55 protein-coding genes (2 of these 55 running past the window's edge) are annotated in these 56,520 nt (G+C 68.9%); 27 read left to right on the top strand and 28 right to left on the bottom strand.

The features are described from left to right. The 3 genes from AB0E69_RS29900 to AB0E69_RS29890 all read left to right on the top strand — a co-directional run. Positions 1–648: the 3' portion of a DUF5937 family protein gene (locus AB0E69_RS29900; protein WP_360153427.1), read on the top strand. 414 nt of this gene lie to the left of the window's left edge; the window shows 648 of its 1,062 coding nt (coding positions 415–1,062); its start codon lies beyond the left edge, outside the window; it ends in the stop codon at positions 646–648. 84 nt (positions 649–732) lie between these two features. Next, positions 733–1,425 carry a response regulator transcription factor gene (locus tag AB0E69_RS29895; RefSeq protein ID WP_360153424.1) on the top strand — a complete coding sequence of 231 codons (693 nt, stop codon included), beginning with the start codon at positions 733–735 and terminating at the stop codon, positions 1,423–1,425. After that, the gene (locus tag AB0E69_RS29890; RefSeq protein ID WP_360153421.1) at positions 1,422–2,675 is read left to right on the top strand and encodes a HAMP domain-containing sensor histidine kinase; all 1,254 of its coding nucleotides are present in this window, start codon (positions 1,422–1,424) and stop codon (positions 2,673–2,675) included. The genes AB0E69_RS29895 and AB0E69_RS29890 overlap by 4 nt, the downstream gene beginning before the upstream one ends. A gap of 20 nt (positions 2,676–2,695) precedes the next feature. Here the strand turns inward: AB0E69_RS29890 and AB0E69_RS29885 are convergent, their stop codons facing one another. Continuing rightward, positions 2,696–3,187, bottom strand: a complete 492-nt coding sequence (locus tag AB0E69_RS29885; protein WP_360153418.1) for a DUF3592 domain-containing protein — start codon at positions 3,185–3,187, stop codon at positions 2,696–2,698. 67 nt (positions 3,188–3,254) lie between these two features. On the opposite strand from AB0E69_RS29885, the gene AB0E69_RS29880 reads away from it, so the two are divergent. Beyond that, positions 3,255–3,674, top strand: a complete 420-nt coding sequence (locus AB0E69_RS29880; protein ID WP_360153415.1) for an SRPBCC family protein — start codon at positions 3,255–3,257, stop codon at positions 3,672–3,674. A gap of 56 nt (positions 3,675–3,730) precedes the next feature. After that, a complete protein-coding gene (locus AB0E69_RS29875; protein ID WP_360153412.1) occupies positions 3,731–4,102 on the top strand; it encodes a MarR family winged helix-turn-helix transcriptional regulator in 372 nt (123 codons plus the stop codon). 5 nt (positions 4,103–4,107) lie between these two features. Here the strand turns inward: AB0E69_RS29875 and xylB are convergent, their stop codons facing one another. From xylB to AB0E69_RS29850, 5 genes are read right to left on the bottom strand one after another with little or no spacing between them, the layout of a single operon-like run. Next, positions 4,108–5,526: a xylulokinase gene (gene xylB, locus AB0E69_RS29870; protein ID WP_360153409.1), complete on the bottom strand. Its 1,419-nt coding sequence runs from the start codon at positions 5,524–5,526 to the stop codon at positions 4,108–4,110. A 36-nt stretch (positions 5,527–5,562) separates the two neighbouring features. Further along, a complete protein-coding gene (locus tag AB0E69_RS29865) occupies positions 5,563–7,026 on the bottom strand; it encodes a mannitol dehydrogenase family protein (protein ID WP_360153406.1) in 1,464 nt (487 codons plus the stop codon). Further along, positions 7,023–7,868, bottom strand: a complete 846-nt coding sequence (locus AB0E69_RS29860; protein WP_360153403.1) for a carbohydrate ABC transporter permease — start codon at positions 7,866–7,868, stop codon at positions 7,023–7,025. The genes AB0E69_RS29865 and AB0E69_RS29860 overlap by 4 nt, the downstream gene beginning before the upstream one ends. Next, positions 7,865–8,827 (bottom strand): sugar ABC transporter permease, encoded by a 963-nt coding sequence (locus tag AB0E69_RS29855; RefSeq protein WP_360153400.1) that lies wholly within the window; start codon positions 8,825–8,827, stop codon positions 7,865–7,867. The genes AB0E69_RS29860 and AB0E69_RS29855 overlap by 4 nt, the downstream gene beginning before the upstream one ends. A gap of 12 nt (positions 8,828–8,839) precedes the next feature. Further along, entirely contained in the window at positions 8,840–10,201 is a 1,362-nt protein-coding gene (locus AB0E69_RS29850; RefSeq protein WP_360153397.1) for a sugar ABC transporter substrate-binding protein, read from the bottom strand. Between the two features lie 133 nt (positions 10,202–10,334). Here AB0E69_RS29850 and AB0E69_RS29845 point away from each other — a divergent pair, with 133 nt between their 5' ends. Then, a complete protein-coding gene (locus AB0E69_RS29845) occupies positions 10,335–11,282 on the top strand; it encodes a sugar-binding domain-containing protein (RefSeq protein WP_360153394.1) in 948 nt (315 codons plus the stop codon). A 6-nt stretch (positions 11,283–11,288) separates the two neighbouring features. After that, complete coding sequence (locus AB0E69_RS29840; RefSeq protein ID WP_360153391.1) at positions 11,289–12,077, top strand: phosphotransferase; 789 nt, start codon at positions 11,289–11,291, stop codon at positions 12,075–12,077. A 16-nt stretch (positions 12,078–12,093) separates the two neighbouring features. On the opposite strand, the gene AB0E69_RS29835 is transcribed toward AB0E69_RS29840, so the two are convergent. Further along, a complete protein-coding gene (locus AB0E69_RS29835) occupies positions 12,094–12,330 on the bottom strand; it encodes a hypothetical protein (protein WP_360153388.1) in 237 nt (78 codons plus the stop codon). 110 nt (positions 12,331–12,440) lie between these two features. On the opposite strand from AB0E69_RS29835, the gene AB0E69_RS29830 reads away from it, so the two are divergent. Together AB0E69_RS29830 and AB0E69_RS29825 are read left to right on the top strand one after the other, a co-directional pair. Beyond that, positions 12,441–13,040 carry an ATP-binding protein gene (locus tag AB0E69_RS29830; protein ID WP_360153385.1) on the top strand — a complete coding sequence of 200 codons (600 nt, stop codon included), beginning with the start codon at positions 12,441–12,443 and terminating at the stop codon, positions 13,038–13,040. A gap of 92 nt (positions 13,041–13,132) precedes the next feature. Beyond that, positions 13,133–13,795 (top strand): hypothetical protein, encoded by a 663-nt coding sequence (locus tag AB0E69_RS29825; protein ID WP_360153382.1) that lies wholly within the window; start codon positions 13,133–13,135, stop codon positions 13,793–13,795. 36 nt (positions 13,796–13,831) lie between these two features. Here the strand turns inward: AB0E69_RS29825 and AB0E69_RS29820 are convergent, their stop codons facing one another. The 6 genes from AB0E69_RS29820 to AB0E69_RS29795 all read right to left on the bottom strand — a co-directional run bounded on the left by AB0E69_RS29820 (position 13,832) and on the right by AB0E69_RS29795 (position 20,735). Continuing rightward, positions 13,832–15,109: a thymidine phosphorylase gene (locus tag AB0E69_RS29820; RefSeq protein WP_360153380.1), complete on the bottom strand. Its 1,278-nt coding sequence runs from the start codon at positions 15,107–15,109 to the stop codon at positions 13,832–13,834. Further along, positions 15,109–15,516, bottom strand: coding sequence for a cytidine deaminase (locus tag AB0E69_RS29815; RefSeq protein ID WP_360153377.1), 408 nt, complete (start codon positions 15,514–15,516; stop codon positions 15,109–15,111). The genes AB0E69_RS29820 and AB0E69_RS29815 overlap by 1 nt, the downstream gene beginning before the upstream one ends. Next, positions 15,494–16,783, bottom strand: a complete 1,290-nt coding sequence (locus tag AB0E69_RS29810; RefSeq protein ID WP_360153374.1) for an ABC transporter permease — start codon at positions 16,781–16,783, stop codon at positions 15,494–15,496. Before AB0E69_RS29810 ends, AB0E69_RS29815 begins: the two co-directional genes overlap by 23 nt. Next, positions 16,780–17,988, bottom strand: coding sequence for an ABC transporter permease (locus tag AB0E69_RS29805; protein WP_360153371.1), 1,209 nt, complete (start codon positions 17,986–17,988; stop codon positions 16,780–16,782). Before AB0E69_RS29805 ends, AB0E69_RS29810 begins: the two co-directional genes overlap by 4 nt. Beyond that, the gene (locus tag AB0E69_RS29800; RefSeq protein ID WP_360153368.1) at positions 17,989–19,539 is read right to left on the bottom strand and encodes an ABC transporter ATP-binding protein; all 1,551 of its coding nucleotides are present in this window, start codon (positions 19,537–19,539) and stop codon (positions 17,989–17,991) included. 113 nt (positions 19,540–19,652) lie between these two features. Next, entirely contained in the window at positions 19,653–20,735 is a 1,083-nt protein-coding gene (locus AB0E69_RS29795) for a BMP family ABC transporter substrate-binding protein (protein ID WP_360154184.1), read from the bottom strand. Between the two features lie 291 nt (positions 20,736–21,026). Between AB0E69_RS29795 and AB0E69_RS29790 the strand changes: the two genes are divergently transcribed. The 6 genes from AB0E69_RS29790 to AB0E69_RS29765 all read left to right on the top strand — a co-directional run bounded on the left by AB0E69_RS29790 (position 21,027) and on the right by AB0E69_RS29765 (position 25,055). Beyond that, positions 21,027–21,563 carry a hypothetical protein gene (locus tag AB0E69_RS29790; protein ID WP_360153365.1) on the top strand — a complete coding sequence of 179 codons (537 nt, stop codon included), beginning with the start codon at positions 21,027–21,029 and terminating at the stop codon, positions 21,561–21,563. Next, entirely contained in the window at positions 21,563–22,009 is a 447-nt protein-coding gene (locus AB0E69_RS29785; protein WP_360153362.1) for a hypothetical protein, read from the top strand. The genes AB0E69_RS29790 and AB0E69_RS29785 overlap by 1 nt, the downstream gene beginning before the upstream one ends. 50 nt (positions 22,010–22,059) lie before the next feature. Next, entirely contained in the window at positions 22,060–23,244 is a 1,185-nt protein-coding gene (locus tag AB0E69_RS29780; RefSeq protein WP_360153359.1) for an amidohydrolase, read from the top strand. 222 nt (positions 23,245–23,466) lie between these two features. After that, complete coding sequence (locus AB0E69_RS29775) at positions 23,467–23,622, top strand: hypothetical protein (RefSeq protein WP_360153356.1); 156 nt, start codon at positions 23,467–23,469, stop codon at positions 23,620–23,622. Between the two features lie 342 nt (positions 23,623–23,964). Continuing rightward, entirely contained in the window at positions 23,965–24,336 is a 372-nt protein-coding gene (locus tag AB0E69_RS29770; protein ID WP_360153353.1) for a hypothetical protein, read from the top strand. 242 nt (positions 24,337–24,578) lie between these two features. Further along, on the top strand, positions 24,579–25,055 hold the full coding sequence (locus AB0E69_RS29765) for a hypothetical protein (RefSeq protein WP_360153350.1): 477 nt from the start codon (positions 24,579–24,581) through the stop codon (positions 25,053–25,055). A gap of 102 nt (positions 25,056–25,157) precedes the next feature. Here AB0E69_RS29765 and AB0E69_RS29760 read toward each other — a convergent pair whose 3' ends face one another. After that, complete coding sequence (locus AB0E69_RS29760) at positions 25,158–26,732, bottom strand: methylmalonyl-CoA mutase family protein (protein ID WP_360153347.1); 1,575 nt, start codon at positions 26,730–26,732, stop codon at positions 25,158–25,160. A gap of 131 nt (positions 26,733–26,863) precedes the next feature. On the opposite strand from AB0E69_RS29760, the gene AB0E69_RS29755 reads away from it, so the two are divergent. The 4 genes from AB0E69_RS29755 (at position 26,864) to AB0E69_RS29740 (ending at position 35,397) form a co-directional block, all read left to right on the top strand. Further along, positions 26,864–29,944: a M14 family zinc carboxypeptidase gene (locus AB0E69_RS29755; protein ID WP_360153344.1), complete on the top strand. Its 3,081-nt coding sequence runs from the start codon at positions 26,864–26,866 to the stop codon at positions 29,942–29,944. 189 nt (positions 29,945–30,133) lie between these two features. Beyond that, positions 30,134–31,258 carry a glycosyltransferase family 1 protein gene (locus tag AB0E69_RS29750; RefSeq protein ID WP_360153341.1) on the top strand — a complete coding sequence of 375 codons (1,125 nt, stop codon included), beginning with the start codon at positions 30,134–30,136 and terminating at the stop codon, positions 31,256–31,258. Beyond that, positions 31,255–32,481, top strand: coding sequence for a glycosyltransferase (locus AB0E69_RS29745; RefSeq protein ID WP_360153338.1), 1,227 nt, complete (start codon positions 31,255–31,257; stop codon positions 32,479–32,481). The genes AB0E69_RS29750 and AB0E69_RS29745 overlap by 4 nt, the downstream gene beginning before the upstream one ends. A 108-nt stretch (positions 32,482–32,589) precedes the next feature. After that, complete coding sequence (locus AB0E69_RS29740; RefSeq protein WP_360153335.1) at positions 32,590–35,397, top strand: choice-of-anchor D domain-containing protein; 2,808 nt, start codon at positions 32,590–32,592, stop codon at positions 35,395–35,397. A gap of 51 nt (positions 35,398–35,448) precedes the next feature. On the opposite strand, the gene AB0E69_RS29735 is transcribed toward AB0E69_RS29740, so the two are convergent. Further along, positions 35,449–36,264 carry an MBL fold metallo-hydrolase gene (locus AB0E69_RS29735; RefSeq protein WP_360153332.1) on the bottom strand — a complete coding sequence of 272 codons (816 nt, stop codon included), beginning with the start codon at positions 36,262–36,264 and terminating at the stop codon, positions 35,449–35,451. A 128-nt stretch (positions 36,265–36,392) separates the two neighbouring features. Further along, on the bottom strand, positions 36,393–36,617 hold the full coding sequence (locus AB0E69_RS29730; protein WP_360153329.1) for a hypothetical protein: 225 nt from the start codon (positions 36,615–36,617) through the stop codon (positions 36,393–36,395). A 193-nt stretch (positions 36,618–36,810) separates the two neighbouring features. On the opposite strand from AB0E69_RS29730, the gene sdhC reads away from it, so the two are divergent. The 5 genes from sdhC (at position 36,811) to AB0E69_RS29705 (ending at position 41,349) form a co-directional block, all read left to right on the top strand. Continuing rightward, on the top strand, positions 36,811–37,188 hold the full coding sequence (sdhC, locus tag AB0E69_RS29725) for a succinate dehydrogenase, cytochrome b556 subunit (protein WP_131352855.1): 378 nt from the start codon (positions 36,811–36,813) through the stop codon (positions 37,186–37,188). A gap of 1 nt (position 37,189) precedes the next feature. After that, on the top strand, positions 37,190–37,645 hold the full coding sequence (locus AB0E69_RS29720; protein ID WP_360153325.1) for a succinate dehydrogenase hydrophobic membrane anchor subunit: 456 nt from the start codon (positions 37,190–37,192) through the stop codon (positions 37,643–37,645). A 7-nt stretch (positions 37,646–37,652) separates the two neighbouring features. Beyond that, positions 37,653–39,395 (top strand): succinate dehydrogenase flavoprotein subunit, encoded by a 1,743-nt coding sequence (sdhA, locus tag AB0E69_RS29715; RefSeq protein ID WP_360153322.1) that lies wholly within the window; start codon positions 37,653–37,655, stop codon positions 39,393–39,395. Beyond that, positions 39,395–40,099, top strand: coding sequence for a succinate dehydrogenase iron-sulfur subunit (locus tag AB0E69_RS29710; RefSeq protein ID WP_360153319.1), 705 nt, complete (start codon positions 39,395–39,397; stop codon positions 40,097–40,099). The genes sdhA and AB0E69_RS29710 overlap by 1 nt, the downstream gene beginning before the upstream one ends. Before the next feature lie 80 nt (positions 40,100–40,179). Next, the gene (locus tag AB0E69_RS29705; RefSeq protein ID WP_360153316.1) at positions 40,180–41,349 is read left to right on the top strand and encodes a sialidase family protein; all 1,170 of its coding nucleotides are present in this window, start codon (positions 40,180–40,182) and stop codon (positions 41,347–41,349) included. On the opposite strand, the gene AB0E69_RS29700 is transcribed toward AB0E69_RS29705, so the two are convergent. Next, entirely contained in the window at positions 41,346–41,759 is a 414-nt protein-coding gene (locus AB0E69_RS29700) for a DUF2000 domain-containing protein (protein WP_360153313.1), read from the bottom strand. The two genes, AB0E69_RS29705 and AB0E69_RS29700, sit on opposite strands and share 4 nt — an antisense overlap. Before the next feature lie 101 nt (positions 41,760–41,860). Next, positions 41,861–42,178 carry a M55 family metallopeptidase gene (locus tag AB0E69_RS29695; RefSeq protein ID WP_360153311.1) on the bottom strand — a complete coding sequence of 106 codons (318 nt, stop codon included), beginning with the start codon at positions 42,176–42,178 and terminating at the stop codon, positions 41,861–41,863. 23 nt (positions 42,179–42,201) lie between these two features. On the opposite strand from AB0E69_RS29695, the gene AB0E69_RS29690 reads away from it, so the two are divergent. Next, positions 42,202–43,008 carry an AraC family transcriptional regulator gene (locus AB0E69_RS29690; protein ID WP_360153308.1) on the top strand — a complete coding sequence of 269 codons (807 nt, stop codon included), beginning with the start codon at positions 42,202–42,204 and terminating at the stop codon, positions 43,006–43,008. On the opposite strand, the gene AB0E69_RS29685 is transcribed toward AB0E69_RS29690, so the two are convergent. The 7 genes from AB0E69_RS29685 to AB0E69_RS29655 all read right to left on the bottom strand — a co-directional run bounded on the left by AB0E69_RS29685 (position 42,980) and on the right by AB0E69_RS29655 (position 52,482). After that, positions 42,980–45,736 carry an AAA family ATPase gene (locus AB0E69_RS29685; protein WP_360153305.1) on the bottom strand — a complete coding sequence of 919 codons (2,757 nt, stop codon included), beginning with the start codon at positions 45,734–45,736 and terminating at the stop codon, positions 42,980–42,982. The genes AB0E69_RS29690 and AB0E69_RS29685 overlap by 29 nt on opposite strands. A 243-nt stretch (positions 45,737–45,979) precedes the next feature. After that, the gene (locus AB0E69_RS29680; RefSeq protein ID WP_360153302.1) at positions 45,980–47,506 is read right to left on the bottom strand and encodes an amino acid permease; all 1,527 of its coding nucleotides are present in this window, start codon (positions 47,504–47,506) and stop codon (positions 45,980–45,982) included. Positions 47,507–47,577: 71 nt separating this feature from the next. Beyond that, the gene (locus tag AB0E69_RS29675) at positions 47,578–48,297 is read right to left on the bottom strand and encodes an FCD domain-containing protein (protein WP_360153299.1); all 720 of its coding nucleotides are present in this window, start codon (positions 48,295–48,297) and stop codon (positions 47,578–47,580) included. Positions 48,298–48,306: 9 nt separating this feature from the next. Continuing rightward, positions 48,307–49,095, bottom strand: a complete 789-nt coding sequence (locus tag AB0E69_RS29670) for a 3-oxoacyl-ACP reductase (protein WP_360153297.1) — start codon at positions 49,093–49,095, stop codon at positions 48,307–48,309. After that, positions 49,096–50,442 carry an aldehyde dehydrogenase family protein gene (locus tag AB0E69_RS29665; RefSeq protein WP_360153294.1) on the bottom strand — a complete coding sequence of 449 codons (1,347 nt, stop codon included), beginning with the start codon at positions 50,440–50,442 and terminating at the stop codon, positions 49,096–49,098. Further along, positions 50,439–51,143 carry a gamma-glutamyl-gamma-aminobutyrate hydrolase family protein gene (locus AB0E69_RS29660; RefSeq protein WP_360153291.1) on the bottom strand — a complete coding sequence of 235 codons (705 nt, stop codon included), beginning with the start codon at positions 51,141–51,143 and terminating at the stop codon, positions 50,439–50,441. Before AB0E69_RS29660 ends, AB0E69_RS29665 begins: the two co-directional genes overlap by 4 nt. Then, the gene (locus AB0E69_RS29655) at positions 51,124–52,482 is read right to left on the bottom strand and encodes a glutamine synthetase family protein (RefSeq protein WP_360153288.1); all 1,359 of its coding nucleotides are present in this window, start codon (positions 52,480–52,482) and stop codon (positions 51,124–51,126) included. The genes AB0E69_RS29660 and AB0E69_RS29655 overlap by 20 nt, the downstream gene beginning before the upstream one ends. Positions 52,483–52,701: 219 nt before the next feature. Between AB0E69_RS29655 and AB0E69_RS29650 the strand changes: the two genes are divergently transcribed. Then, positions 52,702–53,646 carry a zinc metalloprotease gene (locus AB0E69_RS29650; RefSeq protein WP_360153285.1) on the top strand — a complete coding sequence of 315 codons (945 nt, stop codon included), beginning with the start codon at positions 52,702–52,704 and terminating at the stop codon, positions 53,644–53,646. Positions 53,647–53,713: 67 nt separating this feature from the next. Beyond that, a complete protein-coding gene (locus AB0E69_RS29645; protein ID WP_360153282.1) occupies positions 53,714–54,868 on the top strand; it encodes a D-alanyl-D-alanine carboxypeptidase in 1,155 nt (384 codons plus the stop codon). On the opposite strand, the gene AB0E69_RS29640 is transcribed toward AB0E69_RS29645, so the two are convergent. The 3 genes in view from AB0E69_RS29640 to trpS are tightly spaced (at most 28 nt apart) and all read right to left on the bottom strand, a layout consistent with a single transcriptional unit that may run on beyond the window. Further along, a complete protein-coding gene (locus tag AB0E69_RS29640) occupies positions 54,865–55,929 on the bottom strand; it encodes a YihY/virulence factor BrkB family protein (protein ID WP_360153279.1) in 1,065 nt (354 codons plus the stop codon). The two genes, AB0E69_RS29645 and AB0E69_RS29640, sit on opposite strands and share 4 nt — an antisense overlap. A 28-nt stretch (positions 55,930–55,957) precedes the next feature. Then, the gene (locus AB0E69_RS29635; protein WP_360153276.1) at positions 55,958–56,470 is read right to left on the bottom strand and encodes a 2'-5' RNA ligase family protein; all 513 of its coding nucleotides are present in this window, start codon (positions 56,468–56,470) and stop codon (positions 55,958–55,960) included. A 7-nt stretch (positions 56,471–56,477) separates the two neighbouring features. Next, positions 56,478–56,520, bottom strand: the 3' portion of a protein-coding gene (gene trpS / locus AB0E69_RS29630) for a tryptophan--tRNA ligase (protein WP_360153273.1). It continues 1,019 nt past the right edge of the window; only the last 43 of its 1,062 coding nucleotides appear in the window; its start codon lies off the right edge, out of view; its stop codon occupies positions 56,478–56,480.

Below are 56,520 nucleotides of genomic sequence, written 5' to 3'. Positions count from 1 at the left end.
GCGGTCGACGAGTTGTACGCCGATCCGGTGCCGGGAGTGGAGCGACTCGCGGAGCAGGTGGAGGCGTACTGGGAGTTGGCGGTCGCGCCGTACTGGGGGCGGATCCGGGCGCTGCTCGACGAGGATCTGCTGTACCGCGGCCGACGGCTGGGGCAAGCAGGACCGGCCGGGTTGTTCGAGGATCTCGCCGAGAGCGTGAAGTGGAAGGACGGCACGCTGTCGATCCGCCACCGACGCTTCCAGGGTGCCCGGCAACTGGCGGGTGAGGGACTGCTGCTCACCCCGTCGGCCTTCGTGTGGCCGATGGTCTACAGCAGCACGATCCCTCCATGGCAGCCGAGTCTCACCTACCCGGCCCGCGGAGTCGCCACCCTCTGGGACGACACGGCGGCCCCAACGCCCGTCGGCCTGACCGCCGTACTGGGCCGAACCCGGGCCGAGATCCTCGCCCACCTGGACACGCCACGCTCCACCACCGACCTGTCCACTCGCCTCCACCTGACCCCTGGCGGCACCTCTCAGCACCTCACCGCCCTTCGGTCGGCCGGCTTGGTCACTCCGCACCGAGCCGGTCGAGCAGTCCTCTACGCCCGCACCACAACCGCCGACCTCCTGCTGGCAGCGGCCACCGGTCCAGCAAGCCTTTGACAGTGGACCGTCCCCCCAAAAGCGAGCGAAAGGGCGCCGAAAGAGCACGCCGCGGCCTGCGGCGTGCCCCGATACCTTGGTGCCGTGCGACTACTGGTGGTGGAGGACGAGGAAGGGCTGGTCAGCGCGCTGCGCTCCGGGCTCGGCCGGGCCGGGTACGCCGTCGACGCGGCGACGACCGGTGCCGAAGCGGTGGCGAAGCTCGCGAGCACGGCGTACGACCTGGCGATCCTCGACATCACCCTCCCCGACATCAGCGGGCTCGACCTGTGCCGCGCGGTTCGCCGCGGCGAGATCGAGGTGGCGTCGGGGCGCGAGCTGCGGGTGCTGATGCTGACCGCGCGCGCCTCACTGGCCGACCGGGTCCGCGGACTCGACGAGGGCGCCGACGACTACCTGACCAAGCCGTTCGCGCTGGTCGAGTTGCTGGCCCGGATCCGGGCCCTGCTGCGTCGCGACGTCACCAACGGCACGACGCAACTGCACGTCGGCGACCTGGTCCTCGACTCGTCCCGCCACCTCGCGACGCGGGCCGGGCGCGAGCTGCCGCTGACGCTCAAGGAGTTCGGCGTACTGCGGTACCTGATGTCCCGGCCCGGTCACGTCGTCTCGGCCGAGGAGCTGCTCGAGCACGTCTGGGACGAGAACGCGGACCCGTTCACGCAGAGCGTGCGGGTCACCGTCGGCACGCTGCGCCGCAAGCTCACCCAAGCCGGCGAGTCGCCGATCCTGGAGACCATCATCGGCCGCGGCTACCGGCTCAGAGGTGACGTATGAAGCTCCCGCCGTGGATGCACACGATCCGGTTCCGGTTGACGCTGACGTACTCCGCGGTGCTGATCGGGCTGTCGGCGTTGCTGCTCGGCGGTGTCTATCTCGCGCTCACGCAGGTGCTGGACGCGAAGCCGCTGAACCGGATCGAGGTGCAGAAGTACTACAAGGATCCCGAGGGCAAGATCCACCTCAAGGCGGGTCAGGTCATCCAGGCGGCCGAGATCTCGAACCTGCAGTCCGCGGTGAAGTACCAGACCCTGCAGAGCCTGCGGAACTACTCGGCGGCCGGGATGGCCGGGTTGTTCCTGGTCAGCCTCGGGACCGGGTGGTGGCTGTCCGGGCGCGCGCTGCGGCCGGTCCGGCGGATCACTGCGACGGCGCAGGAGATCTCGGCGACCGATCTGTCCCGGCGGATCGCGCTGGAGGGTCCGCACGACGAACTGCGGAACCTCGCCGACACGGTGGACGACATGCTCGGGCGACTCGAGTCGGCGTTCGTCGCGCAGCGGCAGTTGGTCGACGATGCGTCGCACGAGCTGCGGAACCCGCTCGCGGTGATCCAGGCAAACGTCGACGCCGTACTCGCGCACGACGACACGCTGCCGGAGGATCGCGCGCAGGCGACCGCGATCGTCAGCCGCGCGATCCAGCGGATGACGTGGTTGGTCGAGGATCTGCTGGCGTCGGCCCGGCGCTCGTCGCCGGCCTTCGTCGACGCCGATGTCGATCTCGCGACGATCGCGTCCGAGGCCGCCGAGGAGTACGAGCTGCTCGCGGCGGATCGTGAGCTGCGTCTGGTACGGCGGCTCGCGCCGGGTCCGACCGCGGCCGGTGACGCGTCCGCGCTGCGGCGGGCGGTCGACAACCTGCTGTCGAACGCGGTCCGGCTGGCCCGCGGAGGCAGCGAGCTCGTCCTGGCGATCGGCAGCCGCGACGGGTGGGCGTGGATCGCCGTACGCGACGAGGGCCCCGGGATCTCCCCCGACGACGCTGACCGAGTCTTCGACCGCTTCTTCCGCGCCGGCAGCCGGCAGCACCCCGCCACGGTGCCGTCCACCGGCCAACGCCGGGCCGGCCTGGGCCTCGCCATCGTCCGCCAGATCGCCGAGTCCCACGGCGGCACCGTCACGTTGCACTCCGAGGTGGGCACCGGCAGCACCTTCACCCTCTGGCTGCCCGAACGCTCCCTCACCAACACCACCCGCCGCACCCCGAGCCCACCCGACGACGACCCGTTGGGCCCCCGCCACTGACCCGCCGGCGTCGCTGTGGCTCAGGTCCGCAGCTGCGCGACGCCGATGGCGAGCATCAGCAATGCCACCGCGCCGAAGCCCACGCCGGGGATCCAGTCGTCGAAGCCCCACTCCGCGGTCTGCATCCGGGTCGGCTCGGCCCGGTCGTAGACGATCTGGATCGGCTGACCGACCTTCGCCTCGAAGTAGTTCGCGGTCTCGGACGTGATCTGTTCGCCGGCCAGGGTGGTGTACCGGACGGTGATGCGCGGGGTCTTCCCGCCGGTCTCGTCGAGGACGGTGCCGGTGACGACCTCGCCGCGGTGCTCGAGGAGGTACAGGTCGTGGACCTCGAAGTACCCGATCGCGACGAACACGATCGAGAGGACGATGCAGGCGACCCCCTCGTAGTCGAACCGCCACCGGCGGCCGCGGTTACCCGGCTCCTTCCGGTGGTTGCCCGGTCCCCGAGTGTGGCTGGCCGACGGTCGCCGGCGGCGGTTCATGCCGCCTTTGACGGATCGGCGGGTCACGCGGTTCCCGAGCTTGACTGTTGTCGTGACTACATTTACTGTTGTCACGACAACAGGAGGGGTGTGGATGTACGAGATCAAGGAACAGCTGGTGATCAACGGGGACGCCGCCGCGGTCTGGCGGGTGGTGGCCGATGTGGCGCGCTGGCCGGAGTGGGACCCGCACGAGGATCTCGCCCGGCTGGACGGCGAGTTCGCGGTGGGTACGACGGGGTGGGTGAAGCAGAAGGGGAATCCGGGGGCGGCGTTCACCCTCACCGAGGTCGTGCCGGAGCGCCGGTGGGCCAGCGAGTGCAAGCTGCCGGGCGGGAAGCTCTGGGGATCGAACGACTACGAGCAACTCCCCGACGGCAAACTCCGCTGCACCCGCACGGTCCGGGTCACCGGACCGCTCGTCCCGCTCTTCCGCTTCCATTTCGGCCGCCGCATGCGCCGGGACTTCTTCAAAACCTGGGCGGCCCTCGAAGCCCGGGCCGCAACCGGATGAACCCGGGCGAATCCGGACCGCTGGCGTCACCCGGGTTCTGGTTGCATCACGCAGCCTTGCGGTGGCGGAGCGAGCTGGAGCGGCGGCTCCGCGGGGTCGGCCTGACGCCGACACAGTTCATGCTGCTGGCGTCGGCGGGCTGGCTCGAGCACACCACCGGCGTACCCACCCAGCAACAGGTCGCCGAAACCGCCGGCGCGGACCGGATGATGACCTCGAAGGTGGTGAAGACGCTCGTCGAGAGCGGACTACTCACCCGGGAAACGCACCCCGCCGACGCCCGCGCCTACCGGCTCCAACTCACCCCGAAAGGCCGAACCACCACCCGCAAAGCCATCGACATCGCCACCGCCCTGGACGCCGAACTCTTCGGCGAAGAGCCCACGGACCTTCGCGCCACACTCCGCGACATAGCCAACCGCAGCTGACCGGCTCAGTTGTCGTACGGCTGGGCCAGGAGAGAGCGGGTGTTGGTGAGGACCTGCTCGTAGTTGGCGCGGAGCTGTTCGGCGTTGACGGTGATGGCTGGTTCGGGTTTGCCCAGGAGAGCAGGCCAGGTAGGCGGCGTTGCGGCACCCGACAGGGCCCAGGCTGCTTGGCGGGCCGCGCCCAGGGCGACGTACTCGGCGGGCTCGGGGAGGACTACCTCGGCGCCGAGGATGGCGGGGGCAAGGGCTTGTACGGCGCGGGAGCGGGCGCCTCCGCCGAGGAGCAGGACGCGCTGGACCGGCAGGCCCTGGTCGCGGAGGGCGTCCACGGCGTCGGCCAGGCCGCACAGCAGGCCCTCGACCGCGGCGCGTGCCATCGTCGCGGGCTGCATCGTGTGGCGGGTGAGGCCGTAGATCAGACCGGTCGAGTGCGGGAGATCCGGCGTACGCTCGCCGTCCAGGAACGGCAGCAGGACCAGTCCATCAGACCCGGACGACCCGATCGCCGCCTCGTCGAAAGCGGCCAGGTCCATGCCCAGCATCTGTGCGGTCGCCGACATCACGCGGGCCGCGTTCAGCGTGCACACCAGTGGCAGGTACTCCCCTGTCGCGTCGGCAAACCCGGCCACGAATCCGCTGGGATCCGCCGTCGGGTGATTCGACCGGGCAAACGCGGTACCACTCGTCCCCAGCGACACCGCGACATCCCCGGGCTGCAGGTCCAGACCGAGCGCGGCCGCCGCGTTGTCACCGGTGCCGGCCGCAATGGCCGCACCGAACGCGGTCTGACCGACGATCTCGGCCGGGCCTGCCACCCGCGGAAGCTCCAGCCTCCGGCCGAAGGCGCGCTCCACCAGATCCTCGCGGTAGCTGTTCGTCGCCGGCGACCACCACCCGGTCCCGGAAGCGTCACCGCGGTCGGTGGTGATCCCTTCGATGCCCTTCCGATCAGCCGCCAGTCGATGCGTCATCCAGTCGTGCGGCAGTACGACGGCCGCCGCCCGCTTCGCTTCTGCCTTGTGCCGGACCCACCGGAGCTTCGTGACGGTGAAGGACGGGACGGGCACCGAGCCGACTGCCTCGGCCCAGACCTGCGGGCCGCCGAGCTCGGCGATCAGGTCCGTGGTTGCGTCGGCCGAGCTGGTGTCGTTCCACAGGACGGCTGGGTGGACGACCTCGCCGCTGTCGTCGAGCAGGACCATCCCATGCTGCTGGCCGCCGATCGCGATCGCGGCAACTCCGTCGAGCAGGCCGTCGGACGCGGTCTCCCACGCCTTCCACCACTCGGCCGGATCGACCTGCGTGCCGTCCGGGTGCGGCGCCCGGCCCTCCCGCAGTACCTCGCCGGTCTCCGCGTCGCACACGACCACCTTGGTCGCCTGGGTCGAACAGTCGACCCCGGCAACCAGCCTCAGCTCCGTCATGAAGCCAAGCCTAGGCGCTCTCCGGTGGTCCAGCGCCTAGAGCGCTTCCAAGGTGGCCCGCGCGCCGATCTCGTGGAGCGACTTCAGCGCGGTCCGGTACTGCACGACGAACGTCGAGTCCGACGCCAGGTCACCGAACAGGTCCGGGTCCGAGATGAAGACCAGCGGATCCGACCGGTTGTGCTGCGCGCGCTCGACCAGCTTGTCGCGCAACCGGTCCACGACCTCGATCGGCTCGCCCTGTTCGTCGACACCCTCGGCGTACCGCGCCCACGACGCGACCACGAGCACCGAGCGGGTGATCTCCCGGCCGGCCGCGAGCTGCTCGCGGACCACCGGCAGCAGCCACTTCGGGATCCGGTCCGAGCTCTCCGCGCACAGCCGCGCCAGCGTGTCCCGGACCTCCGGGTTCGCGAACCGCTCGATCAGCTGATGCTTGTACCGCTCGAGATCGACCCCGGGTACGGGCGGCAACGTCGGCTGTCCCTCGTTGTCCATGTAGCCGAGCAGGAAGTCGACGAACAGCTTGTCCTGGCACACCTCGTGCGCGTACCGGTAGCCGGCCAGGTACCCCAGGTAGCACAACGCCTGGTGCGAGGCGTTCAGCAGCCGCAGCTTCATCAGCTCGTACGGCTCGACGTCCTCGACGATCTGGACGCCGACCTCTTCGTACGGCGGCCGCTCGCCGCCGAAGTCGTCCTCGAGCACCCACTGCGTGAACGGCTCGCACACCACCGGCCAGCCGTCCTCGACCCCGAACCGCTCCGCCAGCGCGGCCCGGTCCGCATCGGTCGTCACCGGCGTGATCCGGTCCACCATGCAGTTCGGGAACCGCACCTCGGTCTCCAGGAACTCCGCGACGGACGGATCCTTCAGCCGCGCGAACGACGACAGCATCTTCCGCGCCACCTGCCCGTTCCCCGGGATGTTGTCGCAGGACATCACCGTGAACGGCGGTACGCCGGCCTCCCGGCGCCGCCGCAATGCCTCGACGATGAACCCGAACGCACTCCCCGGGGCCGCGCCCGGCTCCAGGTCGGCCGCCAGCGCGGGGTCGGACGCATCCAGCTCGCCGGTCACCTGGTTGACGTGGTACCCACCCTCGGTGATCGTCAGCGACACGATCCGGGTCGCCGGATCCGTCATCCGCTCGAGCACCGCCTCGGCCGAGTCGGGCGCGAACAGATAGTCGACGATCGACCCGATCACCCGCGGCTCGAGCGTCCCGTCCGGATGCTTGATCACCAACGTGTAGAGGTGGTCCTGGGCCGACAGGACGTCGTACATGTGCCGATCCTGGGGCAGCACGCCGACGCCGACGATCCCCCAGTCGAGCGCCTTACCGTCGGACATCAACCGATCGAGATACATCGCCTGATGCGCACGATGGAACCCACCTACCCCGAAGTGCACGATCCCCGGCGTCACCGCCGTCCGGTCGTACGACGGCACGCCGACCTCGTTGCCCAGAGCATCAAGAGCAGCGGTGGACAGTCTCACTTGACCGCCCCCAGCGACAGACCCTGCACGAGCTTGTCCTGGGCGGCGAACCCGGCGATCAGCACCGGCAGCGAGACCACGATCGACGCGGCACAGACCTTGGCGAGGAACAAACCTTGACTCGTCACGAACCCAGTCAAGAACACCGGCGCGGTCTGCGCCACCGTCCCGGTCAGCACCCGGGCGAACAGCAGTTCGTTCCAGCTGAAGATGAAGCAGATCAGCGCGGCGGACGCGATCCCGGGCGTGACCACGGGGGCCACCACCGATCGGAGCGTGCGCGTCAGCGAGGCACCGTCGACCGACGCCGCCTCGAGGATCTCCGTCGGCACCTCGGACAGGAAGCTGCGCAGCATCCAGACCGCGATCGGCAGGTTCATCGACGTGTACAGGATGATCAGCAGCCAGATGTTGTCCAGGAACCCGACCGACTGCGCGAACAGGTAGATCGGCAGCAGACCGGCCACCACCGGCAGCATCTTGGTGGACAGGAAGAAGAACAGGACGTCGGTCCACTTGCGCACCGGCCGGATCGACAGCGCGTACGCCGCCGGGAACGCAAGCAGGATGACCAGCGCGGTGGACAGGATGCTCGAGGTCAGCGAGTTCGCGATCGACGGCCAGGGGCCGGTGTCGAAGAACGACCGGTAGCCGGCGAGCGTGAGCGGCGCACCCAGGTCGGGCGGGTTCTTCGCCGCGTCCTCCTCGGAGTGGAACGAGGTCAGCAGCATCCACAGCACCGGCAGCACGAACAGGATGCCGACGATCCAGGCCACCCCACTCAGCACGAACCCGCCGCCGCGGTTCTTCTTACCCGTCACGATCGTGACCTGCCCGCTCATCGCCCCGTCTCCTCTCGGAACAGCGTGGACACCGAGCGCAGCGCGAACGTCGCGATCGCGATCGTGCCGATGACGACGATCACGCCGGCCGCCGACGCGCGGCCGTAGTCGTGCGCGGTGTAGAAGGTCTGGTAGATCGTGTACGGCAGGTTCGCCGTACCGAGGCCGCCGGACGTGATCGTGAAGACCGCGTCGAAGTTCTGCACCACGTAGATCGAGCCGAGCAGCGCGGACAGCTCGAGGTACTGGCGCAGGTGCGGCAGCGTCATGTAGCGGAAGATCTCCCACTGGTTGGCGCCGTCGATCCCGGCCGCCTCGATCACGTCCAGCGGACGGCTCTGCAGCCCGGCCAGCAGGATCAGCATCATGAACGGCGTCCACTGCCAGACCAGCGCGAAGATGATCGACCACAGCGGCTGGTTGCTGATCCAGTCCGGCTGCGGCGCGTTGTCGCCGAAGATCCACTTCAGCACGCCGTTGAACAGGCCGTACGTCGGGTTGTACAGCGCGTGCTTCCAGAGCAGCGCCGCGGCGACCGGTACGACCAGGAACGGCGTGATCATCATCGTCCGGACCGCGCCGCGGCCGCGGAACCTCCGGTCCAGCAGCAGCGCGATCAGCAGGCCGAGCACCAGGCTGATCAGGACCACGCCCGCGGTCAGCAGGATCGTCACCCAGATCGCGTGCCGGGTGTTCGCGTCGGTCAGCACCCGGCGGAAGTTGTCCACCCCGGCGAAGCCACGCTCGTCCGGGTAGTACGCGTTCCAGTCCATGAAGGACACGATGATCGTGACCACGAACGGCAGCTGGGTCACGATGATCATGAACACCAGCGCCGGCAGCAGCGGCGCCCGCCGGGCCCAGTCGCCGGCCCTCCGCATCATCGTCCCCTCGGAACCAGGTGGCGCCGAGTGCCGTTTGGGCTTCACAGCCGCCGGCTTCTTTGCCTCAACAGACATGAGAAGCACCCCTCACTTCGCTGCGCGCGAGCGGTACCGCTCCGCGACGTCGTCGGCGAGCTCCTGCCCGCGCTTCAAGGCTTGGTCGACGCTCATCCGCCCGGCGATCGCCGAGCTCACGTCCTGGCTGACCTGGGTCCCGAGGTCCGGGAACTCGGGGATGTCGATGAACTGGATCCCTTGCGCCGGCCGCGGCTGGGTGCCCGGGTCCTTCGGGTCTGCGTTCTCGATCGCCGACTTGGTCGGCTCCGCGAAGGCCTCCGCCTCCTTGACGTAGTCCGGGAGCTCGTACGTCGAGGCCCGCTTGCCGGCCGGGACGTTGGACCAGCCAACCTTCTCGCCGACCAGCTTCTCGTAGTCCTTGCCGGAGGCCCAGGAGATGAACTTCCAGGCATTGTCCTTCTTCTTCGAGGCTTCCTGGATGCCCCAGGCCCACGCGTACAGCCAGCCGGAGCTGTCGGTCTTCACCACCGGCGCCGGGGCGTAGCCCATCTTCCCCTTCACCGGCGACTTCGGTGCCTCGAGCGAGCCGGCCGCCGAGGTGGCGTCGTACCACATCGCGACGTTGCCCTGGATGGTGTTGTTCAGGCACTCGGTGAACCCGGCCTGCGGCGCGCCGGCCTCGCCGTGCGCGCGGACCAGGTCGACGTAGAACTTGGTCGCCTCGGTGAACGCCGGCGAGTTGACCTGCGCCTGCCAGTCCTGGGTGAACCAGGTGCCGCCGAAGGTGTTGACCACGGTGGTGAGCGGCGCGAAGATCTGGCCCCAGCCGGGCTGGCCGCGCAGGCAGATACCGCGCATGCCGGGCTGGGCGTTGTCGACCTTGGCGGCGATGTCCGCGACCTGCTGCCAGGTCGGCTTGGCCGGCATCTCGACGCCCTTCGCGGCCAGGATGTCCTTGCGGTACATCAGGAACGACGACTCGCCGTAGAACGGTTCGCCGTAGATCTTGCCGTCGTCCGCGGTCATCGACTGGGTCATCGGCTTCAGGATGTCGTCCTGGTCGAACGCCGAGTCCTTGTCGATGTAGTCCGACAGCGGCGCGATCCACTTGGACTTGGCGTAGATCGGGATCTCGAAGTTGCTCACCGTCGCGACGTCGTACTGACCGGCCTGGCTGGAGAACTCCTGGCTGATCTTGTCCCGGACGTCGTTCTCCGGCAGCACGGTGAAGTTGACCTTGATCCCGGTCTGCTTGGTGAAGTTGTCCGCGGTCAGCTTCTGCAGGTCGACCATCTGCGGGTTGTTCACCATCAGCACGTTGATGCTGTCGGAGCCACCGCCCCCGCCACCACCGCCACCCCAGCCGGCACAGCCGCTCACCGCACTCAACGTGAGCGCGATACCGACCGCCGTCAACCGTCGTCCGGGCACGAGCCGCTCCTTCACTGGTTGCTCATATGAGCAGGCGTCCGCTCACTGATTGAGTGAACTAGGAAGGGGGTTGACCTGTCAAGGGTCTGTGCAACACTTGGGGTCACGTGTGCTCATATGAGCGGGAGGCTTGATGGAGACCTTCGGGCCGGCGCAGCTGGTGCTGACGGCATCGATCGCGCGGCGGTACTACGTCGACGGACGGTCGAAGGTGGAGATCGCCGACGAGTTCCGGCTCAGCCGGTTCAAGGTTGCGCGGTTACTCGATCAGGCGCGCAGCAGTGGACTGGTGCGGATCGAGATCAGCCACCCGGGCGCGATCGATCTCGACCTGTCCGCGCGGCTGCAGGAGACGCTCGGCCTCCGGCGCGCGATCGTGGTCGACACTCCGGAGGAGGACGATCCCGCATTGCGTACCCAGCTCGGCAAGGCGGCCGCGGACCTGCTGTCCGAGATCGTCACGCCCGAGGATGTGCTCGGGCTGGCCTGGGCGCGGGCCGTGACCGCGATGACCGAGCAGCTCTCGACGCTCGCTCCGGTTCCGGTCGTGCAGCTCACCGGTGCGTTGACCCGGCCGGACGTCGAGGCAAACTCGGTCGAGCTGGTTCGGCACACCGCGCGCCTGTCCGGCGGACCGGCGTACCTCTTCTATGCGCCTCTCGTCGTACCGGACGCCGCGACGGCGCGCGCGCTGCGGCAGCAGCCCGAGGTGGCGGAGGCGATCAGCCACTTCGACTCGGTGACGAAGGCGGTGGTCGGGCTCGGGTCGTGGGCGTCCGGGCAGTCGACGCTGTACGACGCGATGGACGGGAAGGCCTGCGAGCAGCTCGCGAAGCGCGGGGTGGTCGCGGACATCTCTGGGGTGTTCGTGGACGCGGACGGCGAACCGGTGCAGAGCCGGGTGACCGACCGGGTGATCGCGATCAACGCCGAACAGATGGGCAAGATCGACGAGGTGATCGCGATCCCGTACGGCCTGGCGAAGGTCGGCGCGGTCCGGGCCGCGATCCGCAGCCGGCTGGTCAACGGGATCGTTACCCACGCACCCCTGGCGAAAGCGCTGCTGGACGAGACACACTGACCGGCGATGTCCGAGCCCGAGACCTTGCTGCTCGGCGGTACGGCGAACCGCGGGTTGGTGGTGCGGGTCGGCGATACCGTACGACGGCCGCTGCGCGCCAGCAGCCCGGCGACGCACGCGCTGCTGCAGCACCTGGAGAAGGCCGGCTTCGACGGAGCGCCGACGTTCCTGGGGATCGATCCGCAGGGGCGGGAGGTGCTGTCGTACCTGCCGGGCGAGACCGTCACTGCGCCGTACCCCTCGTGGTCGATGACGGACGCTGCGCTGGACAGCGTGGCGCGGCTGCTGCGGTCGTACCACGAGGCGGTGGCCGACTTCCGGCCCTCCGGTTTGGAGTGGGCAGAGCCGGTGCCTGCGCCTTACGTGACCGGGCTGGTCAGCCACAACGATCCGAACCTGGACAACGTGGTGTTCCGGGACGGTGTCGCGGTCGCGCTGATCGACTTCGACCTGGCGGGTCCGGGGTCGGCGCTGTGGGACGTGGCGACCGCCGTGCGGTTGTGGGCTCCGCTGCGGCCGGACGCCGACATCCACGACGTACGCCGAGGCCGGTCGCTGTCCCGGTTGCGGCGCTTCGCCGACGCCTACGACCTGTCTTCGGAAGACCGCCTACGCCTGGTGGATGCGGCCGCCGACAACCACGTCTGGTGCATGGCCTATGTACAGCGAGGGTCCGAGTCCGGCCACCCGTGGTTCCACCAACGCTGGACCACCGGCGAATCAGCCCTCACCGACCGCACCAACCGCTGGTTCGCCCAACAGGCACGGTCCCTGCGCTCTGCCTTGCTGGACTGATCGAGCCGAGGCTGCCTTACTTGCCCTGTCCGTCCTTGGTCGTCCTGTTCCGAGCGGCGGTCTGGCGGGCATAGGCCGCCACGGTCTTGTCCGGGGCGCCGTTTTTCGTCAACCGCGCCATCGTCGTTCGCTGCTCGTCGGTCAACTGGTCCTTGTAGGCACCGGTCGTGAACTTCGCGACAGACTCCGCAGCGTGCTGGGGATCACGGTGGTCCCGCAGCTGCTCGTCGTTCTCGCTGCTCTCTGATGACATCTGGTCATGTCTCCTTCGCCCGAAGTTAACCCCCAGATCTCGATCGTCCTCCTGCCAAGGGTCACCGCCCTCAGCTTGGGTGTTGTCTGGGGGTGGGTCGAGAATGGGGTGTGCGTTCACGGGTGGTGCTGCTTGCGGGTCCGTCCGGGGCGGGGAAGTCGCGGCTGGCCGAGCAGGTCGGGTTGCCGGTCGTCCGGCTGGACGACTTCTACCGCGACGGGGACGACGACGCGATGCCGCGGTCGCCACTCGGCATCGTCGACTGGGACGATCCGCGCTCCTGGGACGGCGACCGCGCCGTCGCCGCACTCGAGCAACTGTGTACGACGGGAGCCGCGGAGCTCCCGATCTACGACATCGCGGCCGACGGCACGGTCGGTCACCGACCCGTTACCACCCAGGGCTCAGCACTCATCGTTGCCGAGGGCATCTTCGCCGACCGGATCACCGGCGCGCTCCGCGACCGCGGCCTGCTGGCGGCGGCGATCTGCGTCCGGCACCACCGGCTCGTCACCTTCTTCCGCCGGTTCCAGCGCGACCTGCGCGAGCACCGCAAACCCCCGTTCACCCTGCTCCGTCGTGGATTACTGCTGCTGCGGGACGACCCGCAGGTGGTGCGCCGCTGCATCGAAGCCGGCTGCGAGCCCCTGCACCCGAAGGCCGCAAGACGCCGGATCGAGACTCTTCTCACCCGGACGGCATCTCAGTAAGACAAGGTTGTTCGCCTGAAGTTCACCAAGTTCTGATGACATCAGCTTGGAACTGTCAGTGCTCGGGGGCGAGTAGCAGGACGGAGAGTACGGTGAGGCGGACTGCGCCAGGCGTTGCCGCCGTGGTCAGCGTGGTATTGCTCGGAGTGACCGCCTGCGGGAACGACGCCGGGGCATCGGGCGGCACCTTGCAGGCCCCGGCCGCGAAGAACTCGGCCCTCTCGGGCCCGGCCGACCAGGCCCCGAAGAGCGCGCTCGGTGCACTGGTCGCCCTGCCGCGGGGGTACGTCGCCGACCCGCGGAACGCCACCGGTGCGTTCACCGCCACCTCTTTCCTGAACAGCTGGTCTGCCGATCCCGCGCTCGACCGCGCCCTGCTACTGAACGCGAGCTTCGTCGAGGGGTACCGGGCGACCCGGGTCAGCCCCGACCAGAAGAAGCACTTCACGATCCAGCTCTTCAAGGCCGGCACCCCGGCGAAGGCGAAGGTCCTGCAGAAGGGGTTCTGGAGCCAGGACACCCACGAGCACTCGTTCGATGTACCCGACGCGCTGAGCGACGCCCGCGTCGAGTTCGACGGTGGCACCCAGCAGAGCGTCGCGGTCGCCGAGTCCAGCTTCGTCGTCGGCAGCCTCGTCGCCGAGCTCTCGGTCCGCGAGTTGGGCGCGGTAGGCAGCAACCTCACGCCCGACACCGGGCTGATCACCACCCTCACCAAGCAGCAACGCACCCGCCTCACAGCCACGTCCAGCTGAGCCCGGCGCAGACGCCGTACAGCTGATGCCGCGCGGCTACGCGGTGATGCGGTCGATGACCAGCGCACCTGGGGAGTAGGAGTCGGAGACCGCGACGGCGTCCTCCAGGGCCTCGAGCGCGCGGGAGATCCGGGTCGGGTCGTCGGTGTGCAGGGTGAGGAGCGGCGCGCCCTCCTCGACCTGGTCGCCGGGCTTCGCATGCAATTCGACGCCTGCGACCGCGGACACCGGGTCTTCCTTGCGTGCCCGCCCGGCCCCGAGTCGCCACGCCGCGACGCCGACCGCGAGTGCGTCCAGCTTGGACAGGACTCCGGACGCGGGAGCGGGTACGACGTGCTGCTCGGGGGCGACCGGGAGCTCGGCGGAGGGATCGCCGCCCTGGGCCGCGATCATGGCCCGCCAGACGTCCATCGCCGTACCGTCGCGGAGCTTCTCCGCCGGGTCGATGTCCGTCACGCCGGCTGCGGCGAGCATCTCGGTGGCGAGGGCAAGCGTCAACTCGACCACATCGGCCGGACCGCCGCCGGCCAGCACCTCGACCGACTCGCGGACCTCGAGTGCGTTGCCCGCGGTCAGTCCGAGCGGGACCGACATGTCGGTGAGCAGGGCAACGGTCTTCACACCGGCATCGGTGCCGAGTGCAACCATCGTCTCGGCCAGCTCGCGGGCGTCGGCGAGGTCCTTCATGAACGCGCCGGACCCGACCTTGACGTCCAGCACCAGCGCGCCGGTGCCCTCGGCGATCTTCTTGCTCATGATCGAGCTGGCGATCAGCGGGATCGCCTCGACGGTTCCGGTCACGTCGCGCAGCGCGTAGAGCTTCTTGTCGGCCGGCGCGAGACCGTCACCGGCCGCGCAGATCACCGCGCCGACGTCCTCCAACTGGTGCATCAGCTCGTCGTTGGTGAGCGCCGCGCGCCAGCCCGGGATCGACTCGAGCTTGTCCAGCGTGCCGCCGGTGTGGCCGAGACCCCGGCCGGACAGCTGCGGTACGGCGACCCCGCAGGCCGCCACCAAAGGTGCCAGCGGCAACGTGATCTTGTCGCCGACGCCGCCGGTCGAGTGCTTGTCCGCGGTCGGCCGGGACAGCTTGTGGAAGTCCATCCGCTCGCCGGACGCGATCATCGCGGCAGTCCAGCGGGCGATCTCGCGGCGGTTCATCCCGTTCAGCAGGATCGCCATCGCCAGCGACGACATCTGCTCGTCGGCGACCGCACCGTTGGTGTAGGCGTCGATCACCCAGTCGATCTGACCGTCGGTCAATTCACCCCGGTCGCGCTTGGTCCGGATCACGTCCACCGCGTCGTAGCTCATTACTCCTCCAGAAACTCGGGCCCGAACGCGTCAGGCAGCAACTCCCGCAGCGGGCGGATCCCGGTCGTCGTCTCGACCAGCAGCCCCGGGCCGCCGTTCTCGTGCAACAACTGCCGGCACCGCCCGCACGGAGTCAGCAGGTGCTCGTGCCGATCCACACAGGTGAACGCCACCAGCCGCCCGCCCCCGGTCCGGTGCAACTCCGACACCAGCCCACACTCGGCGCACAGCGTCAGCCCGTACGACGCGTTCTCCACGTTGCACCCGGCAACAACCCGCCCATCCTCGACCAGCGCCGCCGCCCCCACCGGAAACCCGGAGTACGGCGCGTAGGCCCGGTGCATGACCTCGACGGCCAGCGCCCGGAGCGCCGGCCAGTCGATCTCATTCGGTGACGTAGGGCTCACCGTCGGCCTTTGGGGCTCTGACTCGGCCTACCAGGCCGGCGACCGCGATGATCGTGGCGAGGTAGGGGGCCATCAGCAGGAGTTCGCCGGGGATCGGGGTCTGGATGATCTGGAGCTGGGACTGAAGCTGCGTCGCGAAGCCGAAGAACAGTGCGGCGATGGTGGCGCCGATCGGGTGCCAGCGGCCCATGATCAGCGCGGCCAGGGCGATGAAGCCGTTGCCCGCGGTCATCTCCTTGGAGAAGGAGCCGGCGTACCCGACCGTGAAGAAGGCACCGCCGAGGCCGGCCAGGATGCCGGCGGCGAGGACCGCGGAGTACCGGATGCGCTTGACCCGGATGCCGACCGTGTCGGCCGCCTTCGGGTGCTCGCCGACCGCACGGATCCGCAGCCCCCAACGGGTCTGGAACAGCACGAACGTGACCACCGCGACTGCGAGGTACGTCAGGTACACGAGCGCGGTCTGCTTGAACAGGATCGGCCCGATGAACGGGATGTCGCCCAGGCCAGGGATCTTCACCGCGGACAACACGGCCGGCGTGTTCAGCTTCGCCGCGTTGTCCTGCAGGAACTGGTCGAACAAGAACCCGGTGATACCTGTCGCGAACACCACCAGCACCACGCCGAGCACGACCTGGTTCACCAGGTACTTGATCGAGAACACCGCCAGCAGCGCCGCCATCAGCACCCCGGTCGCGGCGGCCGCGACCAGCGCCGCCGCCGAGCTGTGCGTCAGGCTCGACACCAGCGCCGCGGTGAACGCGCCGACCAGGAACTGCCCCTCGATCGCGATGTTGATGACACCGGCCCGCTCACACATCACGCCGGCGAGCGCGCCGAGAATCAGCGGGGTCGCGAAGTTCAGCGTCCCCTGGAACTGGTTCGCCAGCGGGAACGTCTTGCCCGCCGACGCCCAGCACAGGAACGCCCCGATGAAGCAGATGCCGAGTACTGCGGCCAGCCAGCCGGCGTACCGCTGCGGCACCCGGCGCAGGACGTACGCGACCGCGGCCCCGACGCCCAGGATCGCCAGGATCAGCGCGACCGGCTGTGCGGGCAGACCGAGCAGGTTGTGCTCGAAGTCGCCCGACACCAACTGGAACGTCGCCTTGCCGCCCTTGGTGAAGAGTGCCAGCGCGAGCCCGATCAGCGCGAACACCAGCATCAGGCCGCCGACGCGCAACCGCCGCGTCCGGTCCGCCGGTCCCTCGATCGGCCGTTCCCGCGCTGGCGCCGCCGGAACAGCGTCCGGAGTCGTCTCGGTCATCCGTTCCAACCCTTCGCGAGGACGGTCCCTGCGCCGCGTTCCTTCGGCAGGAACCGGAAGATCGAGCGCACCAGCGCCGGCGCCGCGACGAACAGCACGATGACGGCCTGCAGGACCGTGGTCAGCGTCAGCGGGGTCTGCGTGATCAGCTGCATCTGCAGACCACCCGCGTTCAGCGCACCGAAGAGCAGACCGGCCAGCACGGTGCCGAGCGGCGTACCGCGGCCGAGCAGCGCGACCGTGATCGCGTCGAAGCCGACCGAGGCCGCAACTCCGTCGGTCAACGGCAGGTCAGTGCCAAGCACCTGCTGAGCCCCGGCCAGACCGGCCAGCGCACCGGCGACGACCATCGCGATGATGTACGCGCGACCGACCGACATGCCCGCGGTCCGCGAGGCATCGGCGTTAGCGCCGACGGCTCGCAGCTCGAAGCCGATCGTCGACCGGTTCAGCAGCCACCACACGAATATCGCTGCCAGCAGCGCCAGCAGGAACCCGAGGTGCAGCCGCGTGCTCCCGAACTGCGGGAACTGCGCGTTGCTGTCCACGATCGGGGAGATCGGGTCGGTCCGCCCCGGCCGTTGGAACGTCTTCGTCGTCAGCAACCACTGCAGCAGGTAGATCGCGACGTAGTTCAGCATGATCGTCACGATCACCTCGTGCGCACCGGTGCGGGCCTTGAGCGCACCCACGACCCCGCCCCACAGCGCACCGCCGATCAGGCCGGCGATCACGGCAAGCACGAGGTGCAGCACCACCGGCAGGTGCCACGCGAAACCGACGTACCCGGCCAGGATCGCGCCGACGATCAGCTGGCCCTGCGCACCGATGTTGAACAGCCCGGTGCGGAACGCCAGCGAGACCGCCAGGCCGCCGCAGATCAGCGGTGTTGCCTGGGTCAACGACTCGCTGATCGCGTTGATCCCGCCGAACGCGCCGGACGCGAGCGCCTTGTAGGCCTCGCCGACCGCGGTGGCGGCGGCGGAGAAGGTGTCTCCCGGCGCGGCACCGAAGTACTTGATCGTGGCCTGCACCTGGTCGTCGCCGACGATGATCAGGATCGCCCCGACCACCAGCGCCAGCACGAGCGCGCTCAGCGAGACCAGGCCCTGGACCGCCCACGACGGCAGGCCGGACCGCTGCGGCTCCCGCGCCGGCGCCTTCGCCGGTTCCGCCGCCGGCGCGGTCTCTGTCTCTGTGCTCATCTAGATGGTTCCCAACGTGGTCGGGTTGTCGATCGCCACTTCGTGCGCCTCGGTCTTCGAGGCGCCGGCCATCATCAGGCCCAGCTCGTCGCGCGGGGTGTCGGACGGCACCACGCCGACCACCTTGCCGCGGTACATCACCGCGACCCGGTCGGACAGCGCGGCGATCTCGTCCAGCTCGGTCGAGACGATGAGTACGGCGGTGCCGTTGTCGCGCTCGCGCACGATCCGCTGGTGCAGGAACTCGATCGAGCCGACGTCCACACCGCGGGTCGGCTGCGACGCGACCAGCAGCTTCAGCGGCCGGGACAGCTCGCGGGCGAGCACGACCTTCTGCTGGTTGCCGCCGGACAGCGACGACACGGTCAGGTCGATGCTCTGGGTGCGGATGTCGAACTCGTCCACCCGCGCGGTCGCGTTCTTCTCGATCTCGTCGGTCCGCAGCGCCAGCCCGTTCCCGAACGGCGCCTGCCGGAACAGGTCGAGGACGAGGTTCTCGGCCACGGTGAACGAGCCGACGAAACCGTCGTGCGCGCGGTCCTCGGGCACGTACCCGATACCGGCGTCCAGCCGGTGCCGGGTCGATTTGCCGGTCAGGTCCTGGCCGTCCAGCGTGATCGTGCCGGCCGCGATCGGGGTCAGCCCGAGCAGCGCCTCGGCGAGCTCGGTCTGGCCGTTGCCCTGGACCCCGGCCACCGCGAGGATCTCCCCGGCGCGGACCTCGAGGTCGACGTCGTCGACGGCGGTGAACCCGCGCTCGTCGATCACGGTCAGCCCGGTCACCCGCAGTACGGCGTCCTTCGGCTGAGCCGGCTCCTTGTCGACCACCAGGTCGACCGCACGGCCGACCATGAGTTCGGCCAGCTCCTCCTCGGACGCGGACGGCTCGGCCTGGCCGACCACCTTGCCGCGGCGGATCACGGTGATCTTGTCCGCGATCGCCTTGACCTCTTTGAGCTTGTGGGTGATGAAGACGATCGAGGTGCCGTTCTCCTTGAGCTGGCGCATCACCGCGATCAGCTCGTCGATCTCGGCCGGGGTGAGCACCGCGGTCGGCTCGTCCAGGATCAGCACCCGGGCGTCGTTGGTGAGCGCCTTGATGATCTCGACCCGCTGCTGGACGCCGACCGGGATGTCCTCGACCAGCGCCTCGGGGTCGACCTCGAACCCGTACCGGTCGGACAGCTCGGTGACGAGCGCGTGCGCCTTCTTGCGGTCCAGGATGCCGCCGGGGTGGGTGTTCTCCCGGCCGAGCATGATGTTCTCGGCGACGGTGAAGACCGGGACCAGCATGAAGTGCTGGTGCACCATCCCGATGCCCTGCTTGATCGCGTCGCTCGGCGAGCTGATCCGGACCTTCTCGCCGTCGATCACGATCTCGCCGGAGTCCGGTTGCAGCAGCCCGTAGAGCATGTTCATCAACGTGCTCTTGCCGGCGCCGTTCTCGCCGAGCAGGCAGTGGATCTCGCCCGGCTCGATGACCAGGTCGATGTGGTCGTTGGCGACCAGCGAGCCGAAGCTCTTGGTCAGCCCGGAGAGCTCGAGGTGCATGCGGGCAGCCCCTTCCCGTTCGGACGGTCCGTCCGTTCAGACGGAGAGCCAGGAAGCGACCTCGTGGGTCACTTCCTGGCTCGCACCGTACTACCTAGGTGGTACGCGGTGAATCAGGACGCCGTCTTCGGCTGCGCCTTGGAGGCGACGGTGATCTTGCCGTCGATGATGTCCTTCTTCAGCTGGTCGATCTCGGACTTCAGGTCACCCGGGATCTTGCCGTCGAACTCGTGGTACGGCGCCAGGCCGGTGCCGTTGTTCTGCAGCGTCCCGACGTACGGCGCCGGGTCGAACTTGTTGTCCACGGCCGCGGTGATGACGTCCTCGACAGCGACGTCCATGCCCTTGAACACGCTGGTCAGGAGCACGCTGCAGTACTCCGCGGCGCTCTCGCAGCCGTCGGTGTCGACCCAGATCGCGTTCACCTTGCCGCCGCTGGTCTTCGCGGCCTGCAGCGCGCCGAGGCCGGACGGGCCGGCCACCGGGAACAGGATGTCCGCGCCCTGGGTGACCAGGTTCTGCGCGGTGGTCTGGCCCTTGGCCTTGTCCTCGAAGCCGCCCGCGAACAGGCCCTTCTGGGTCGCCTCGTCCCAGCCGAGGACCTGGACGTTCTTGCCCTTGACCTCGTTGTAGTGCTTCACGCCCTCGGCGAAGCCGTCCATGAAGATGGTCACGGTCGGGATCTGGATGCCGCCGAACGTGCCGACCTTGCCGGACTTCGTCATCCCGGCGGCGAGGTAGCCGGCCAGGTAGCTGGACTGCGCGGTGTTGAAGGCCAGCGGCTTGACGTTGGTGGCCTTCGGCAGCGTGGTCAGGTCACCCGGGTCGACCAGCGCGAACTTGATCCCAGCGTTGGCCTGCGCGGCCTTGTAGGTGGAGTCGTTCAGCTTGAAGCCGACCCCGACGATGATGTTGCACTTCTGCGCGACCATCGCGGTCATGTTGGTCGGGTAGTCGTTGTCCGACTTCGACTCGACCTTGGCCTCGTTGATGTTGAGCTTCTTGACCGCGTCCGCCTGACCCTTGTACGAGGTCTGGTTGAACGACTTGTCGTCAAAACCTCCGGAGTCGGAGACCATGCAGGTCTTGAAATCCTTCTTCGCGGCGCCGGCGTTGCCGCTGTCGGCCGGCTTGCTGCCGCACGCGGAAACGGCGAGCGCGAGTACGCCTGCCACCGCCGCTCCCCGCAGGTACATCTTCACCGGAGGTCTCCTTCGTCCCGGAAATCTTGTCGCGACACGCCGGATTCCGGCGTACCGCATCCGCAGACTATAAGCGTCCGGCGGCGTTCACAGAACGGCACGACCAGCCCGATACCTGATAGTGATCAGGCACCCAGGACCGGGCACTGTCGGCGATGAACCGACCGCAGTGTGTGATTGGTCACTCTGCAGGTTGTTGCAGTAAGCAAGCAATTGATGATCACCCACGGTTAGCGTGAGGCGATCCGGGGCAATCGGCTCCGGCAGATCTCAGGGGGATCTCAGATGAGTTCACGTTTGTTCAAGGCCGGCGCCGCCGGGCTCACGGCCACCCTCGGCGTCGTCGGGCTGAGCATCGTCCAGGCGCCCGACGCGGCGGCCGCGACGAGCTGCCGGAGCGGCTCGAACTGGCAGGCCTGCAGCACGATCGACAAGCGCATCCCGGTCTCGTTCACGGCCGGCTACCGCGACTCGGTGCGCAACGACAAGAGCTACTCGATCACCGGGCAGTGCGAGGCGAGCACCAGCAAGACCGTCACCTGGGGCGTCAGCGTCAGCGTGAAGGAGCAGCTGAAGGCCGCGATCTTCGCCAGCATCGAGGCGTCGGTGACCGCGAACGTCGAGCTGTCGATGACCACCGGCTACGTCACCTCGGCGAACTTCACGGTCCGGGCGCACGACACCGTGTACTGCGACCGCGGTATCTACCAGGAGAACGTCAAGGGCCACAGCACGCTGTCGTACTACGGCGGCGGCGCCGGCACCATCCACCAGTCCTGGACCGCGCACGCCCCGAGCCGGGCGCAGTGGCGCATCTACTGATGCCGAAGGCAACTCTCGGCGCGGTGAGCGCGGCCCTGGCCGCGCTCACCCTGCTGCCCGCCTGCACTCCGGACAACACCCACGGCAGCACGCCGGAGGAGCAGTCCACTGGCCCGGAGGCTTCGTCCGCCCCGGAGAAGGCCGACGACATCTCGCTGGTGACCCTCCCGACGGACCAGGCGATGGTCACACGGAGTGGCAGCGGCTCGCTCACCCAACCGATCTCCGGCGCCTTCGGCCCCGACTACGTTCTGTATGCACGCTGCCGGGCCGGAAACGTCCGCGTGGAGATCGCCGGCAGCGACCCGTGGGACGTCGCGTGCGACGGCGTACCGTCGCGGATCAAGTTGCTGACCGACATCAAGAGGGTCTCGTTGCGGCTGACAACGACACCGAGCACCCGGTGGACGTTCATCGTGGCGAAGCAGAAGCAACCGGCCAAATAGCAGTTCCGGCGGCTGAATTCGGCGTTCCCGCGCTGTGCCACAATCTCGGGATGAGTCATCAGTTGCTGGTCGCGGACGTCCTGGCTCGGGTCGAGGCGGTGCGCGAGGAGATGGTCGAGGTACGCCGTGACCTGCACGCGCACCCCGAGCTCGGCTGGCACGAGGTCCGCACCACCGAACTGCTCGAGAAGAAGCTGATCGGGGCGGGCCTCTCGCCGCGGGTGCTGCCGACCGGGACCGGACTCATCTGTGACGTCGGCTCCGGTGACTCGTGCGTCGCGCTGCGGGCCGACATCGACGCGCTGCCGGTGCCGGACGGCGTCGCGGCGCCTTGGCGGTCGACGATCGATGGGGTCGCGCACGCTTGCGGTCACGACGTACACACGTCTGCGTTGCTCGGTGCGGCGTTGGTGCTGGCCGGGATGGCGCGTGACGGGCACCTGGATCGGCGGGTGCGGCTGATCTTCCAGCCGGCCGAGGAAGTGATGCCGGGTGGTGCACTCGGTGTCATCGCGGCCGGCGGACTCGACGGGGTCCGCCGTATCTATGGTCTGCACTGCGATCCGCGGCTGCAGGTCGGGCAGGTCGGGCTGCGGGTCGGCGCGCTGACGGCTGCGGCCGACCGGATCCTGGTGCGGCTGAGCGGTCCGGGCGGGCACACGTCGCGGCCGCACCTGACGGCCGACCTCGTCTACGCGCTCGCGACGCTGGTGACCGAGCTCCCGGCCGCGCTGTCCCGCCGGGTCGACCCGCGCGCGGGCATGTCCCTCGTCTGGGGCCGCATCACGTCCGGCTCCGCTGCCAACGCGATCCCGTCCCGCGGCGAGGCCGAAGGCACCCTCCGCTGCCTGGACGTGAACGCGTGGCGCCTGGCGGAGGACCTGATCCCGTCGCTAGCTTCGCAACTGGTCCGCCCGTACGGCGGCGTGGAGGTCGACGTCGAGGTCACGCACGGCGTACCCCCGGTCATGAATGACCCGACGGCCATCGACGTACTCCGCAACGCCGTCCACCAGACGCTGGGCTCCAGCGCCCTCGCCCCCACCGACCAGAGCCTCGGCGGCGAGGACTTCGCCTGGTACATGGAACACGTCCCCGGCGCCATGGCCCGCCTCGGCGTCCGTCCCCCCACCCTCGACACCACCGGCGACCTCCACACCCCCACCTTCGACCCCTCCGAAGAAGCCATCACCCTAGGCACCACAGTCCTAACCTCCACCGCCCTCCTCGACTAACGGGAACATCGCCAAGGACACCCCGCGAAAGGACACCGCTTCGCGGCGGCTGCCTATCGGCCGCCTCCGGCGGCGCGCGCACCCCGCCCCACCCGGACACGCCCCGGCGCAGGCAATCCACTTCGAACCCGGCGCGCTGGAATGCCCTGAGCTCAACCAGGAGAGATACGAGTGGAGCAAGAGCAGGTAAGTCGTCGTACCCATGAGCGCAGGTTGCAGGTCATGAATCGATTCCTGGCGACCTACGAGGCCAAGCGCGGCAAGGTGACCGACAAACAGATCACAGCAGCCGTGCGGGACATGCGAGCTGGTGCGATCGTCTTTCGTCCGAGCAGGCCGGGGCCGCTGGATACCCAGAACGTGTCGGCGGGGACGTAGACGCCCCAGACTTCTCAGAGGGTGTTGCAGACTTCGCCTACTGTGGCTTGGGCTTTAGGGCCTTCACGGGGTAGAGGCAGAGTTGGCCAGGCGGGCTACCTGTTGGGACTCGCTGGCGAATATCTCGGTAATCCTCGGTTCTGTACGACCTGACAGGTACCCGGCTAGTGCGTTCGCTGAGGGAGCGAGCGCCAATCACGGTCAGTAGGCGATCGTGCCTGAGCCAGTGACACAACGCCCACCCGCGCCTATCTTGCGAGGGATGGTGCCCGTGGGGGGCTCTGACGTGACGACGGCAGTGGGTGGTGGGCGGTGGAGTGGATTCTGCTTGTAGGAGGCGCCGTGCTCGGCGTGCTGGCGAATGAGGTGTGGCGTTGGTTTGCGATGCGCCGCGGTCAACGAGTGCGGGCGCAGCGCTACCGCGAGCTGAACGTCGGGGCCAAGTCAATCGAGGCCATGCACAGCACGATTGTGCTGATTCAGGCTGGATGGGATCCAGACGGGTTCTTCCGACCAGGCTCAGTCACAGTACGCCTCGAAGGCACGTACCAGACGCCGGAAGCGGTGCGGGGGATCCGTGAAGCTCACTCCGGCGAATGGCTGGAGGCCGGCCATACCAACGGTCGTCAGATCGGGCTCTCGTCGTACATGATCAAAAGAACCTCCGACGACCCTGAACAGGAGCGCCGTGGGCTGGCCATCACCTCACCCTGAAGGCACATGAGTTCGACTACTTCGACTTTCTGGCATCGCATCGCGTTCTGCTGCACGGTACCGGCGCCGAACGCCAGTTGCTGGCCAAGCTTGCCTCGGCTGCGTCGGCCGAGAGCCCAGCTCCTGGGCTACCGACGCCATGCAGTGTCGGTCTGTCGCTGATCGCCGAAGGAGGCCGGACGATCGTTCTCAGCCGAAGGGCAGGTAGGACCTCGCCGGCAGGCTCGTGGCGGCACGGACAGGTGTTCAACGCGGTCGGGGAAGGGATGGCTTCCCGGGACTTCGCCGCGGCCGGATACGATGCAACTTCCTGCGCACCTGACGTCACAGCCGCCCGCGGGGCTTACGAGGAGTTGGGCTTCCGCCCCGACGAGATGCAGTGGTCGACGATCCGATTGCACAGCTTCGCGTTCGCGACCGACATCCTGGACTTCAAGTTCTTCGGCTGTCTTGAGACGGAGCTATCTGTCGGAGAAATCCAGGGCAGGTGGGAGGTTGCCCCGGACCGCTCGGAGGCTCGTGAGCTTTTGTACTGGCCGATCGAGACTAGGCAACAATGCGTCGATCTCCTTCGCGAAATGGACAACGAAGCGGACACGTGGTCACCGGAGGCGCGGTTCTGCACCATTCGAACGCTGCTCTGCCTGCGCAAGCTGAGCATTCAGGATGTCGTTGCGGTGTCCAATCACGCTGGAGCAGCTACGCCTACCCGAAGCTGACTACGCTCGCCCATCACCACGACCGCCCCCTGCTGAAGGCAGCGGTGGAATAGCCGCCACGAAAGCGGCTTGCGTTCGCGGCGGCTATCGAATGCAGATCGCTCAGAAGGTGTCGGCGGGGACGTAGACGCCCCAGACTTCTCTGAGGGTGTTGCAGACTTCGCCTACTGTGGCTTGGGCTTTTAGGGCTTTTTTCATGGGGTAGAGGCAGTTGTCGGTGCCGGCGGCGGCGGATTTCAGGGCGGCTAGGGCCTGGTCTACGGCCTGTTGGTCTCTGGTGGCTCGGAGTTGGGTCAGGCGGGCTACCTGTTGGGACTCGATGGCTGGGTCTACTCGGAGGGGCTCGTAGGGCTCTTCCTCGGCGATCTTGAACTTGTTCATGCCTACGACTACGCGCTCGGCGGAGTCGATCTGCTGGGCGATCTGGTAGGCGGAGCGTTCGATCTCCTGCTTCTGGAAACCTTTTTCGATCGCTGCGACCGCGCCGCCGTACTCCTCGACCTGGGTCATCAGGGCTACTGCTTCGGACTCGACCTCGTCGGTGAGGGACTCGACCACGTAGGAGCCGGCGAACGGGTCGACAGTCGCGGTGATGTCTGTTTCGTAGGCGAGGACCTGCTGGGTGCGCAGCGCCAGGCGGGCCGCCTTCTCGGTGGGGAGCGCGATGGCCTCGTCGTACGAGTTCGTGTGCAGGGACTGCGTCCCGCCCAGGACCGCGGCCAGCCCCTGGATCGCGACCCGGACCAGGTTGACCTCGGGCTGCTGAGCCGTGAGCTGGACCCCGGCGGTCTGGGTGTGGAAGCGGAGCATCTGGGACTTCGGATTGCGAGCACCGAACTCGTCCCGCATCACCCGCGCCCAGATCCGCCGCGCCGCCCGGAACTTCGCCACCTCTTCGAGCAACGTCGTCCGCGCCACGAAGAAGAACGACAGCCGCGGTGCGAACTCGTCCACGTCCAGCCCGGACGCGATCGCCGCGCGGACGTACTCGATCCCGTCCGCCAGCGTGAACGCGATCTCCTGCGCGGGCGTCGCCCCGGCCTCGGCCATGTGGTAGCCGGAAATCGAGATCGTGTTCCAGCGCGGCAGCTCCGCCTTGCAGTACGCGAAGATGTCGCTGATCAGCCGCAGCGACTCCTTCGGCGGGTAGATGTACGTCCCGCGCGCGATGTACTCCTTCAGTACGTCGTTCTGGATCGTCCCGGTGAGCTTGTCCCCGGACACCCCCTGCTCCTCGGCGACCAGCTGGTACAGGAGCAGCAGCACCGACCCCGGCGCGTTGATCGTCATCGAGGTGGAGACCTGGTCCAGCGGGATCTTGTCGAACAGCACCCGCATGTCGTCGATCGAGTCGATCGCGACCCCGACCTTGCCGACCTCGCCGTGCGCGATCGGCGCGTCCGAGTCGTACCCCATCTGGGTCGGCAGGTCGAAGGCGACCGACAGCCCCATCGTCCCGTGGTCGATCAGCTGGTGGTACCGCTGGTTCGACTCGGCCGCGGTGCCGAACCCGGCGTACTGCCGCATCGTCCACGGCCGCTCGGTGTACATCGTCGGGTAGACCCCGCGCGTGTACGGGAACTGCCCCGGCTCGCCCAGCTTGGCCGCCGGGTCGAACCCGTCCAGCGGCTCGTAGACCGGCGCGAACTCGAACCCCGACTCGCTGCGATGACTCATCTCCCCACGGTATTCCGAACCACCGCCCGACTGGTATGACGTCCAGCACGCCCAGCCCGAGCTGTTGACTCGTGACCTGGCTCACAGAAGGCTGCTGCCAGCGTATGCAGCGTGGACCGGGGAGGGGCGACATGCGAAGAACTTCCGCTCTGATCGCAGTACTGGCTGTCGTAGCCAGCGCACTGGCTGCAGGACAGGCAGCCACCGCAGTACCGAAGGGCCGGGGAGGTGACGGCCTCGAGGTGTACGTCGGCCACCTGAGCACGCAGCAGCTGCAGAAGGTCGTCGACATCGGGGTCGACCGCTCCGACATCGCCACCGACCAGGCCGGCCAGGTCGAGGTGGTCATGTCCGAGCGGCAGGCCGCCAAGCTCCGCACGGACGGTGTCGACCTGAAGGTGAAGCAGGTCAAGGGCCACGCAGCCTCCGACGAGGCCGCCAGGCTCGCCGCGGCCGGCCCGACCGTCTTCCGCCAGTACAGCGGACCCGGCGGCCTCTACGAAGAGTTGACCCAGACCGCTGCTGCCCACCCGCTGCTGGCCAAGCTGGTCACCATCGGTACGACGGTCCAGGGCAAGCCGATCGTCGCCGTCAAGGTGAGCCTGGGCGCCCGGCTGCTGCCCGACGGCAGCAAGCCCTCGGTGCTGTACTCCGGCGCCCAGCACGCCCGCGAGTGGATCACCCCGGAGATGGTGCGCCGGCTGATGCACTACTACCTCGACGGCTACGGCCACAACGCCGACGTCACCAAGGTGGTCAACACCACAGAACTGTGGTTCCTGCCGGTGGCCAACCCCGACGGCTACGACTACACGTTCACCGGCGACCGCCTGTGGCGCAAGAACCTCCACGACAACAACAACGACGGCGTCATCGCGCCAGGCGACGGCGTCGACCTGAACCGCAACCTGCCGACCAAGTGGGGCTACGACAACGAAGGCTCGTCGCCCGACCCGAGCAGCGACACGTACCGCGGTCCGTCCCCCGCCTCCGAGCCGGAGACGAAGGCCCTCGACCAGCTGTTCCGCCGGGCGCACTTCACCGAGCTGGTCAACTACCACTCCGCGGCCCAGTTGCTGCTGTACGGCGTCGGCTGGCAGGTGAGCACGCCCTCGCCGGACGACGTGATCTCGGAAGCGATGGCGGGTGACGACGCGAACCCCGCAGTACCCGGCTACGACCCGGACGTCTCCGCCGAGCTCTACACCACCAACGGTGAGACCGACGACCACGCGGCGAACGCGTACGGCACGATGGCGTTCACGCCGGAGATGTCGACCTGCCAGACCGCGTCCGCGGTCGACCCCAACGACCAGTGGCGGCCGGAGGACTGCGTCAGCGTCTTCAGCTTCCCGGACGACGAAGGCCTGATCCAGGCCGAGTTCGCCAAGAACATCGCGTTCGCGGTGTCGGTCGCGAAGTCCGCCCAGGACCCCGACGACCCGGTCTCGGTGGTGGGACGGAAGGCCGCCGACCTGGTCGCGGATCCGTTCACCGTCTCGTACGGCACCACCCAGCCGGTCGCGGTGATCGCCAAGCGGGCGTTGCGGAACCTCCGCATCAACTACCGGATCAACGGCGGCGACCCGATCTCCGACAAGACGTCGGAGTGGAAGGGCGGCGAGCGGTACGGCAACACCAACAACCGCTACTACGCCGAGTTCCGCGGCACGGTCCGCCGTACCAAGCCGGGTGACTCGGTCGAGGTGTGGTTCAGCGGCAACAAGGCGGGGACGGGCGCCGTTGCCAGCCAGCACTTCACCTACAAGGTTGCGACCGACATCGGCGGCCAGGTGCTGATCCTCGCGGCTGAGGACGTCACCGGTGCCAGCCCGACCCAAGGCGTCACGACCGCAAAGTACGCCGCCAACTACGCGGCCTCACTGACTGCGGCCGGCGTCACCTCGGACGTGTACGACGTGGACGCGAACAACCGGACCGCACCGCACCCGCTGGGCGTGCTGTCGCACTACAAGGCCGTGGTTTGGGAGACCGGCGACGACATCATCACCCGTAAGGTCGGCCAGCCGGGCGGCACGGCGGCCGAGCTGGCCCTCGACCTCGAGGTGTCGGTCCGCGACTACCTCAACGAGGGCGGCAAGCTGCTCTACACCGGCAAGTACGCCGGCTACGCGAGCAACGCGGACGGGGCGTACTACTACAACCCGTTCCAGGAGACGCAGGGCGAGTGCACGGCACGGACGTACCCGTGCCTGCCGTTGCTCAACGACTTCGAGCAGTACTGGCTCGGCGCCTACACGCTCGTCGACAACAGCGGCACCGGCAGCGACGGCAACCCGGTCCCGATCAGCGGCAAGGCCGGCGCCTTCAACGGGTTCACCGGGACGCTCAACGGCGGCGACTCGGCCAACAACCAGAATCACACCAATGCCTACGTGCTCACCTCGAGTGTGTTGCCGAAGGCCCAGTTCCCGCAGTTCGCCAGCTCGGCTCCGCTGAAGTGGGACCGACCCGGCGGTGCGCCGTTCGAGCCGTTCAGCGGTTCGCAGTACGTCTACAGCCGGCAGGCCGACATGAGCTACAAGCGGCTGACCCGGACGGTAGACCTGAGCGGAGTCACCAGCGGTTCGATGTCGTTCAAGTTCTCCTACGACACCGAGGCGGGCTGGGACCACGTGATGGTCGAGGCGCACACGGTCGGCCAGAACGACTGGACGACGCTGCCGGACATGAACGGCCACACGACGCAGGACACCGGCGAGAGCTGTCCGGCCGGCTGGGTGCAGCTGCATCCGTTCCTGGCGCACTACCAGGGCGCTGACTGCTCGCCGACCGGCACCACGGGCGCGTGGAACGCATCGTCCGGGCCGAGCGGTGGCTGGCAGGACTGGAAGATCGACCTGACGCCGTACGCCGGCCAGCAGGTCGAGCTGTCGATCACGTATGTCAGCGACTGGTCGACCCAGGGCCTTGGGGCCTTCGTCGACGACGTCTCGATCACCAAGGGTGGGGCCACCGAGCAGACCTCGTTCGAGACCGACCTCGGGGGCTGGACGGTGCCCGGTCCACCGGCCGGTTCACCCGCCAACCCGACCGACTGGATCCGCACCACCACCGCCTTCGACGAGGGCGCCGGGGTGGCGACACCCGACTCGGTGTACCTCGGCTTCGGCGCCGAGGGCCTGACCACGCAGGCGATGCGCACGGACCTGGTCCGCCGGTCCCTGCTGCATCTGTTCAGCACGCCGTAACCGAACCGCCGGCCACCCTGGTCCTCGCGGCCAGGGTGGCCGACGCTTGCAGTTGGCCTGGCACTAACCGAACGCCGCCGGTCGGCAACCTGAAGGACACTTCAAATCTGTGCACCCGTCGACAGGGCCTCGACGCGGTGTCACGAGAGCGTCGCCCAGGGTTCATGCGCGCTGGGGAACCTCCGAAGTGTGCGAATCGTGATGGTGGCCGAGACCTTCCTGCCGCAGATCAACGGCGTGGCGAACACGGCTCGGCACTGCGCCGACCGGCTCCGGGCGCGCGGGCACGACCTGCTGATCATCGCTCCCGGACCAGGCCCTGACTCGTACGGCGACGTCCCGGTCCTGCGGGCCCGGAGCTTCCGGACGCCGGGCTACAAGGAGTACCCGGTCGGCCTGCCGGACCCCTCGATCGAGCGGGCGATGGCCGACTTCAAGCCCGACCTCGTGCACCTCGCCTCGCCGTTCATCATCGGCGCGTACGGGCTGCGCGCGGCCCGCAAGCTCGGCGTACCGACGGTCGCGATCTTCCAGACCGACATCGCCGGCTTCGCCCGTCAGTACCCCTGGTACGCCCCGGCGGACCGTGGCATCTGGCGCTGGGTACGGCGGACCCACTCGCGCGCCGACCGGACGCTCGCGCCGTCGACCGCATCGGTCGACGCGCTGGTGCAACGCGGCGTACCCCGGGTGTTCAAGTGGGGCCGCGGTGTGAACCTGGACCTGTTCGACCCGAAGTACCGCGACGAGGAGTGGCGCCGGCAGATCTCACCGGACGGCCGCCCGATCGTCGGGTACGTCGGTCGGCTCGCCGCCGAGAAGAAGGTCCGCCGGCTGGCCGAACTGACCGACCTGAACTGCCGGATCGTGATCGTCGGCGACGGGCCGGACCGTGCCGCGCTGGAGAACGCGTTGCCGACAGCAACCTTCCTGGGGATGCGCCGGGGCACCGACCTGGCCGCGATCTTCGCCGGGCTGGACGTGTTCGTGCACACCGGCGAGCACGAGACGTTCTGCCAGACCATCCAGGAGGCGCAGGCGTCCGGCGTGGCCACCGTCGGACCCGCGGCCGGCGGCCCACTGGACCTGATCCACCCGGGCGAGAACGGCCTGCTGTTCGAGCCCGGCAAGCCCGGGTCACTGCGCTCGGCCGTGAAGATCCTGCTCGACCACCCAGAGGCACGCGGCCGGATGGCGGCCAGCGGCCTGGAGCGGGTCCAGTCCCGGACCTGGCCGGCGGTGGTCGACGACCTGGTCGACCGGCACTACGCCGAAGTACTCCGGGACGCCGCTGCACTGCGGCGGGTCGCATGAGTGCCCTTCGCATCGCCCAACTGGCCAACTTCGTCGGGCCGACGTCGGGCGGGATGCGGACCGCGATCGAACACATCGGCCGCGGGTACGTCGAGGCCGGTGCCGAGCGGATCGTGATCACCCCGGGCGACAAGGACGCGGTGGTCGAGACCGAGTTCGGGACGATGGTCCGGGTCAAGGGCGTGAAGGTGACCGGCGGGTACCGGCTGATCACCACGCCGTGGAACGTGATCGACGTGCTGAAGAAGTTCCGGCCGACCACGGTCGAGATCTCGGACAAGTCGACGCTGCTCCCGGTCGCCCGCTGGGCCCGGAAGAACGACATCGGCACGGTCCTGTTCAGCCATGAGCGGCTCGACGCGATGCTGGCGCTGGGTCAGGCGCGTCCCGGTCAGCTCGGCGGCAACGACGTACTGCGTCCTGGTCGCATGCTCGGTGCGGTCACGCCGCGCGGGGACAGCAGCCTTCGCCCGGTGTGGTGGGGCGCGGACGGGGTCAAGTACAGCCAGCTCGGCGTGGTGGCCACCGTGGCCGCGCTCTACAAGCTGCTCAGCCGGACGTACGACGCAGTCGTGGTGACGTCTCGCTATGCGGCGGCCGAGTTCGACGAGGTGACCACACCGCTGGTCCGGATCCCGCTCGGCGTCGACCTGGAGACATTCCACCCGGCGCTCGGCGCGCCGGCGGACGACGGCGTACTCAAGCTGGTGCACGCCGGCCGGCTGTCCCGGGAGAAGAGCCCGGGCCTCGCCATCGCCATCGCGGCCGAGCTGCACCGCCGCGGGGTCAACGTGCGACTGGACGTCTACGGCACCGGTCCGCACCTGGAGGAGATGGTCGAGATCGCCGGCGACGCCCCGGTCACCTTCCACGGGTACGTCGACGGCCGCCAGACCCTCGCCAAGCGCCTGGCCGAGGCGGACGTCGCGCTCTCCGTCTGCCCCGGCGAAACCTTCGGCCTGGCTGTCCTGGAGGCCCTCGCCGCCGGCACCCCGGTCGTCACCGCGAACACCGGCGGCGCCCGCGAACTGGTCGACGAGACCTGCGGCCGCTGGGGCGCGGCAAACCCGTCCGACCTGGCCGACGCCGTCCTGGCGCTCGCCCAGCTCCCCAACCGTCGGACGGCTGCCCGCCACCGAGCAGAGCGCTACGACTGGGACACCTGCATCCGCCACATGCTTGCCCTGCACACCCGGCTGGCCCAAACCCGCCTGGCAGCCTGACTGCACCAAGCTGCAATGAACTTGCGGTCCGGACCTCTGTCGCGGTAAATCTATGCCTTTCGCCGGTGTCGCTCGGGGTGCGCCGGATTCCCCTGCCCTGGAGATTCGATGCGCCGCGCCCGCAAACCCGCCCTACTCCGCGCTGCCCTGGCCACGGCCCTGGCCGCAATCACCATCCCGCTCGTCGCCCACGCCGCCTTCGGCGACGACAACCGCGAAGTTCTCAAGCCCACAGTCGCGGCCACGGCCGCGGAGACGCCTGCAGTCGGCGCGATCGACGTACTCGCGCTCGACGCCAACCGCGGCGGTGGCACGACGTGGCTGCATGACGAGACGGCCGGTCCGGTCACGGCCTCGGCCGCCGCGGACGGATCCCGCACACTGTCGGCCGGGACGCTGAAGCTCCGGATCCCGGCGTTCTTCGAGGGACCGGGGTACTACGACCTCTCGTCGCTGACCGCGGTCACGCTGACCCAAGGTGCGCGCAGCTGTGACTCGGCGGCCACGTTCCGGGTCTCCGCGGTGTCCTACACGGCCGACGGCGCGCTCGAGACCCTCGCCGCGTCGCTCGCAGCCGGCACCTGCTCCGGCTCCGCGCCGGTTGCGTGGTTCGAGATCCGCTACCACAGCGCGGTCGACTACCAGGCGCTGTCCGTGACTCCCGACGTGCTCGACGCCGGCCGGGTGCCGCTCGGGACCTCCAAGGCGCTGACCCTCACGCTGAAGAACACCGGCACCGAGCAGATCCAGTTCGGCATGATGACGTTCAGCAGCAACACCAGCCCCTGGCAGTTGAGCCGCGACTGCGACCAGTACCTGGCCGCCGGTGCGTCGTGCCAACTGACGCTGACGTTCACGCCGGTCCGGGCCGGCGATTTCGCGGCCCGGCTGACGATCAACGACTCCACCGCGCTGTCCTCGCACCAGGTGCTGATGTCCGGGACCGGAACCTCGCTCCCGGAGGAACCCGGCAGTCCGGGCACTCTGCGCACCTACCGCGGGGTCAAGCTCTTGTGGCCGTCCTGGAAGACGGCCGGCGGCACTCCCGTCCGCGGGTACTTCGTCCACCGGTACGTCGGCGGCGCGGAGACCACCAAGTGGGTCGCCGAAGACGGGAACCACAGCACGATCACCTGGGAAGAGCTCGAGCCGGTCGCGGGAACGCAGTACGCGCTGTCGGTCGTCAGCGAGCTCGGCGAAGGACCGACCGGCCCTCGCACCACCCTGCCGCGGCCGACCGATCAGATTGTCGTCACCGACGCCCTGTCCATGGAGCTGATGGCGGCCAGCCGCAGCGGGTACGTCGTGCTGCAGGACCTGGACGGCTCGGTGATCCCGAAGGGGGCCGTTGCGGCCGCGCCGGACGGGCGGACGCTCGCCTACGCGTCGACGGGGTACGAGAAGTCCCTGTGGACGCAACGCGTCGAGCCGACCGGGGTCGCCGAAGCAGTCAAGCTGTGGACCTCGCCGGTACCGATGACGCACCTGTCCTGGTCGCCGGACGGCACCCGGATCGCCTTTCAGGCAGCCGAGAACGGGACACCGTGCGTGTACGTGATCGCGGCAAGCGGCGGTACGCCGGAGAAGATCGCCTGCGACCTCGCCGCCCCGAGCTGGATGCCTGACGGCCGGACCCTCGTCGTGGTCGACAAGCGGTTCGACGGCGACGACCGGTTCGCCCGCGTCCAGGCAGCGCCGGGTGGTGACAGGGTGGCGACATCGCCGGCCCCGACGGCCGCAGCCGACGGCATGCCGGCGCGGGTTTCACCGGACGGCAGCCAGGTCGCGTTCGGCGCCGGGGACACCGTGAAGTTCGTCAGCCTCGGCAGCGACCAGGTCAAGTCGAGCCGGCCGTTCGACACCACGATTCACTCGCTCAGCTGGGACCCGGACAGCGGCATCCTGTTCGTCACCACGAATTCCGGTCGTCTCTTCCGCCTGGACAGCGGTGCCCTGTCGGTCGCTCCGCTGGCGCTGCCGACCGATCTGCTCCGCGGCGGCGACGTGGATCTCGCCTTCCAGCGTCTCGGCGTGGTCATCGCGCCGACGCCGGCCGTTGTCGGCACCACCGCCTCGATCGCGTTCGACGGATCGGCGCTGGCCGCGGGGACGAAGTACAGCTGCTCGTCCGCCTACACGCCGGCGGTCGCGTGCACGTCGCCGTACCAGATCCCCAGGTTGTCCAATGGCGAGAACCTGGTGACCATCACCGCCACCGAGCCTGACGGGCGGGTGACGAAGGCCTATCGAACGATCACCGCGGACGCGTATGGCCCGGTGGCCCGGGTGACCGGGCCGGGGTACCAGTCGTCGGTCGCGGCGACGGCGCAACTCACGGTCGCGGCGACGGATCCGAGTGGCGTGGCGTCGTACGACGTCCGCTATCGACGGGCCTCGTTCGCCGCGCCGTACAGCTCCTACATCCAGCCGTGGAGCGGGACGACCGCCACCTCGATGAGCCTCGCGGTCGCGGCGGGGTACGAGTACTGCGTGTCGGTCCGGGCGACCGACAAGTTCGGGAACGTCGGCGGCTGGAGCGCGGAGCGGTGCTTCTCGCGGCCGCTCGACGACCGGTCGCTGACGATGGCGACGACCGGGTGGGCCCGGGGCGCGTCGACGAAGTTCTACTTCGGTACCGACACGCAGACCACGGCGTCCGGGGCGGCGCTGACCCGGACGGTGCAGGGCAAGCGGTTCTTCCTGATCGCGACCCGGTGCCCGACCTGTGGGGCGGTCGCGGTGTACGCCGGGAACCGGCTGCTGACCACGGTGAACCTGGCCTACCCCACGACGCACTACCAGGTCGTGCTCGGGCTGCCGGTGCAGAGCACGTTGTTCAACGGGACGCTGACCGTCCGGACGGTCGGCGCCGGGAAGCTCGTCCAGATCGACGGGCTGGCGGTCGGCCGGACCTGAGTACGACGCCGGACGCTCTCCCGGTGAGAGCGTCCGGCTCGTCAGGTCAGCTCAGGTGAGGTGGTCGTAGTCGCCGCGGACCCAGGCGGCATGGCGGTCGGCGGACCGGCGGACGACGGCTTTGGCGTCGACCGGGATGGACGAGCCGAAGTTGTTGTAGAGGCGGTCGTAGTCGTACGGGTCGAGGGACTTGGCCACCCGGTCGACGACGGCGCCCGAGAGTGGGATGCGGTTCGGGTAGCTGCGCATGAAGCTGACCGAGGTGCGGTCGGGGTTGGCGAAGATCGTGTCGCCGGAGAGGACCACACCCTTGCCGTCGGCACCGTTTGCCCAGTGGACCACCGCGCTGCCGGGGAAGTGACCGCCCGGCTGGATGAGCGTCACGCCCGGTAGCGGGTTGAGCTTGCCCGTCCAGGTCTGGATCACCTCGTCCTGGCGGGCGACCCACTCCGCGTCCGCCTCGGAGACGTAGACGGGCGCGTTGCCCAGCCGATGGCTCCACTCGACCTGTACGCCGTACATGTGCGGGTGGCTGGCAACGATCGCAACCACGTCGCCCAGCGCGCGCACCCGCCGTACGGCGGCGTGGTCGAGGTACCCGATCGGGTCCCAGAGCAGGTTGCCCTCGGCGGTCACCACCAGCATCGACTGCTGCCCGATCCCGACCGGCGGCTTCGAGCGTACGCCGTACAGGTTCGGCTCGACCTCCTCGATCGTCACCTCGGTGCCGGCCGCCGCCAGCTCCTCGAGCGTGGTCCACTCCTGCCCCTCAGCAGGCACCCACTGCCGCTCGTCGGCACAGATCGCACACACCTCGACCTGCTCCGAGTGCTCGACCGCACAGGTCGCACAAATCCAGAAACTCACCGTAACTCTCCCCTCGGATGGTCCCGCCAGCCTTCTCGTTCAACCTCGGTTGAAGTCAAGAGCACCGGCGGTTCCCCGTCGAGGGCCACTTCGGGGGCGCGGCACTGGGCCACGCCCCGACGCGAAACTCAGTCGACGCGGTGCATGTAGAAATAGCCCGGATTTCCCTGCCAGCCCCAGAAGCAGTCCGGACCAACCGGGCGGCTGTCGAAGCTCCGGTTCATCTCGCAGGTGGGTTGGTTGCCGTAGGGCCCGACGGCCTGCCACAGCTCAGCGTGAGCCGGCGTCGCCGTCAGCAGTCCGGACACGGCGATGCCGCCGATGGCGGTGACGGCCGCAAAGGTCTTCCGCACGATTCTCTCCATCCTGATTCAATCGTTTGACCGGACTAGAACAGTAACCCGTGGACGGGTCTGCCAAACGGGGCGGGCCGACGCGACCGATGTCACACCCTCGCGATCGATGTCACATCCGGCGTGACATTTCACCGCCGGCCGCGGGTCTAGCATCGAAGCGACCTGAGTGGACCCGTTCGAGGAGGATCTGGTGCCCAGCAAACCAGCCGGCACGCTCTACCGCGGCCGGGAGGGCATGTGGTCGTGGGTCGCGCACCGGATCACCGGTGTCGGCATCTTCTTCTTCCTGCTGGTGCACGTGCTGGACACCGCGCTCGTCCGGGTCTCGCCCGAGGCCTACAACGAGGTGATCGGCACCTACAAGAACCCGATCGTGGGGCTCCTGGAGGTCGGCCTGGTGGCCGCGATCCTGTTCCACGCGTTCAACGGCATCCGGCTGATCCTGGTGGACTTCTGGGCCAAGGGGCCGCGCTACCAGCGGCAGCTGATGATCGGCGTCGGGGTGATCTGGGTGGTCCTGTTCGTACCGTTCGTCATCCGCCATCTGACCCACGTGTTCGGAGGCTGAGATGAGCGAGATCTCTGCCCCGCGGTCCAGCTCCCGCGCCCGGAACCTCAAGGGCGGCGGACGGAACCGCTCCGGCCAGACCAACTTCGAGCTCTACAGCTGGCTGTTCATGCGGCTGTCCGGGCTCGCCCTGGTGATCCTGGTGCTCGGCCACCTGTTCGTGAACCTGATGCTCGGCGGCGGGATCACCGCGCTCGACTTCGGCTTCGTGGCCGGCAAGTGGGCCAACCCGCTCTGGCAGGTCTGGGACCTGCTGATGCTGTGGCTGGCGATGCTGCACGGCTCCAACGGCCTGCGCACGATCATCAACGACTACGCCGAGAAGGACCAGACCAGGTTCTGGCTGAAGGCCCTGCTGATCACGGCCGCGCTGGTGGTCGTCGTCCTCGGCACCCTGGTGATCTTCACCTTCGACCCCTGCCTCGACCCGAACAGCACGCTTTCGGTCTGTCAGTAAGGAAGTTATGCAGCAGCATCAGTACGACGTCATCATCGTCGGCGCGGGTGGTGCGGGGATGCGCGCCGCCCTGGAGTCGAGCAAGCGCACCCGCACCGCCGTACTCACGAAGCTGTACCCGACCCGGTCGCACACCGGCGCGGCGCAGGGCGGCATGTGTGCCGCGCTCGCCAACGTCGAGGAGGACAACTGGGAGTGGCACACCTTCGACACGGTCAAGGGTGGTGACTTCCTGGTCGACCAGGACGCGGCCGAGGTGATGTGCCGCGAGGCCGTCGACGCGGTACTAGACCTGGAGAAGATGGGTCTCCCGTTCAACCGGACCGCCGAGGGCAAGATCGACCAGCGGTACTTCGGCGGCCACACCCGCAACCACGGCGAGGCCGTCGTCCGCCGCTCCTGCTTCGCGGCCGACCGGACCGGCCACATGATCCTGCAGACGCTCTACCAGCAGTGCATCAAGCAGAACGTCGAGTTCTTCAACGAGTACTACGTCCTCGACCTGCTGATGACGGACGGCAAGGCGAGCGGCGTGGTCGCGTACGAGCTGGCCACCGGCGAGCTGCACATCTTCTCGGCCAAGTCCGTCATCTTCGCCTCCGGCGGCTTCGGCAAGGTCTTCCGGACCACGTCCAACGCCCACACCCTCACCGGTGACGGCATGGGCATCGTCTGGCGCAAGGGCCTGCCGCTCGAGGACATGGAGTTCTTCCAGTTCCACCCGACCGGCCTGGCCGGGCTCGGCGTACTGCTTTCGGAGGCGGCCCGCGGTGAGGGCGGCATCCTGCGGAACAAGGACAACGAGCGGTTCATGGAGCGCTACGCGCCGACCGTGAAGGACCTGGCGCCGCGGGACATGGTCGCCCGCGCGATGGCCAACGAGGTCCGCGAGGGCCGCGGCTGCGGTCCGGACGGCGCGTACGTGATGCTCGACCTGACCCACCTGGAGCCCGCGCACATCGACGCGAAGCTGCCGGACATCACCGAGTTCGCTCGCACCTACCTGGGCGTGGAGCCGTACACCGAGCAGATCCCGGTCTTCCCGACCGCGCACTACGCGATGGGCGGCATCCCGACCAACATCAAAGGCGAGGCGCTGGCCAACAACGACGACGTGATCCCCGGCCTGTACGCCGCGGGCGAGGTCGCTTGCGTGTCCGTGCACGGCGCCAACCGGCTCGGGACCAACTCGCTGCTCGACATCAACGTTTTCGGCCGGCGGGCCGGGATCGCCGCCGCGGAGTACGCCGCCACCGCGGACTTCGAGGAGCTCCCGCCCGAGCCCGCGGAGTACGTCGTCGAGCTGGTCGAGGGACTCCGGACGCCACCGGGCGAGGAGCGGATCGCGGCGATCCGGTCCGATCTGCAGGCCACCATGGACCTGAACGCGCAGGTGTACCGGACCGAGGGCTCGCTCAAGCAGGCGCTGGTCGACGTCGAGCAGCTCAAGCAGCGGTTCAAGAACGTCGGTGTCCAGGACAAGGGCAAGCGGTTCAACACCGACCTGCTCGAGGCCGTGGAGCTCGGCTTCCTGCTCGACCTGGCCGAGGTGCTGGTGGTCTCGGCGCTGGCCCGCAAGGAGTCCCGCGGCGGGCACTTCCGCGAGGACTACGACAAGCGCGACGACGTGAACTTCATGCGCCACACGATGGCGTACCGCGAGCTCGATGCCGACGGCAACGAGAACATCCGGCTCGACTACAAGCCGGTCGTGCAGACCCGCTACAAGCCGATGGAGCGCAAGTACTGATGGACGTGAAGGTCAAGATCCTCCGGTACAACCCCGAGGTCGTCGACGAGGCGGAGTGGAAGACGTACTCCGTCACGCTGCAGCCGACCGACCGGGTACTGGACGCGCTGCACAAGATCAAGTGGGAGCAGGACGGCACGCTGACCTTCCGGCGGTCCTGCGCGCACGGGGTCTGCGGCTCGGACGCGATGCGCATCAACGGCCGCAACCGGCTGGCGTGCAAGACGCTGATCAAGGACCTGAACCCGGAGAAGGAGATCACCGTCGAGCCGATCAAGGGCCTCGCGGTGCTCAAGGACCTGGTCGTCGACATGGACCCGTTCTTCGAGGCGTACCGCTCGGTGATGCCGTTCCTGGTCACCAGCGGGCACGAGCCGAGCCGGGAGCGGATCCAGTCCCAGGCCGACCGAGACCGGTTCGACGACACCACCAAGTGCATCCTCTGCGCGGCCTGCACGACGTCCTGCCCGGTGTTCTGGTCCGACGGCCAGTACTTCGGCCCGCAGGCGATCGTCGGCGCGCACCGGTTCATCTTCGACAGCCGCGACGAGGGCACCGAGCAGCGGCTGGAGATCCTCAACGACAAGGAAGGCGTCTGGCGCTGCCGGACCACCTTCAACTGCACCGACGCCTGCCCGCGCGGCATCGAGGTCACCAAGGCGATCCAGGAAGTGAAGCGCGCACTCATCTTCCGCCGGGTCTGATCCCGGCATGATCTAAAATCTGACCGTCGAGCCCAGCCTCCGCCCGCGCCAGGGCGGAGGCTTCTGCTCGCTTCGAGGGGGTGACTGTGCAGCGCCTGCGGGTTTTCGTCGACCGCTACTACCCGCGGGTGGTGGAGCGGCTCGAGCGGCTCGGCGTACCGCGGAGCGCGCCGCCGCTGCTCCTGCTCGGGATCTTGGCGGCGACCACGTCCGTCGTGCTCGCCGTGGTGCTGCTGGTCACCGGCGGGACGGTGCCGGGCCAGTCGCCGGACGTCGTCGCTCCGGTGGCCGCCGGGCGGGACGGGATCGGCGTACTGCACGCCGACCGGGCGCAGGTGCAGTCGTTCTCGATGGTCTCCAAGGACCGCTGGGCGGCCGGCTGGTCCGACTGCATGACCGGTCCGACCTGCCGGTACGCCGCCGTGGTCGACCTGGACGGCGACAAGGCGGTCGCGCCCGAGTGGCCGGTGCCGTACGCGACGCTGCAGGCCGGGCACGAGGCGATCGCGATCGCTCCCCCGCGGGAGGGCACGCTGAACGGCGACTCGACGATGATGTTCCGGCTGACATACGACGGCCCGGTGCTGACCCGGATGCGGTACCTGCTGCCGACCTCGACGTACAGCCCCGGCGAGATCCTCACCGACCGGATCGTGCCGGGCCGGATCGTGATCGTGAACCCGGCGGAGTCGTCCGTCCGGATGCTCGAGACCCGCGGCACCCGGTCGCCGGTCTGCGACAGCACCGGCCGGTGCTGGCTGCTCGGCGGGATCGGCCGGACGATCATGTACTGGTCCGACGACCGCGGTAAGTCCTGGGCCTCGACGCCGCTGGACGAGCACAACCAGCTCGGCCACCTCACGGTGAGCCCGGACGGACGGACCCTGATCACCACCTCGGTCACCGTCGGCGACCTAGGCCAGAGCGTGGGGTCGATGCGGATGTCGACCGACCGCGGCACGCACTGGACGACCGTGCAGGGCACGCCGCCGGGGTTGAACACGCCGCCGCTCGCCTTCAACGACGGCACGGGTCTCATGCTCGGCGGTCGGCCGGGTGACAACCGCCCACGGCTGTACCGGATCAAGGCCGGGGTCGCCACGCTCGACCCGGGTCTGCCGGGTGACCTCGCCAGCCTCTCCGGCGACGCGTCCCTGCTGTACGGCTTCGAAGTACCGAAGCGCCGGACCACGCAGGTCGCGTTCTCAACCGACCAGGGCACGACCTGGACCCACTTCGCCCCACGCTAGGGGTGCATGGTGGCGCCCTTCAGGACCTTGTCCACGGCGTTCTTCGGGCCGTAGACGGCGATGCCGACGAGATCCAGGTCCGCTGTCGCTACCGCCTTCACCGCCGCGCGGTTGTCCTGGTCGTTGCCGGTGGCAAACAGGTCCTGGGTGAAGACGCTGTGCTCGATCCCGCGCCGGAGGGCCCGCTCGTGCGCCGTACTCATGAACTCCTTGCTGCCCTCGAACACCAGCACCGGCTGCCGGAACATCGGCAGGTACCGCGTCCCGTCCGCGTCCTCGTACGGCTCCCCCACCACCTCCGGGTGGGTGCCGGCGATCCCGCTGGTGAGAAAAGCAGTCACATTCAACCGCTGCCAGACAGCCAGGTCGTCCCGCAACAGCACCGCGATCTTGGTCTCGAATCTCTCCACCCCACAATCGTCACCGGAGGCAGCAGTCCCGGTCTTGTACGTTCTTCACCACCTTCAGCAGTACTTCACCGGGACGGTGGCCACGGACGGGTCCCACGCCTTCATCTCGTCGCAGGCCGTGTCGTCGCCGGTGAGGACCGCGAGGGGTACGCCGTCCTCATGCCCATCGGCTTGGGTCGGCCCTTGATCAGGTGGACCCGTGGGTCGAGCAGGTCCGGCAGCAGGTTCCGCATCGGGCCGTGGGCGTCGTTGACCAGGACCTCGGTCGCGCCGGCGGCGTACGCGCCCCGGACGGCCGCGTTCACGTCCTCGGTCATCAGCACCCGGCCGCGTTCGTAGTCCCGGCCCGCGGGCTGCACGTCCTCCGCGTCGACCAGCCCGCTGATGCCTTCCATGTCCGCGCTCACGTAGACCTTCACGCCCAGCAGCGTATGTTCTAACCATGAGCGCAGGCGCCGAGGTCCGGGCGTGGCGGCCCGGACTGACCGGGGTCGTCGAGGTCCTGCACGCACACTTCCCGTCGCACGCGTACCCGAGCCACACGCACGACGCGTGGACGATCCTGATCGTCGACGAAGGCGTGGTGCGGTACGACCTGGACCGCCACGAGCACGGCCTGGCCCAGTCGAAGGTTTCGCTGCTGCCACCGCACGTCCCGCACGACGGCCGGTCGGTCCTCCCGCAGGGCTTCCGCAAGCGGGTGCTGTACCTCGCACCGGACCGGCTCGGCGACGGCTTGATCGGTGCAGCAGTAGATCAGCCGGAGTACGCCGACCCGCTGCTGCGGCACCGGATCCACCAGCTCCATGGAGTGCTCTCCGACGGCCAGGAGCACCTGGAGGCCCAGAGCCGCTTGACGTTGATCGAGGAGCGTCTGAGCCAGCATCTCCGGCACGACGTGGTGACTCCACCGGACCGGCGCGACGCCGGGGTGGCCGCTCGGTTACGGGAGCTACTGGACGCGCACGTGACGGAGGGCATCACGTTGGAGGACGCTGCGAAGCTCGTCCACGCCCATCCGGCGCACCTGGTCCGCGCGTTCACCCGCGAGTACGGCATGCCGCCGCACCGCTACCTCACCGGCCGGCGCGTCGACCTGGCCCGCCGGTACCTGCTGGACGGGCTCCCGGCGGGCGATGTCGCCCCGCTGTCCGGTTTCTACGACCAGTCGCACCTGAACAGGCACTTCCGCAAGATGCTCGGCGTCACCCCGACGAGCTTCAGGCGTTCGGCCGGTCGACCATCCTGAGCAGCTGGGTCCGGTTGGCGACGCCGAAGCGGCGGTAGAGCCGCGTGAGCTGGGACTCGACCGCCTTCACCGACAGGTACAGCGCCGCGGCGATCTCCCGGTTGGTGGAGCCGTCGCGGACCATCGCGACGATCTGCAACTCGTTGTCGGTCAGCTCGCTCGGCTGCCGGCTCCGACTCGGTACGTCGAGGCGCGCCAGCTCGGTCTCGGCCACCTCACGCCACGCGGGAGCACCCAGCGCCTCGAACTGCTCGATCGCGTCCAGGAACGCCGTCCGAGCCACCGACCGGCGACGCGCCTGCCGCGCGACACGGCCGCGGGTCAGCTCGCACCGGGCCAGGTCGAGCGGGTAGACCCGGTCGCCCGCCGTACTGATGGTCTGCTCGAGCAGGTCCAGCGCCGCCGCCGGGTCGCCCTGCTTGGCGATCAGCAGCGCCTCGGACCGGGCCAGCCCGACCTTCACCACCACCCGGTCCAGATTGTCCGCCCGGCCCCGGATCTCGGCGATCAGTGCCGCCGCGTCGTCCAGCCGGCCGGCCGCGACCAGCGCCTCGGCGTAGTCGGCGTGCCACGGGATGACGGCCGGGTCGTACGGCATCGCCGCCTCACCCGACTCCGCGATCGCGTCGAACGCCTCGACGGCCCGCTGCGGGTCACCGGTGAGTACGCCGATCAGTCCGAGGCTGGCCAAAGCCGGACCGGTCCACTCGTCGTTGCCGACCAGCCGGACACCCTCCAGCGCGGCCTCGGCGAGCTGCCGACCCATGGCGGCCGAGCCACCGGCCCACTCCGCCCGGCTGGCGACGACCATGCCGACCTCAGCCTCGTCACCGATGTCCTGCATCAGCTGGTAGCACTCGTGACCCGCGGCGAGCGCGTCCGCACCCCGCCCGCTGCGCTCGTAGATGGCGGTGGCCGAGATCAGTGCCGAGGCCAGCCAGCGCATCGCGCCCTGGTCACGGACCTCGTCGACCAGCGCGGTGATGGCCGCGATCGCCTCCTTGTTGCGACCGCGAAAGAGCTCTCGCATGGCAGCCATCTGCCGCGCGTTCACCACGGTCCGGGTCAGCGGCAGGCCGGTCGCCAGCTCAGCCGCCTGTTGCAGCAGCGCATCGGCGGGCTGGCCGGCGTCGCGGGCCATCTGCACCGAGCTGGCCGCGCTCAGCGCGTCGACCAGGGCTTCGGTGTCGCCTGCCTCCCGCGCGAGGTACTCCGCGATCCGCGCGTCCTCCTGCGCCTCGTCCAGGCTGCGGTCGAAGTAGTGGCTGTGGCTGCGCTCGATCCGCACCCGCGCCTCGAGCCGGTGGTCTCCCCCGGCCGCGTCGAACGCCTCGGCCAGCAGCTCGACCCGGCGGTCCCGCTCCGGCCATACGGCGTCGGCCCGCAGCAGCAGCGCGGGCACCTTCGTGCTCGGTGCTGTGGCCGACTTCACCGCGAGCCGGGCCATGTCAGCCGACTCGGCGAGGTGCCCGGCGGCCGCGGCGTCGTCTGCAGCCCGCGTGAGGCGCCGGGCACGCTCGTCCGGCTCGGTGCTCGGCGTACGCTCCGCCGCCAACCGCCAGAGGGTCGCAGCGGCACCCGGTGCACCGCGGCCGGCGGCGACCGCAGCTGCCTCCTCGATGGTGGCAGCCAGCTCGGCGTCGGCTTCCTGGGTGGCCAGGGCGCGGTGGGTCGCGTTCTCGACCGGTTCGTCGACCACGGCCGCGAGCTGGGCGTGCGCCTGGCGGCGGGCGGCCGACGTGGCTTCGGCGTACACGAACTCGCGCAGCAGCGGGTGGCTGAAGCGGAGCCGCTCGGAAGAGACGTCGATCAGGCCGAGCGACTCGGCCTCGGCCAGCTCGGTGTCGATCGAGCGGCCGAGGGACTGCGCGAGCTGCGTCGCGGTCGGGCGGGGCGAGGACGCCGCGTGGAGAAGCAGCTCGTGGGTCGCTGGGCTCAGATCGGACAGGCGGTCGCCCAGCAGGGTCTTCAGCCTGCTGGACACCGGCAGCGGGTCGTTGGGCGAGACACCCTGCGGGTGCCGCAGTACGGCGCGACCGAGCTCCAGCGCCATGAACGGGTTGCCGGCGCTCGCGGTGAAGATGCGGCGGGCAGTGCGGACCGGGAGCGGGTTGGACAGGCGCTGCCGAAGCAGACCGAGCACGTCGGGCTCTGCCAGCGGGGGCACCTCCAGCTGCAGCACGGGCTCCGGGCACGCTTCGGCCATCACCGGAAGGTCGCCGTCGGCCACCTGCTCGGTAGCGAGCATGTGCACGCCGTCGGAGAGGCGCCGCGCGCAGAAGGTCAGTACCTCGAGGCTGGAGGGGTCGACCCACTGGATGTCGTCGACAACCAGGAGGACCGGTCCGTTGGTCGCGAGGCGACGCAGCACCTGCAGCACGGCGAGGCGGACGGCCAGCTCGTCCCGGACGGTGTCCGGAGCGCTGGCCTTGAGCAGGGCGACCTCCAGCGGCTGGCGGAGGTGGTCCGGCAGGACCTGCCAGGCGAGCTCGAGCTGGTTGGACAGGAGGTCGAGGAGGGTGACGTACGGGAGGCCGGCTTCCGACTGGGACGGCGCGGCGCTGAGGACGCGGCAGCCGGCCCGGGCTCGGTCCGCGACGAGCGCGCGGCCGAGGGCGGACTTGCCGATACCGGTCGGGCCGTACAGAAGGACGCTGCCACTCGTCTCGAGCTGCTTGGTCGCACGCTCGACCAGCGCTCCCCGTCCAACCAGCTCGTCGTCAGTCATCTAACTCCTCGAATGATTTCCCTCGCTCGATTATCACAGTCAACGACCATCCGACACGGCGAGTGTCACATGAGGAAACCGTCTCGTCACCATCCTGACATCCGTGGCTGCCCAGATCAGAGCAGTCAGCGCGGCACTGAAGTGCCGGGACACCGGATGGTCTCGTGCCTCGTAGACAACTTGCGGACAAACGGCAACCGCCTGCCGTGCGCTTCCACGGCAGGCGGTTGAAAAGTGGATCGTCTAGATCGACTCGAGGTCGCGCTCGATCGCGGCCAGCTCCTCCTCGGAGCCCTGGACCTTGGGACCGGTGAACCACTTCCGGGCCGAGGCGAACCAGTACGTCGCCGCGAAGCCGAGCACCACCAGCACCGCGACCGGCGTGTAGTTGAACGTGCTAGCGGTGACCGGGCTGACCTGCGGCAGCATGAACAGGATCGTGATGAACACCACCCACACGATCGCCACCACCCCGATCGGGCGGCTCCAGCGGCCCAGGTTCCACGGACCGGGCTGGAAGTTGCTTCCCTGCAGCAACCGCAGCAGCGTGGGCAGGACGTAGGCGATGTAGAGACCGATCACCGCGATCGACGTGACCGCGGCGTACGCCGTCGTGTTCCACAGGTACGGCAGACCGAGGAGGAACGCGGCGCCGGCGGCCAGCCAGATCGCGTTCGTCGGCGTCCGCGTCCGGTGGTTGATCTTGTGCCAGAACGCCGAGCCCGGCAGCGCGCCGTCCCGGGAGAACGCGTAGATCATCCGCGAGTTCGCCGTCACCGAGGACATCCCGCAGAACAGCTGCGCGCCGATCACGATCAGCAGCAGGAGTTTCGCGGTGACCGTCCCGACCGCGTCGAGGAAGATCTGCGCGACCGGCTGGCCGGTGTCGCTGTGCAGCGAGCCGTCGTAGTTCTGGATCGCGAAGGTCAGCCCGATCAGCAGCACCCAGCCGGCCACCACCGAGACCAGGATCGACATCACGATCCCGCGCGGCCCGGAGCGCGAGGCGTCGTGCGTCTCCTCGGTCATGTGTGCGGAAGCGTCGTACCCGGTCAAGGTGTACTGCGCCACCAGCAGGCCGAGCAGCGCGACGTAGAACGTGGATCCCCAGCCGGTGTTGTTGACGAAGTGGCCGAACACGAAGCCGGCCGACTGGTGCTTGTCCGGCACGAACACCAGCGCGCCGACGATCAGCAGGACGCCGGCGATGTGCCACCACACGCTGATGTCGTTGAGCTTTGCCACCAGCCGCACGCCGAACGAGTTCAGCAGGCCGTGCACGACCAGGATGATCCCGAACAGCAGGATCGTATGCCCGGGCGTCGCGCTGAACCCGAACTGCAGATCCAGGAACGCGTTCAGGAAGGACGCCGCGCCGAAGTCGATACCGGCCGTGACCGCGACCTGGCCGAGGAAGTTGAACCATCCGGTGAACCAGGACCAGGCCGCGCCGTTCGACGGCGCGAGCTTCGCGGCCCAGTAGTACAGGCCGCCCGCGGTCGGGAAGCTGGAACACACCTCGGCCATCGCCAGGCCGACGAACAGCGTCATCAGGCCGACGATCGGCCAGCCCCAGATGATCATCACCGGACCGCCGGTGTTCATCCCGAACCCGTACAGCGTCAGGCAGCCGGACAGGATCGAGATGATCGTGAACGACACCGCGAAGTTGGAGAACCCGGACATCGTCCGGGCCAGCTCCTGCGCATAGCCGAGCTGGTGCAGGCGTTGCTCGTCATCGGTCATCGGCGCGGATCGGTCGTTGCTCATCGATGCCTCCCAATGGTCTTCTCACAGACCTTTACGCAATTGAGGCATCCGGGTGCCGGGGTGTCAAGGAGTTACGCGAGAAACGCCCGGAGCAGGGCCGCGGTCCCGGACAGGTGCTCCTGCATCGCCTGCCGCGCCGACGCCGCATCGCCGGAAAGGATGGCCGCCACGATGGCCGCGTGCTGGTCGTTGGAGTGCTCGATGTTCCGTTCGAGCAGGGGAATCGCATCGAGGAGCTCGTTCAGGCGCATGCGTACGTCAGCCGTGCAGGAGAGCAGCGAGGGCGAGCCGGTGAGTTCCGCGATCGCCAGGTGCAGGCGGGAGTCGAGCCGGCGATAGTCGGCCAGGGAGGCGGCGGCGTTCTCGTCCAGGCAGCGCTGCAGGTGGTCGCGCTCGGCGCGCGAGAGCCGACGGTCGGCGGCGGCTTCGGCCGCGCCGGTTTCCAGGACCGCGCGCAGGATCAGCGCGTCGTCCAGCCCGGCGCCGAGGTCGCGCGCGAGCTTTCGAGCCGGGGTACGGCGGGGTGCCGGGAGCTGCTCGTTGACGAACGTCCCGCCGTACCGGCCGCGGCGGGACTCGACGTACCCGGCCTCGGTCAGCGCGTGGATCGCCTCCCGGAGGGTGACCCGGCTGACGTTCAGCCGGGCCGCCAGGTCGCGCTCGGCGGGCAGCCGCTCGCCCGGGCCGACGACGCCGAGCTTGATTGCCTGCAGCAACCGCTCGACCGTCTCCTCGAACGGGTTCCCGGTCCGGACCGGCCGGAACACCGCAGCGTCTGCCTGGGCCACCATCCCTCCAGACTAAAGGGGGGTTACGTAGGCGCCTGAGATTCCGCCGTCGACGAGGAACGTGTTGGCGGTGATGAAGGAGGCGTCGTCGCTGGCCAGGAAGGCGACCGCGGCGGCGATCTCCTCCGGCTCACCGAACCGGCCCATCGGCACGTGCACCATCCGGCGCTGCGCCCGCTCGGGGTCGCTCGCGAACAGCTCGGTCAGCAGCGGCGTGTTCACCGGCCCCGGGCAGAGCGCGTTCACCCGGATCCCCTGCCGCGCGAACTCGACCCCGAGCTCGCGGCTCATCGCCAGCACGCCGCCCTTCGAGGCGGAGTACGAGATCTGCGAGGTCGCGGCGCCCATCACGGCCACGAAGGACGCGGTGTTGATGATCGAGCCGCGGCCCTGCCGCTGCATGTACGGGATCGCGGCCTTGCAGCACAGGTAGACCGAGGTCAGGTTGACCTCCTGCACCTTCCGCCACGCCTCCAGGCCGGTGTCCAGGATCGAGGCGTCGTCCGGCGGCGAGATCCCCGCGTTGTTGAACGCGATGTCGACGCTGCCGTAGGTGTCGAAGGCCTGCTGGAAGAGGTTGTCCACCGCCGCCGGGTCGGTCACGTCGGTCGCCACGAACAGCCCGCCGACCGCGTCCGCCGCGGCCTTGCCCGCGGCCGGATCGACGTCCCCGATCACGACGTGCGCGCCCTCGGCCGCGAACCGCCGGACCGTGGCCAGGCCGATCCCGCTGGCCCCACCGGTGACCACAGCGACCCGGTCCTCGAGCCGGTGAGCGTTGCCCGACATGTCCACAGTCATTCAGTCCTCCGTGCTGATGAAGATGTTCTTGGTCTCGGTGAACGCGGTCAGCGCGTCCGGCCCGAGCTCGCGGCCCAGCCCGGACTGCTTGTAGCCGCCGAACGGCGTCGAGTACCGCACCGACGAGTTCGAGTTCACCGACAGGTTCCCGGCCTCGACCCCGCGCCCGACCCGCAGCGCCCGGCCGACGTCCCGGGTCCAGATCGACCCGGACAGCCCGTACTCGCTGTCGTTCGCGATCCGCAGCGCGTCCGCCTCGTCCTCGAACGGAACCACCGCGACGACGGGCCCGAAAATCTCCTCCCGCTGGGCCTGCTCTGAGCCGGGGGCCAGGACAGTCGGCGGGAACCAGAAACCGGGGCCACTGGGTGCCGTCCCCTGAAAGGCACAGTCCTGGGCGTACGAAGCGACCCGCTCTAGTTGAGCCTTCGAGATCAGCGGACCCATCTCGGTCGCCGGATCACTCGGATCTCCCACCTTGAAGCTCTTCACCGCAGGCTCGAGCAGCTCCATGAACCGCTCGTACGCCGTCCGTTCGACCAGGATGCGCGACCGCGCGCAGCAGTCCTGGCCGGCATTGTCGAACACGCCGTACGGCGCTTGCGCTGCCGCCTTCTCGAGGTCGGCGTCCGCGAAGACGACGTTCGCGGACTTGCCGCCCAGCTCCAGCGTCACCCGCTTCACCTGGTCGGCACAGCCGGCCATGATCTGTTTGCCGACTGTCGTGGAGCCGGTGAAGACGATCTTGCGGACGGACGGATGAGACACGAAACGCTGGCCTACCGTCCGCCCTGGACCGGGGATGACTTCGAGTACGCCTTCGGGTAGTCCGGCCTGGAGCGCCAGCTCGCCCAGGCGGATGGCTGTGAGGGGGGTTAGCTCGGCCGGCTTGAGGACGACCGTGTTGCCGGCGGCCAGGGCGGGGGCGAAACCCCAGCCGGCGATCGGCATCGGGAAGTTCCAGGGGACGATGACGCCGACGACGCCGAGCGGCTCCTGGAAGGTGATGTCGATGCCGCCGGCAACGGGAATCTGCCGGCCGAAGAGGCGTTCCGGGGCGGCCGAGTAGTACGTCAGGACGTCGCGGACGTTGCCGGCCTCCCAGCGGGCGTTGCCGATCGTGTGGCCGGCGTTCTCGACCTCCAGGGCGGCCAGGTTCTCCAGGTCCGCGTCGACCGCGTCGGCGAACCGCCGGAGCAGCCGGCCGCGGTCGGCGGGGGTGACCTCTCGCCAGGTCTCGAAGGCTCGCGCGGCGCGGGCGATCGCGGCGTCCGCGTCGGCCTCGGTGGCGAGCTCGATCGTCCGGACCACCTTCTCGGTCGCCGGGTTGATCACGTCGTACGTCATGCAGCTCTCCTGATCAGCGCGGTGAACAGCCGCAGGTCGTCGGGTGTCTCCTCCGGGTGCCACTGCACCCCGAGCGCGAAGTCGTGGCCTTCCACCTCAGCCGCCTCCACGGTCCCGTCACCGGACCGGGCAGTCACTCTCAAGCCCGGCGCGATGACGTCGAGCGCCTGGTGGTGGTAGCAACTCCCGTACGCCCGGTCGCCGAGGATCCCGCCGGTCAGGCTGTCCGACTCGACCTTGATCTCGGTCCGAGCGAAGACGCCAGGCCCACCGCGGTGGTCGTCGCCTGCGATCACATCGGGCAGATGCTGGTGCAGCGTCCCACCCAGCGTCACGTTCAGCATCTGCAGCCCACGGCACACCGCCAGCAACGGCAGATCACGCTCCAACGCGCCCTGAATCAACAAACGTTCGTGCTCGTCCCGCCCCGGTCGGGTATCAACCGTTTCAGGATGCGCATCCTCGCCGTACAGTCCCGGGTCAACATCACAGCCCCCTGAAACGACCAATCCGTCAAGGATGTCGAGAACGCTGACGTCGGTCCCGACCGGTGGCAACAGGAGTGGCGTACCGCCAGCGGCGACCACCGAGTCGACGTAGCTACGCGGCAGGATCGCGGACTCGCGTTCCCAGATGCCCCACGTGGCGGTCTCCAGGTACGTCGTGATGCCGATGCGCGGCCTAGAGGCGTTCGAAGCCACGGACTCGCTCCCAGTCGGTGACGGCGGCGTCGTAGGCTTCCAGCTCGACCCGCGCGGTGTTGGTGTAGTGGTCGACCATCTCGTCGCCGAACGCCTCGCGGGCGATCTTCGACCCGTTGAAGAGTGCGGCCGCCTCGCGCAGCGTCGACGGGACGTGCTCCTTGTCGGACTCGTACGCGTTGCCCTCCAGGAGCGGCTCCAGCTCGAGCTCGTTCTCGATGCCGTGCAGGCCGGACGCGATGATCGCGGCGACGGCGAGGTACGGGTTCACGTCGCCACCCGGTAGCCGGTTCTCCACCCGGAGCGAGTCGCCGTGCCCGACCACGCGCAGCGAGCAGGTCCGGTTGTCCAGGCCCCAGGCGACCGCGGTCGGCGCGAAGCTGCCGCGGACGAACCGCTTGTAGGAGTTGATGTTCGGCGCGAGCAGGTAGGTGAACTCGGGCAGGCAGGCGAGCTGGCCGGCGATGAAGTACTCCATCAGCTGGGAGAACCCGTGCTCGCGCTCCCCGGCCAGCACCGCCTCGCCGTCGTCGGAGCGGAAGCTGAGATGGATGTGGCACGAGTTGCCCTCGCGCTCGTCGTACTTCGCCATGAACGTCAGGCTCTTGCCGTGCTTGGCCGCGATCTCCTTCGCGCCGGTCTTGTAGACCGAGTGGTTGTCGCAGGTCGCGAGCGCCTCGTCGTAGCGGAACGCGATCTCGTGCTGGCCGAGGTTGCACTCGCCCTTGGCGGACTCGACGTACAGGCCGGCGCCGGTCATCCCGTTGCGGATGTCGCGCAGCAGCGGCTCGATCCGGGAGGTGCCGAGGAGCGAGTAGTCGACGTTGTACTGGTTCGCGGGGGCGAGATCGCGGTACCGCCTGTCCCAGGCGGCCTCGAAGGTGTCGTCGAAGACGATGAACTCCAGCTCGGTGCCGACGTACGCCTTCAGCCCCCGGTCTGCGAGCCGCTCCAGCTGCTTGCGCAGGACCTGGCGCGGCGAGGCGACCACAGGCTGCCCGTCCAGCCATTCGACGTCGCAGAGCACCAGCGCGGTCCCCTCGAGCCACGGCAGGAGCCGGAGCGTGTCCAGGTCGGGCGCCATCACCAGGTCGCCGTACCCGCGCTCCCACGAGGACATCGCGTATCCGTCGACTGTGTTCATGTCCACGTCGACAGCGAGGAGGTAGTTACAGCCCTCGGTGCCGTGCTTCAGAACCTCCTCGACGAAGTACCGGGCTCCGCACCGCTTGCCCTGCAACCGGCCCTGCAGGTCGGTGATCGCCACCAGCACCGTGTCGACCTCGCCGGCGTCGACCAGCCTCCGCAACTCCTCCACGCTCAACGCAGCCACAAGCACTCCCGGAGTCTATTGGTCTGTTTCCAGTCCATTGACTCAAGCCCGGCGGCTCCTGTCAATGCGGTGCCACGGGGCTTGTCAAGGCGGCGCCACGGCGCTTGTCAATGCGGTGCCACGGCACCGGTCGGCCAGGTAATCGGTTGGCAGCTCCCGGCCGGATGCGCAAAATCGGGGGATTCGGCCGCACCGCCCAAGCGGCCCCACCACGGAGGACGCACTATGCGATCTTTCATCACCCGCCCCCGCGCCCTGGCCGTTGTGCTGGCCGGTACGGCGCTCACCCTCAGCCCACTCGGTGGATCGGCGATGGCGAAGCTGCCGGCCGACCAGGTCGGGAACCCAGCGTGCTTCACGCCGGCGGACGGCCCCGCCGCTCGTGGCGGCCACGGCGCCGACCACCGCGAGCTGTCCGCCGCCGAGCAGCGAGCGATCGACGCCAAGACTGCGCAGATCCTGAAGGCCAAGGCCGCCCGCGGCCTGGCGCCGGCGGCCGGCACCCTGGCCTCGGCGAGCGTGCCGGTCTACGTGCACGTGATGCGCAGCAGCACCGGCGCCGGCGACGTCACCGACACCCAGATCTCGCAGCAGATCACCGAACTGAACCAGGACTACGCCGGCGGCGAGTCGTCGCAGGCCGCGAACACCGGGTTCACCTTCTACCTGGCCGGCACGGACCGCTTCAACAACGACCAGTGGCACAAGGACAAGCAGAGCACCAGCTACCGTTCACAAACTCGCAAGGGTGGCAAGAACGCGCTGAACATCTGGCTGGTCGACTTCTCGTACCTCGGCATCGCGACGTTCCCGTGGGACTACGCGAGCAACCCGTCGATCGACGGCATCCGGGTCGAGTACAGCTCGCTGCCCGGTGGTTCGGCGACCAACTTCAACGAAGGCAAGACCGCGTCCCACGAGGCCGGCCACTGGTTCGGGCTCTACCACACGTTCCAGGGCGGCTGCACGAGCACGAACGACTCGGTCTCCGACACGCCGGCGCAGAGCAGCGCCAGCAGCGGCTGCCCGACCGGTCGCGACTCCTGCTCGCTGCCCGGCCTGGACCCGATCCACAACTACATGGACTACTCCTACGACTCCTGCTACAACCAGTTCACGCCAGGCCAGTCGTCGCGCATGAGCAGCATGTGGACTGCCTACCGAGCGTGACCACGAGTGCCTTTGGTCCGACACGCGACTGTGACATCTGGACCATGAGGCAACTAGAGTGCCGCCGATGCGTTTGCTTCTGACGGCCTGCGCGACCACCGCACTGGTGGCCTCCGGACCTCTGACAGCAACCGCCGCCGGCCAGGGCCCCCTAGGCACGCAGGGCCCGGTCGGCGGCGAGTTGCTGACCGCGAAGCCGACGGTCGTCGCCGACGGGGCGGCACCGCCGGCTGTCCAGGCATCGGCGTACGTCGTGGCCGACCTGGACACCGGCAGCGTGCTCGCCGCGAAGGCTCCGCACGCGCAGCTCCGCCCGGCCAGCACGCTCAAGACCCTGACCGCGCTGGTCCTGCTGCCCCGGCTGAAGAAGACCGATGTGGTGACCGGCTCGCCCGCCGACGCCGGGATCATCGGCAGCAAGGTCGGTGTGTACCCGGGCCTGAGCTACACCGTCGACCTGCTCTTCCAGGGCATGTTCCTCGCGTCCGGGAACGACGCCGTGCACGCGTTGTGCGCGCACGACCAGGGCGGCATCCCGGCGACGATCCAGCGAATGAACGAGAAGGCCAAGGACATCGGGGCGCTGGACACCCACGTGACCGACCCGACCGGGCTCGACGCCGACGGGCAGTACTCCAGCGCCTACGACCTGGCCCTGTTCGCGCAGGCCGGGCTGAGCCGCCAGGACTTCGCGAAGTACGCGTCGACGAAGTACACGAACTTCCCGAACGTCGGGAACAAGGGCACCTACCAGGTCGCGAACCAGAACAAGCTGCTGTTCAACTACGCCGGCGCGCTCGGCGTGAAGACCGGCTACACCACGCTGGCCCGGAACACGTTCGTCGGCGCCGCCCGCCGCAACGGGCACACGCTGGTCGTGACGATGATGAACGCGCCGCACGGCATCACCGAGGACGCCAGCAACCTGCTGACCTGGACGTTCGACAACTACAGCCGCCTGAACCCGGTCGGCACGCTGGTCAAGCCGGCGGACGAGCCCAAGACGTCCACGCAGGGCAAGAACAGCACCGAGGAGCAGCCGAAGACCGGGTCCGCACGGCCGTCCCGCAGCCGGACCGTCCTCAACCCTGGGCAGGCAGTGCAGTCGCTGGCGCTCCGGATCCCGGTCTGGGCGTACGCCGCGCCGCCGGTGATGCTGCTGGGGTTGTTCCTCCGGCGGCCACGGGCGCTACGCCGCCGCAGCGCGCGTGGCCGGCACTAGCGCCGTACCGAACGCAGTGCGCGGACGGCCTGGACGGCGATGGTGGTCAGCGTGGCGCCCAGCACGGCGCCGGCGGCCACCGCGACCGTGTCCGCCTTGCGCTGCGGGATCGGGACGACCTTATAGCGCTTCCCGGGCGGACCGAGCAGCAGCGGCTCTTCCTGCGACTGCCCGGCCGGCAGTGGTTCCTCGGCCAGCCGCAGTCGGCTCTCGCTCACGGCGGCCGCGTCGAGGCTCGCCTCCTTGGTCCACGCGGCGATCAGCATGATCACGCGGGTCATCAAGTAGATCCACACGAGCAGGGCGAGCGGCAGAGCCAGCGTGCCGTACGCCGCGTTCGTACCGATGACGTGGCTGACGTAGATGTTGCCGAGCTTCTGGGCCAGGTAGAACACCACGCCACCCACCAGAGCGGCGATCAGCGTCACCTTCCGCGGCAGCAGGATCCGTGGCAGCACGGTCTCCATGTAGACGAACAGCACCGCGCCGGCGGCGATGCCCAGCACCACACTGAGCAGGGTCAGACCCCAGTTCGCCACCCAGGTGCCGTCCAGGTCGGCGGCCTCGACGATCCGCTTCGACAGGCCGGTCAGGATCGACGACGCGCCGGTGGCGATCAGGCCGATCACGCCGAGCCCGATCAGCGCGCCGAGGTCCACGCCCTTGAGCTTGACGGCGTTGCCCGGCTGGTCGTCCAGCTCGTGCATCGAGCGGATCGAGGCGCGCAGCGAGTCGATCCAGCCGAGCCCGGTCAGCAGCAGCGACACGCCGGAGATCAGCCCGATGGCGCCGGCGTGCGAGATCAGCGAGTCGATGTCGATGTTGTTGCCGATCCCGGGGAGGTTCTCCCGCAGGCCCTTCTTGAGCGCCTTGATCGCCGCGTCGCCCAGCAGCGGGCCGGTGATCGCGGCGGCCAGCACGATCAGCGGGAACAACGAGAGGAACCCGAAGAAACTCGTTGCCCCGGCCAACCGGTTGCCGCGGCGGTCGCCGTACCGCTTCCAGGCGCGCCACAGCTGCGACTTGCTGAACCGCGCCCAGACGCGCTTGATCGTACCCATGAGACTCCTGTACCCGAGAGTGCCGGGCTCAGCCTGCCAGGGGGAAGGATCGTTGCGGGCGCCACACGCCGTCCGCGCCGTGCTCGTAGCGGCTGAAGTACTCGGCCTCGAAGTCGCAGTCGTACTCCGACAGGGCGTCGTACGCGCGGTCCAGCGCGTCCTTGTCCAGATCGTGCGCGACCGTGACGTGCGGGTGGTACGGGAACTTCAGGTCGACCTGGAGCGGGCCGGAGCGGACCTGCGACTGCAGCACCTCGCAGGACGAGATGCCCTCGGCCAGCGGCACGAACACCACCGGGGAGACCGGCCGGAAGGTCGCCGTACCGCGCAGCCGGATCCGGAAGGCCGGGAACCGGGCCGCGACCTCGAGCAGGTGGTCGTCGATCACCGCCAGGTCCGCGTCGTCGATCTCGGTCGGCGGCAGCAGCGTGACGTGGGTCGGGATCGACGCAGCCATCGGGTCACCGAACTCGGCCCGGTACTTCTGCAGCTCCGAGCCGTAGGGTTCCGCGATCGGGATCGCGACACCGATCGTCGCCATCCGGGGCCTACCGGCCCGATCCCGGCGTCGGGCCGGGAACGAAGCCGAGG

Source organism: Kribbella sp. NPDC026611 (genome assembly GCF_040638345.1).
Taxonomy (GTDB): Bacteria; Actinomycetota; Actinomycetes; order Propionibacteriales; family Kribbellaceae; genus Kribbella.
Note: the sequence above shows the minus strand (reverse complement) of the source record. Positions and strands in the feature narration are given on the sequence as shown.

What these genes read in the sequence shown, in the direction of transcription:
- AB0E69_RS29890 (WP_360153421.1), top strand. Translation starts at nt 1,422, where the DNA reads ATGAAGCTCCCGCCGTGGATGCACACGATCCGGTTCCGGTTGACGCTG.
- AB0E69_RS29880 (WP_360153415.1), top strand. Translation starts at nt 3,255, where the DNA reads ATGTACGAGATCAAGGAACAGCTGGTGATCAACGGGGACGCCGCCGCG.
- xylB (WP_360153409.1), bottom strand. Translation starts at nt 5,526, where the DNA reads ATGACGGAGCTGAGGCTGGTTGCCGGGGTCGACTGTTCGACCCAGGCG.
- AB0E69_RS29860 (WP_360153403.1), bottom strand. Translation starts at nt 7,868, where the DNA reads ATGAGCGGGCAGGTCACGATCGTGACGGGTAAGAAGAACCGCGGCGGC.
- AB0E69_RS29855 (WP_360153400.1), bottom strand. Translation starts at nt 8,827, where the DNA reads ATGTCTGTTGAGGCAAAGAAGCCGGCGGCTGTGAAGCCCAAACGGCAC.
- AB0E69_RS29845 (WP_360153394.1), top strand. Translation starts at nt 10,335, where the DNA reads ATGGAGACCTTCGGGCCGGCGCAGCTGGTGCTGACGGCATCGATCGCG.
- AB0E69_RS29840 (WP_360153391.1), top strand. Translation starts at nt 11,289, where the DNA reads ATGTCCGAGCCCGAGACCTTGCTGCTCGGCGGTACGGCGAACCGCGGG.
- AB0E69_RS29835 (WP_360153388.1), bottom strand. Translation starts at nt 12,330, where the DNA reads ATGTCATCAGAGAGCAGCGAGAACGACGAGCAGCTGCGGGACCACCGT.
- AB0E69_RS29820 (WP_360153380.1), bottom strand. Translation starts at nt 15,109, where the DNA reads ATGAGCTACGACGCGGTGGACGTGATCCGGACCAAGCGCGACCGGGGT.
- AB0E69_RS29810 (WP_360153374.1), bottom strand. Translation starts at nt 16,783, where the DNA reads ATGACCGAGACGACTCCGGACGCTGTTCCGGCGGCGCCAGCGCGGGAA.
- AB0E69_RS29805 (WP_360153371.1), bottom strand. Translation starts at nt 17,988, where the DNA reads ATGAGCACAGAGACAGAGACCGCGCCGGCGGCGGAACCGGCGAAGGCG.
- AB0E69_RS29800 (WP_360153368.1), bottom strand. Translation starts at nt 19,539, where the DNA reads ATGCACCTCGAGCTCTCCGGGCTGACCAAGAGCTTCGGCTCGCTGGTC.
- AB0E69_RS29795 (WP_360154184.1), bottom strand. Translation starts at nt 20,735, where the DNA reads ATGTACCTGCGGGGAGCGGCGGTGGCAGGCGTACTCGCGCTCGCCGTT.
- AB0E69_RS29790 (WP_360153365.1), top strand. Translation starts at nt 21,027, where the DNA reads ATGAGTTCACGTTTGTTCAAGGCCGGCGCCGCCGGGCTCACGGCCACC.
- AB0E69_RS29785 (WP_360153362.1), top strand. Translation starts at nt 21,563, where the DNA reads ATGCCGAAGGCAACTCTCGGCGCGGTGAGCGCGGCCCTGGCCGCGCTC.
- AB0E69_RS29780 (WP_360153359.1), top strand. Translation starts at nt 22,060, where the DNA reads ATGAGTCATCAGTTGCTGGTCGCGGACGTCCTGGCTCGGGTCGAGGCG.
- AB0E69_RS29775 (WP_360153356.1), top strand. Translation starts at nt 23,467, where the DNA reads ATGAATCGATTCCTGGCGACCTACGAGGCCAAGCGCGGCAAGGTGACC.
- AB0E69_RS29760 (WP_360153347.1), bottom strand. Translation starts at nt 26,732, where the DNA reads ATGAGTCATCGCAGCGAGTCGGGGTTCGAGTTCGCGCCGGTCTACGAG.
- AB0E69_RS29755 (WP_360153344.1), top strand. Translation starts at nt 26,864, where the DNA reads ATGCGAAGAACTTCCGCTCTGATCGCAGTACTGGCTGTCGTAGCCAGC.
- AB0E69_RS29745 (WP_360153338.1), top strand. Translation starts at nt 31,255, where the DNA reads ATGAGTGCCCTTCGCATCGCCCAACTGGCCAACTTCGTCGGGCCGACG.
- AB0E69_RS29740 (WP_360153335.1), top strand. Translation starts at nt 32,590, where the DNA reads ATGCGCCGCGCCCGCAAACCCGCCCTACTCCGCGCTGCCCTGGCCACG.
- AB0E69_RS29720 (WP_360153325.1), top strand. Translation starts at nt 37,190, where the DNA reads ATGAGCGAGATCTCTGCCCCGCGGTCCAGCTCCCGCGCCCGGAACCTC.
- sdhA (WP_360153322.1), top strand. Translation starts at nt 37,653, where the DNA reads ATGCAGCAGCATCAGTACGACGTCATCATCGTCGGCGCGGGTGGTGCG.
- AB0E69_RS29710 (WP_360153319.1), top strand. Translation starts at nt 39,395, where the DNA reads ATGGACGTGAAGGTCAAGATCCTCCGGTACAACCCCGAGGTCGTCGAC.
- AB0E69_RS29690 (WP_360153308.1), top strand. Translation starts at nt 42,202, where the DNA reads ATGAGCGCAGGCGCCGAGGTCCGGGCGTGGCGGCCCGGACTGACCGGG.
- AB0E69_RS29685 (WP_360153305.1), bottom strand. Translation starts at nt 45,736, where the DNA reads ATGACTGACGACGAGCTGGTTGGACGGGGAGCGCTGGTCGAGCGTGCG.
- AB0E69_RS29680 (WP_360153302.1), bottom strand. Translation starts at nt 47,506, where the DNA reads ATGAGCAACGACCGATCCGCGCCGATGACCGATGACGAGCAACGCCTG.
- AB0E69_RS29675 (WP_360153299.1), bottom strand. Translation starts at nt 48,297, where the DNA reads ATGGTGGCCCAGGCAGACGCTGCGGTGTTCCGGCCGGTCCGGACCGGG.
- AB0E69_RS29670 (WP_360153297.1), bottom strand. Translation starts at nt 49,095, where the DNA reads ATGACTGTGGACATGTCGGGCAACGCTCACCGGCTCGAGGACCGGGTC.
- AB0E69_RS29665 (WP_360153294.1), bottom strand. Translation starts at nt 50,442, where the DNA reads ATGACGTACGACGTGATCAACCCGGCGACCGAGAAGGTGGTCCGGACG.
- AB0E69_RS29650 (WP_360153285.1), top strand. Translation starts at nt 52,702, where the DNA reads ATGCGATCTTTCATCACCCGCCCCCGCGCCCTGGCCGTTGTGCTGGCC.
- AB0E69_RS29645 (WP_360153282.1), top strand. Translation starts at nt 53,714, where the DNA reads ATGCGTTTGCTTCTGACGGCCTGCGCGACCACCGCACTGGTGGCCTCC.
- AB0E69_RS29640 (WP_360153279.1), bottom strand. Translation starts at nt 55,929, where the DNA reads ATGGGTACGATCAAGCGCGTCTGGGCGCGGTTCAGCAAGTCGCAGCTG.
- AB0E69_RS29635 (WP_360153276.1), bottom strand. Translation starts at nt 56,470, where the DNA reads ATGGCGACGATCGGTGTCGCGATCCCGATCGCGGAACCCTACGGCTCG.